Genomic DNA, 55233 nt, shown 5'->3' on the forward strand with positions numbered 1-55233 from the left:
GTCCGCGCTGGGCCGCTGGGACGGGTCCTTGGACAGGCACGCCGCCACCAGTTGTCCCAGCGCCCCCTCCATCCCGCCGAGCTCCGGCTCCTCGTTCAGGATCCGGTTCATCACCACGGGAATCGAGTCGGCGCCGAAGGCGGGCTTGCCCGTCGCCGCGAACACCATCGTGACGCCCCAGGCGAACACGTCCGCCGCCTCGGACACGGCCGCCCCGCTGAGCTGCTCGGGCGCCAGGTATGACGGCGTCCCCATGGCCATGCCCGTGGCCGTCGCCCCGGGGGAGTCCAACGCTCGGGCGATGCCGAAGTCGATCACGACGGGGCCCTCGGGCCCCATGAGGACGTTCGCGGGCTTGAAGTCGCGGTGCAGGATCCCGGCCCGGTGGATGGCCGCCAGCGCGGTCGCCGTACTGATCGCGAGCCGCTCCAGCGCCGCTCCCCGGCGCGGGCCCTCGTTGATCACCAACTGCCGGAGGGACGGCCCCGGTACGTACTCGCTCACGATGTACGGCCGGCTGCCCTCAAGGTCGGCGTGCAGCACCGGAGCCGTACAGAACCTGGCCACCCGCTGCGCCACCGCGACCTCGCGCAGGAACCTGCTCCTGGCGTCAGCGTCGGCCACCAGCGCGTTGTGCAGCAGCTTTACCGCCGCCTGCTCGCCGGTGTCACTCTGGCCGAGGTACACAATTCCCTGGCCGCCCTCACCGAGCCGGGCGACGAGGTCGTAGGCCCCCAGCCGCCGCGGGTCGTCCGCCGCCAGCGGCTGGTGCTGATTCACGCCGTACCCCCAAGACCACGTATAACAAATCGTCAGATGGTGCGAAACGCTACCAGCGTGACCCTTGGGGCGTTGCCCGGACCCATCAGATGTTTCATCTTTTGACGCCAGATGTCAGCGTTTCGGAGCAGGTCGTGCCCCCTTGGCCGGGCTAGGTCACGGCTTGGTGAACTCAGATCGCCTTGCCCGGGTTGAGCAGGCCAAGCGGGTCGAAGACGGCCTTGATGCCCTGCTGCATCTCCTGCGCCACCGGTCCGAACTCCAGGCCGAGCCAGCGCCGCTTGAGGACGCCGACACCGTGCTCGCCGGTGAGCGTGCCGCCGAGCCGCAGAGCGTGCTTGAACACCTCGTCCGCCGCGGCCCACACCTCGGGGGGCGGCTCGGTCATACCACGCTCGAAGATGAAGACCGGGTGAATGTTTCCGTCACCGGCGTGCGCGGCCGTACAGATCTTCACGCCATGCCGTACGGCGGCCGCCTCGATCGCCATGATCATGTCAGGCAGCGCGGAACGCGGCACGCACACGTCCTCCACCAGGCACGCGCCAAGACGCTCCTTGGCGTCGTAGGCCATTCTGCGCAGCCCGATCAGCTCCTCGGTCTCCTGCGGGCTGGAGGAGACCGCCACGAACGACGCGCCGTTGTCGACGCACAGTCGCTCCATGCGCTTGACGACCGACTCGCTGTCCGACGCGTCGGACTGGCCGATCAGCATGGCGATCGTGCTCGTTTCCAGGCCGATGTTGCGGTAGTCGTCGATGGCCTCCAGCGTCGCCCGGTCGAGCAGCTCCATCAGCGACGGCTGGCACCCGGCGGCCATGATCGCCGACACGGCCGCACCCGCGTCGCGCAGCGAGCCGAACTCCGCCGCGAACGTGGCCGGCGGCTTGTCCGGTGCCCTGCGCAGCCGTACCGTCGCCGAGGTGATCACGCCGAGCGTGCCTTCCGAGCCGACGAACAGGCCGGTCAGGTCGTACCCGGTGACGCCCTTCATCGTGCGTCGGCCCGTCTCGAGGACCCGGCCGTCGGCCAGCACCACCTCCAGACCGAGCGCGGAGTCGCGGGTCACGCCGTACTTCACACACCGCAGCCCGCCCGCGTTGGTGGCCAGGTTGCCGCCGATCGTGGAGATCTCGTACGACGACGGGTCGGGCGCGTACATCAGCCCATGCTCCCTGGCCGCCCGGTCGAGGTCGGCGGTGATCACCCCGGGCTCGACCACGGCGATCTCGTCGGCGGGGGAGAGCTCCTTGATCGCCGTCATCCTGGCCACGGAGAGGATCACCGATCCGTCACCGGCGGTGGCGGCGCCGGCCAGCCCCGTACCCCCGCCGCGCGGCACCACCGGGACCCGGTGCTCGGTCGCCCACTTGAGCGTCGTCACCACGTCGTCACGCGACGTGGCGAGCACCGCGGCCAGCGGCTTGCCGGGCTCCAGGAACGTACGGTCGCGGGCATAGGAGTCGATGACATCGGGGTCGGTCAGGACGCGGCCCTCAGGAAGGGCGTTCACCAAGGCATCAATGGGTCTCACATGGGAAACTCTACGGTTTGCGCCGACCGCGGCTAAAGGCCAGACTGCCCAGGTGGAAGTCACGTGTCCGGTATGCAGCCGATCTGACCAGGTATCCGCAGTCCCTGGAGTGGTGGCGGCGGGCACCACGTACCGGATCGGCCGCGCCCGGATGGCCGCCACGCGCGACATCGTCGATCTGCCGACGGCGGCCCAGCTGGGCGCCTCGAAACACCTCATGAGCCGTACGCAGCTGGCGGTCTGGCTGTCGTTCCCCAGCCGCCACTACACGGCGTGGACCAGGAACCAGGGCTACATCCTGCTCGGCGTCGCCGCCCTGGTCCACCTCGTGACCGCGCTGGTGATCGCGATGGGCAAGGACGCGAACTGGACCGAGGTGCTGCTCGCGCCGTTCTGCCTGACCGGGTTGTTCTGGGGGTTCGGGCTGCTGTTCGTGCTGGGGTCGTACGGGGCCCGCAAGCGGGACACGGCGGAGGCGCCGGCCCGGGTGCAGGCGCTCACCGTGTGGGAGAGGTTGTGTTACTGCCCGCGGGACAACGTGGTGTTCGAGCCCGGGGTCGGGGTGTCGTTCCACCCCAGTGAGACCCGCGAGTACATCTTCGGCTTCCGCCGCACCCGCACCGCTTGACCCGCACTTCCGGTACGGCGGGTCGGTCGTACCGGAAGCCGTGAGCGCGTCAGGCGCGCGGGCTGAGTCGAAACCCTGGGATCAGGCGCGCAGGCTCAGTTAGAGCTGTTGGATCAGGCGCGCTCTTCGGCTACTGCGCGGACGCAGATGGCGAGACCGGTGATGGCCTGCTCCAGCTCCTCGAGATCCGGATAGGTAGGTGCGATCCGGATCGTCCGGTCGTCGGGGTCCTGGCCGTAGGGGTGCGTGGCCCCAGCCGGAGTCAATGCGATCCCGGCCGCCTTGGCCCTGGCCACGACCTCACCGGCATGCGACACCTCGAGGCTGATGAAGTAGCCGCCCTGCGGGCTCGTCCAGGTGCCGAGGTCGCCGAGCTCCTTGGCCAGCACCCGGTCGACCAGCTCGAACTTGGGCCATACCAGCTCGGCGTGCTTGCGCATGTGCGCGGCGACCCCGTCGGCGTCCTTCAGGAACTCGACGTGCCGGAGCTGGTTGAGCTTGTCGGGCCCGATGGACTGCTTGGCGGTGTTGGCCAGGAACCACTTCACGTTCGCGGGCGAGGACCCGAAGAACGACACGCCACTGCCCGCCAACGTCACCTTGGACGTGGACCCGAACACGAAGGCCCGGTCGGCGTTGCCGTACTCGGTGCACAGGGCCAGAAGGTCGGCCAGCTCGGCGTGGGTGTCGGTGAGGTGGTGAACCGCATAGGCGTTGTCCCAGAAAATCCTGAAATCAGCCGCCGCCGTGGACATGGCCGCCAGCCGCCGCACGGTCTCGTCGCTGTAGGTGACGCCGGACGGGTTGCTGTACTTCGGCACACACCAGATGCCCTTGACACTCGCGTCCTCGGCGACCAGCCGCTCGACGACGTCCATGTCGGGCCCTTCGCCGTTCATCGGCACGGGCACCATCTTGATCCCGAACCGCTCACAGATCGTGAAATGCCGGTCATACCCCGGCACCGGGCACAGGAACGTGACCTCCGGCTCCTCCACCCACCGCCGCTCAGCCCCGGGCACCTTGGTGAGCAGCGCGTGCACGATCGTGTCGTGCATCACGGCGAGACTGGAGTTGCCACCGACGACCAACTGCTCGGCGGGCACCTGCAGCAGCGGCCCGAACAGCTCCCGCAGCTCGCTGAGCCCCTGGAGGTTGCCGTAGTTACGCCCGTCGGTGCCGTCGGCGGCCTTGTAGGACGTGGGCAGTTTGAGCAGGTCGTTGGCGAGATCCAGCTGTCGCGGCGACGGCTTTCCCCGGGTCAGGTCGAGCGAAAGGCCACGCTGGACGAGTTCGGCGTAGTCGCGCTGAGCGTTCACTGGATCTACTCCTCCGATCGGGTCGGATACGAAGGATAGAAGACGCACGGCCCCGAGCAGGAATCGGTCCGCCATGTGGATGGCCGGCCGGGCAGGGAAGTCCACGCATCTGGCCGTGACCTGGCCGGCGGCTATTGGAGGGTCAGCCGGTAGCCGTGGTCGCTGGATCGGGGGCAGAGGAAGATGACAAGGGCTACGTAGCGGCCAATCTCGAGCGTGGTGGGCTCGTGGGCCTCCTTGTATTCAGGTGTCCCCCATTCAAGATGGCGTTCTTCTACGGGACGCCATCGCGGCTCGCTGGCGATGTCCCATTCGCTACTGTCCAGTTTGAGGAACGGCTGGGTCTTCGTTCCGCAGACGTTGCATGGCAACTCGTACATGTCGGTGAGGTTCCAGGATATCCATCCGCCGATCTTGCAGCCCGGCGCGATGGACAGGAGGTTGCCGTAGATGAGGCCGGCCTCGTCGTCCCATTCGTCCAGGCCCCTCTGGAGCTGCTCCGGGAGCTCATCGCTTTCAGGATATTCGGTGATCCGCTCGGGATGCAGCACACAGGGGCGCGGCAGAAAGCACTCTTCACTGAGCTCAGCCGCCGGAGCCCCAGGTGGGCTATCCGGGGTGGCATAGTGCCGCATGGGCAGCTCATCCATAACGTCTATGACATCTGAGGTGCGGCGCCAGACCAGCAGCGGGAATGGTGCCGCGGTGTCCTCCAAGAGGTGGCTATTGGGACACCACAGCACTTGCAGCAGATCAGCGCCCTCGGGAAAAGGGATTTCGGGGAAGTCCCGTGCGTAGAACTGCGCAACACCCACCATGGGCACAGGGCTCTCAGGGGTGCGGTCCTGTATCCCGGACTCTCTGTCATACACCGTGACCGTACGATCGCACGCCGGCCACGGCTCCGCCGACGGCCACATCAGCGGTCCGCCGATGTGGCTGTCATGCATGCTCGGCTTTCCGGGCCGTGGATGGAGACGGACGGCTGTCCTTCCGTACGCGCTCAGCTCGGGAAACGGCTCGGTGATGTTGACCGGAGGGCTCGAACTGGTGCGTGCCATAGCCATGAAGCCTAGGGCTACGGCACCCGTAGTGAGAGAAGACGGGAATTGACGGGCCTGGCTACGACGCATAGGGCTTGATCGGGTCGTTGACACTCGGAAGGTGACCGACACCGGCGGTGTCGCCGCAGTCGAGCCCACCCAGACGGACCCGGACTCCGACGGCACGCCACCAACGGCGCCCATCTTTGACTGCGACCCAGGCAACAGCTTCGTCCCCGGCACCAAGGTCCTCATGGCCGACGGCAGCGCCAAGCCGATCGAAGGTGTCAAGATCGGTGACCAGGTCGTAGCCGCCGACCCGGTGACCGGCTAGATGATTTGCGTAAGGGCGGAAAGACGCTAGTTCGCCAAGGGCCTAATCCCGCGGATATTCGATACGGTAATCCACAATGGCCAAACAAGCGTAAAGATGCTAAAGATTGCTCTACATGTCAAGGGCGGATCAACGAAAGTAAGTTTCCCGATAATGTTTCAGCTCAAGAGAATGGTCCATGGGGGTGCTGGTGGAGTGGGACTGGTCACGGTTGAGCACATTGACTGGGGATGCAAAAATGATACCCAGATTGATCGATGAGATCTTTTCCGAGCGGCCCCAGGAGCGCAGTTCGGCTCACGGTAGTCTGTATTGCGAAGTGGTGAATCAAGGCAGCCTGTACTCTGCTGCCGCAGGAGTTGCGGACGTTATCCTTGCCGAGCTCGAAAGAAGGGGAGATCTTTCGGCTGAAGCGTGGTACTTGCTCGATGCAATGTTCAGAGGAACATCGCATGGTCGTACAGTATTCATGGACGGGGGCGAGTTGAAAATTGATGACTATTGCCGCATTAGAATAATGGGGATGCTTCCGCTTATTGAAGATGCTGCGACGGGTGCTATGGGAGAAGAATTTCAAGGTATTGTTTTTCTGTTGGGAGGGATGGCGGAATTTTGTCCGGCTGTGTCTGAAATCCTTGAGCGTGAAATTGCCGCTTCTACTGGAGAGCGAAAAATCATCGCAGAAGGCGGCTTGAGCGAGGCCCTTGAGCTTATTAATGAGTCTTCCTGACCAAATAACCTTTTCTCGGCATGCCGAATTCGGATAGTAGGAGTTGTCGGGCCACAGACGGGGCTGGCCTGAGCCTGAATCCACGAGGTGGTTTGGTCTGATCATTTCCCGGTCCGATTTCTCGATGAGGGCCGGATTTGCAGGTGAGGGCGCTTGTTTTGAGCAGGGGGCGGCCGTCGCCGAGTTCCAGTTCGGCCATGCCGCGCTGCATGAGGAACCAGCCCTCGCCGTAGAAGTACATCCAGGGCGGCTCGTCGTCGGGGTGTTCGGCCGCGGTTCTGATGAGTTCTTCGGCTTCGGCGAGTCTGGTGCGTGCCTGGTTGGCCTCACCCATCTGGGCGTGCCCCCTGCCGGCCATTTGGGCGGCCATGCCTCGCACGCCGTGCGTTGTCCGGCCGTCCTGCCAGCGGGAGGCCTCGGCGAGGCGTACGCAGCGGTGTGCGTCGCCGAGGCTCCATGCCTGGTGGGCGCGCATGTTCAGGGTGGTTGAAGCGAGGCAGGCGTCTCCGGCTTCGACAGCCCAGGCGTGGGAGCGGTCGTACCAGGCCAGCGCGGCGGGATGGTCACGGGAGTCCTGGCACATCCAAGCGATGAACTGGGCGTACTGGGCGAGGACGGCGACCGCCCGATCAGCCGGCGGCCCCTTGGCGCCCCTCGCGAGGTCTGCCACGGTGGACAGCTGAGCGTGGACGAGTGGTAGCAGCGGACGGCTACCGATGGTGTCCTCGGCACGGCGGTGTTCGGCCAGGCAGTGTTCCAGCCATTGCACGGTTTCCAGATCGACCCGTGGCGGGTTCTTGATAGCGCGGGTTATGCGCTCGTACAGGTCAGGGTCGGGCGTCAGTGACGGAAGGGCGAGTGCGGGGACCGGTTTGAGGACGGTGCCGAACAACTGATCTTCCGTCACGCCGAACGCAGTGCAGTAGAGCTTGGTGTAGAAGGCGTCGGGCCGGTGCTCGCCGGTTTCGTGGCCGCGAATGCGCCGGATCAGGTTCGCCGGATCAGGTTCGCCGGCTCGGGGAGCGGTTTGGCAGAGGCTTTGATCAGCTGCTGGGCCAGTTCTCGCTGCGACCAGCCTCGGGTGGTACGGGCGGCCAGCAGCCGGGTGGCCCAGACAGGAACCGCCGGGACGTGATCGTCATCCAGCGCACCTCCAGAGACGGGCGGACATGGGGGCGGACATCCGGCTGCGCCTCCTAGTGTCCTCTTCTGGCGTGCTACCACGCACGGCTCTGATGTATTCATGCACTTCGACACCGATGCCTTCTTCTCATGGATGGCCATCGACCACTCCGGCCAGGGAGCGTGCGGCATCACCGCTGAGTCCGAACGGGCTGCCGCACTGCTGACCGAAGCGCTCGACTTGTTGGCTCCTGGTGCCACAGGGACGGTCCGGCTGGTGCGTCTCGACCGCTACGCGCGGCAACCCTCCTACATCTACGGCAGGACCCTGCTGCGCTTGCGCAGCATCAAGGCCAGCCCGCCGACCGTGATCGCCGCTGGCGATTAAGGCGGGACGGAGCCAGATCGCGAGAATACGAGAGGATGCCGAAGTCAGGCGCGCCAAGCTCGCTCAGAACGTCTGCGAGGCCGAACACGGTCCAGCACACGAGGAGTTCAGAGAGCAATGAGCCACAGCCGTTGGAAGATCTTGCGCGAACGCAAGCTCGCCGCAGGTTTCACCGAGTCGGAGGACGTGGCCGAGGCTCGTCGCGAGATCCGGCTGTCCATGGCCCTGGCGAAGGCGGTGTACGACCGGCGCACCGAACTCGGGCTCACTCAGGCTGAATTGGCCGACCGCGCAGGCCTCACCCAGGCGAAAGTCTCCCGGATCGAAGGCTCTGACACCGTCCCCACACTGCCGCTTCTAGCCAAGTTGGCCGAGGCCCTTGACGCCACCCTTAACATCGCCCTCGACAACGACGACACCCAGGTGAGCTTCACTGGACACCGCACCAACGCGGCCTGAGCAGTCCAAGCACTCCGGGCTGTGCTTCGAGGGGGTATCACCCTGGTGACAAGCTCAGCAGCGCGCCCCGATTAGCTCTTATGACCCGCAAACGCCCCGGTGGGGGCCAAGTGCCGGGGCTGAGCTATGGGCTGGGGCGGCCATTGTGGAGATAGGCAACGGTGCCGGTGTCGGCGGCGGTGATAGCGGCGGACAGGCGGGCCCACACGTAAGGGCGGAGCCGTTTCTGTGCTTGGTCGGAGGTGCAGAACTCGAACGCCGCCAGTTCGGCGTCGGTGATGCGCAGCGCGGTGATTTCATCGGCTGTGAGGGTTCCGGCGTCGAAAACGAACGTCAATAGGTCGTCCCACGGGCCGTGCGGGGCTACCCAGTCCACACACACCAGCGCCATGCGTTCGGGGAGTTGGAGGTTGAGTTCTTCGGCGAGTTCGCGGCGTAGCGCGTCCATGGGTGGTTCGTTGGCTTCAGCCATGCCGCCGGGAGTGTCCCAGTCCGGTTTATAGGTGGGGTCGACCAGCAGGACGCGGCCGTCGTGGTCGCGGATCAGCGCATCAGCCGCTACCCGTTTACGGGCCTGACGGGCGTTGCCTTCGGCGAGCTGCGCGTGCCACGCGGCGGGGTCACGTTCATACAGCGGCCGGAGGTCAGGATCGGTCATGGTGGCATGCCTTTGGTGTGTCAGGCCGGGGGTTGCTGTCGGTGAGCCATTGATACCACCAGACGCGCTGTCGCAATGCCTCCGCCAGAGACTCAACAACGGCGCGCGCGATAGGTGCGGTGTGGGGTTTAAGGAGGGCGCGGAGCTCACGAAATTGCTGAATGACCAGGTATGAGCCGAGCGCCTGGGTGGAGTGGATCACGTCGGTGGCGACAGCGCACGCCCGCTCCAACTCCCCCTGTCCGATAAGGGCGCTGGCTAGGGTGAGATTCCCGAATGCGCGGGAGCGGATACGACCGGCAGAGCGTAGCTCTAGGACGCGCTCGGCGTGACGTTGCGCTGCGGGGAGGTCGCCGAGCTGCCGCATGCAGCGGGCGGCGTCACAAGCCAGCGCTCCCTGATCGAAGGAGGACACCCACGGCGATGGGGCTTCATCGTGGGTGCCTTGCAGGGCTGCCTCAGCGTCGTGCAGCAGCGCCCGCGCCTCCCGCGCTTGGCCGAGGGTGGCATGGCATCGGGCCTGTGTGGCCAACAATTTCGCCTGGAGTTCGGGGTTATGTGGGCCGGTGGCCAATGCCCGCGCGGCCGCCTGAGCCACGCTGATCGCCTCATCGGGGCGGGCCTGGTGGTGGGCCAGGTGCGCGACGCTGTTCAGCACGTGAACGCCGAGATGCCGGTCTCGCCCGATCGTAGACAGATCCCAGGCCCGGTGAAAGTGCCGCCGGGCGTCCTCATCACGCCCGGCCTCGTGTGCCATCCACCCCGCCATTTCGGTGAGCGCGGCGGCTGAGGTGAACACCGCCACACCATCAGCGCCACCCGCCCCGCCGAACAGCCGGGGGCCCACCTGGTCACGCAGGTACGCCGTGACGGTGCCATACAGGTACGCGCCCCCGATTTGGGCGTCCATGACCCGCCATCCCCGCATAGTCGCCGTGTCATCACCGGCTGGCCCCTCGCCAGGCGGTACCTCCACCACCACGGCCGGAGCCGGAATGGGGACGTGCCGCGCCGGGCAGGGGGCGCGCTGCTCCGGAACCTGAAACCACAGCAGCTCGGTCGGGATATCGAGCAGCCGCGCCCACTGAGTCAGCTTGCCCAAATCGACCATGGCGGGGCCGTTCTCGATCCGGGAGAGCTGGGGCTGGGTGATGCCCACCCACGCCGCCACGGTTTCCTGTCGGAGCGGGCGGCCGTGGTGCTGGTGGGTCCGGTAGGCCGCGATCACCCGTCCCATATGCCACCGGCCCAGCGCCGCCCGCATGTTGGGGTGATTCCAGAACTCCGGCGGAACCCGCTGCGGCCCATCGGGTACATCGGCGGTGCCGCGCGTGCCGGTCGTGCATGCCGCGCACCGGCCGCTGGTGTTGTCCCGAGCAAGCCTTGTCGTGCCACATGCGCGACAGTGTCGAGCGTTCGTGTCCGTCATCTGGATCACCGCCACATCGGATCCGCGAATCCTGCACGTCAAATGTAATCGTGCGCTCACTGTCTGAATCTAGATATGCGCCGGGCGCATGCCGGTATGCGCCATCGATCATGGCCCCACGCGTGGGCGGCTGGTCACTGTGGGAGCACCCCCACCGACCAGCAGGGAGGCACAGTGGCCACACACTTGGAACCATCGGAGCCGGTGACCAGCATGGGGATCACGGCGGCGGACAGCCGCCCCGCTGTCGGGGCCGGTGCGGTCACGCATCCGGGAACGCTATCCGGGACCGTCCTTTCGCCCACGGCGCGACGGTTGGCGGTGGGGTACGTGCGGGTTCGGCCCGACACCAGCGCCGCTGACAGTGACCAGGTCACCGGGCGTTTGTCGGCGTTCGCGACCCGCTCCGGGCTGGACCTGGTCGATATTTACACCGACCGTCACCCGTTCCGCCGGTCAGCATTCGGGGCCCTCCTCCACGCACTACGCAGGCCGGACATCACCGCCGTCGTGATCCCCGCCCCGAGGCACTTGTCGGAGTTCGACGGCATCTACCGAGGCATGCGCATGCTGATCGAGGTAGAGACCCGGTGCGAGGTGGTCGTCATGGACGACGGGATCGCGCCATGACCGCACCGATCCACGACCGGACGTTTGAGCAGCTAGTGAGTCAGGTGCCCGCGATCATCGTTGACCAGGCCAAGGCCAAACAGTGGGTGCTACGCCTTGCCGGGGCGCTGTTGGGAGTCAATGGGCGGCACCGCGTCGACGCGCGCGGCCGGTGCCGGCTATGCCGACCCGCACACCTGCGGGCGCGGCGGTGGCGGTCCTGGTCAGCGTGCTCCCCATGGACCTTGCGACCCACCCTCGCTCACTATCTCCGAGAACCGCTGGTGTTTCCTGCTGAGGATCGGGGAGTGTCATGAGCGGCCGGTTCGCGCCGGTGCCGCCCACCGTAGGCCCAGCTTCTGAAATCACGTTGTTGGCGCTGCACACCGCGACCACCATCGGTGCGCAAGTCGCGCGGATCGCCGCCCGGCTTTGGGGCCTTGCACATCTCGATCACGCCGCCGAGCAGGTCGCCGAGCATTTGATCGCCCGTGCGGTAGAGATCACCGGCTATCCCGACCCGAACCTCCGATACAGCGACATCGACCTCACCACCCTTGCCGTGGTCAGCATCCGGGTACACCGCCGTGCCGACGCCCTGATCATCGACGTGTGGGACACCGACCCCACCCCACCTGACACAACGCCACTCGATCAACGCATGGCCGCTGTGGGGGCCCTGGCCCGCCGCTGGAACAGCTACCCCGCCCCACGGGGCGGGAAAGTCATCTGGGCCGAAATCGCGCCCGAAGATCAACACGTAGGTCAGGAACCGCACTCACGCAACGCGGCCGCCAACGGCGTGCCCCATCCCGAATCACCAGCCAGCGCATACCCCTGCCACACCGCTCAACCACCGGAGCTACCCGTGACCACCGGTCTTGACATGGCGCCGTTCTGGTAAGGCACCCATGGTGGGCGGAACCAGTGACCCTCGCTGGTGGTGTGAGGCGGTGGCGAACGGTTCTGGGGGGCGATCGGGCTGGGACTACTGCCGTAAGCGGGTGCTGTATGCCCGTTAACCGTTGTCCGCGTCCGCTGAAGGCCCACCTTGAGCCTCCAGCCAAGCTTCCGCCTCCCCATGGCGAAGCGTGAGGGCGTAGCCCTTGGGAAGGCGGTCCGAGCGGAGCGAGGTCCCCCAGGGGGCGGGCGGTAGCCCGCCTGGGAGAACGTCCGGAGCGAAGCGGAGGCCCTTGCCGACTTCCGGGTCGATTACCTTGATCAGTTTGCCGCACTTGGCCTCGATGACTCGTGCGCCCAGCAGGGCGGAGGTGAGGCCATGACATAGCGGCTGATCGTCTGTTTGTAAGCTCGTCGTCGCTTGCCGCTGGGAGTCTGGGGTCCTGACAGCTGCCAGCAGGCCTGGTAGCAGGCCGGCGGTTTCGTCTGGAAACGAGCGGGGTCGAAGTCGTGCTCATTTGCCTCTCCCGGAGTACAATAATATTGTTGTGTCTGGAGGGCGGATGGCATATCGGCTGGTGTTGACCACTCAGGTACGCGACTGGCTCCACGAGTTGCGTACTGGAGATCCACTGACGCGGAGGCTGGTGGCCGAGGCCGTCGACCGGCTCTTGGATGAGGGCCCGGCCCTGGGACGCCCCTTGGTGGATCGGATCAGCGGCTCCGACCTGCACAATCTCAAAGAGTTGCGGCCCGGGTCCAGCGGAACCAGCGAAGTACGGATCCTGTTCATCTTCGACCCCCTCCGCAACGCGGTCCTGCTGGTCGCAGGCGACAAGTCCGGCCAATGGAACCAGTGGTACCGACAATCCATCCCGCTGGCCGAGCAGTGGTATGAGGCGTATCTGAAGGAGCTGTCATGAGCACCGAGTTTCATTCCTATACGCGTGATGAGTTCATCGCTGAGTTCGTCCACCCCGACGACCGGCAGGCGTTGCAGGAGGCACGGGAGCGCCGGGTAGCCCAGGTGCGCGGGGGGTTTCTGGCCGACATGCGCAAGAAGGTCGGGCTGACCCAAGCCGAGGTGGCCCAGGCGATGGAGGTGTCCCAGCAGCGCGTCTCGGCGATTGAGAGCGGGTCCATCGCCGAACTGGCCACCCTCAGCCTGTACATCCACGCCCTGGGCGGAGAACTGAAGGTCATCGCCGACTTCGGGGACACCTGGCAACGCGTCGCCTGACCGGATCTGCGAAGGTCTCGGACTGGTCAGGATTGAAGAGGTGGGCCCCGCGATTCCCGGCTGAGGCGTGACGTCCACATGCGCCCTGGCGGCTGCGGCTGACGGCAACAGAGGTGGACAACCATCTCCTCGACGTCAGCGTCCTGTCAGCTGGGGTGGGTGTGCAGTTCGTCTAAAGACCAGGACGTTGAACTGACTGTTGGCCAGGGCGTTCAGCAGCCGCCGATGCTGCAGAGCTTCGTCGCCATCTTTGTCGCGTCCGACTGGTGCTTAGCCAGGGTTCTGATGGCCGGGGTGTCGTTGTGCATGTCCCAATAAATGGCTATGGCCGCGCCCTTGCGGACCGCGATGAACTGCTGGGTCTGGGGTACGGGATTGGACTTCGTCGCCTTGGTGGCCCTTGAGGCGCCCACCGAGTCGTCGCCGATTTTCGGGTCGATTACCTTGACCAGTTTGCCGCACTTGGTCAGGCGGGTGCGGAACTCGGTCATCAGTTTCTCCGCGGCGCTTGCCTTCGCGAAGAGGAAGACCTGCTCGCCGCGTTCCGCGTTGGTCTTCTCACCGCCGCCCATGTGCGGGTCATAGGTGAGGTCGCGGCGGGCGATCCAGTCCTTTTTCAGCTTTGCGCCCGAGCACTGGATGTTCTCCACCTCGATCAAGTTGTCGTTCTGGGAGAGGAGCCAGTGTTCGTGCTTGGTGTCCTTGCGGGCCTCCTTTTCGTACAGGAGGAAGTTCTTCGGGATCGTTGGGGTGGCCAGGGCCGCCGCCGGTGGGAGCAGCAGGGCCGAAACCAGGGCGCCGCCGGTCAGCAGGGTGATCTTCTTTATGTTCATGCGGAGTTGGATGCCGGTAAGCGGAGAAAGGTTCGGTACTTATGTGAGGAATTCGGCTGGGGCGTTTCGTTTGATAAACGAATCCAGCTCGGGCAAGGACAGGCCCGGTGGGATGGCCACGATGAGGCGGTCCACGCCCAGTTCCGCGTACGACCTCACAGTGGCGGGGTCGAGGCGGCGGGCCGGGGTGACCGAGATGTGCAGGGGTTTGGTCGAGACGGCCCTCAGTGACGCCAGCTGGGCGGCCGTGGCGCGTAGGCCCAGCATCCAGCCGTACCAGCCGTCGGCCAGCGTGGCGGCTCGGCGGTGGGCGGCCGGAGAGTGGCCGCCCATGATGACGGGGACCGGGCGCTGGAGGGGGCGGGGGTAAGCGTCCACGTCCTTGAAGGAGACGTGCCGGCCGTCGAAGGCGGGCTTCTCGTCCTGCCAGAGGGAGCGGATGGCCGCCAGGTACTCCTCCACGCGGGAGCCTCGGTCGGACATCGGGACGCCCAGGGCGCGGAGCTCGGGCTCCAGGTAGCCGGCGGCCACGCCGAAGATCAGGCGGCCGCCGCTGAGGACGTCCACGCTGGCCAGTTGCTTGGCGAGGATCAGCGGGTCGCGCTGGGGGAGGACGACGCAGCCGGTGGCCAGCAGGATGCGCTCGGTGTGGGCGGCCAGGAAGGCCAGCGAGACCACGGCGTCCAGCAGTGGCGCGTCCGGTTCGAGAGGGGCGGAGTCCACTCGGGGGCTGGGGAGGACTACGTGGTCGGCGGTCCACAATGACTCGTAGCCCAGGCTTTCGGCCAGCCTTGCCACGTGGGCGGCGCCCTGGCGGTCGGCGGCGGCGAACCCGTTCGGCATGTGAAGGCCGATGGAGGGTCCGGCGGAAGGTCCGATGGAAGGTCCGATGGAGGGTTCCATCGAGGGTCCGATGGAAGGCCCCACGGAAGGTCCGGTGGAGGGTCCCGCGGAAGGTTCGGTGGAGGGTGGGGTGGGGGACATATTGGGAAACGTTACGGGGGCCGAGGGTGGTCCACCAGCGACGATCTCGCATGGAATCCATGCGCCGCGTGCATGCCATAAGGGCCGAAAAAGGGGTGCCAGGCAAAGACGTGTGCGGCGAATGTTGAAAATTGCTTCCCGTATGGCGATCGTTGGCGTGGAATTGGAGGATCGGGGGCAGAGCACACTCCGCAAAGGAGGGAGCACTCGTGACGACAGTTCGCGAGACCTCGATCGAGCAGGTCAGACGCCGGCGCACCGGGAAGATCATTGTGTCCTGGCTGTCGACGACCGATCACAAGGTCATCGGCTATCTCTATCTGATCACCTCGTTCGGGTTCTTCCTCGTCGCGGGCATTATGGCCATGGTGATCAGGGCCGAATTGGTACAGCCCGGGATGCAACTCGTGAGCCAGCAGCTCTACAACCAGCTGTTCACCATGCACGGCACGATCATGCTGCTGTTGTTCGCCACGCCGCTGTTCGCGGGGTTCGCCAATGTGATCATGCCGTTGCAGATCGGCGCTCCTGACGTCGCGTTTCCCCGGCTCAACGCGGTCGCGTACTGGATGTTCCTGTTCGGTGGGCTGATCGTGCTGGCCGGGTTCGTCTCGCCGGGCGGGGCCGCCGAATTCGGGTGGTTCGCCTATACGCCGCTCTCCACCGCCACCTTCACGCCGCACATCGGCGGCGATCTGTGGATCATGGGGCTCGCGTTGTCGGGCCTCGGTACGATTCTCGGCTCCGTCAATTTCATCACCACGATCATCGGGCTGCGGGCCCCCGGCATGACGATGTTCCGGATGCCGCTGTTCACCTGGAACACCCTTCTGACCAGCATGCTCGTCCTCATGGCGTTCCCCGTGCTGGCCGCCGCGCTGCTCGTGCTCGAATCGGACCGCAAGTTCGGTACGCACGTCTTCGACCCGGCCAACGGCGGCGCGTTGATCTGGCAGCACCTGTTCTGGTTCTTCGGGCACCCCGAGGTGTACATCATCGCGTTGCCGTTCTTCGGGATCATCACCGAGGTGATCCCGGTGTTCAGCCGCAAGCCGATTTTCGGATATGGCGGGCTGGTCGGGGCGACGATCGCGATCGCCGGACTGTCGATGACTGTGTGGGCGCACCACATGTTCCCCACGGGTCAGGTGCTGTTGCCGTTCTTCTCGTTCATGACGTTCCTCATCGCGGTGCCGACAGGGGTGAAGTTCTTCAACTGGATCGGCACGATGTGGCGGGGGCATCTCTCGTTTGAGACGCCGATGCTGTTCGCGGTCGGGTTTCTCGTGACGTTCCTGCTGGGCGGTCTGACCGGGGTCATTCTGGCGTCACCGCCGCTCGACTTCCACATCAGCGACACGTATTTCGTCGTCGCGCACTTCCACTACGTGGTGTTCGGGACCGTGGTGTTCGCCATGTTCTCGGGGTTCTACTTCTGGTGGCCAAAGATGACCGGGCGGATGCTCGACGACCGGCTGGGGAAGGTGCATTTCTGGACGCTGTTCATCGGGTTCCACACCACGTTCCTGATCCAGCACTGGCTCGGGGCGCTGGGCATGCCCAGGCGGTACGCCGACTACAGCCCCGCCGACGGCTTCACCGGGATGAACGAGATCTCCTCCATCGGGGCGTTCCTGCTCGGCGCTTCGACCTTGCCGTTCCTCTACAACGTCTGGAAGACGGCCAGGCGGGCGCCCAAGGTGACGCTCGACGACCCGTGGGGCTACGGCAACAGCCTGGAGTGGGCCACCTCGTGTCCGCCGCCACGGCACAACTTCACCTTCCTCCCGCCCATCCGGTCCGAACGGCCCGCGTTCGACCTGCACTATCCGCCGTTGGCGAAGGAAGTGCCCAGGGAAGAACTGGATGAAGGGGCTAAGGAGGCTGATGAGGGGGCCAAGGAAGTGGAGAGCGAAGGGGGCGGAGGGGAAGGCTCGGAAGAGACCGAGGAGAAGCCCGGCTGACCGGCCTCTGCCGTAAAGCCGCCCGAAGACAGCTCGAAAGCCGCCCAAAGGCAGCTCGGAAGCCGCCCAAAGGCAGCTCGAAGGCATTCAGAGGCCATCCGAAAGCCGCCCAAACCGGGCCTTCTCCGAAGAAGGCCGGGGTGCTTGTGTGGAGATGACGTTTCGCCCATCTAAGGAGATCGGCGATGACAGGCACGAAGACTCCCTTCACGCCAGAGACGGCCCCCTGCGGCAAGAAGTCCGCCGGCGAGCGCCTCGTCGACGACGACGGCTACGGCCTGGTGATCCGCGACCAGCTCTTCGACTGCGGCTGCCGCAGGATCCGCCACGAGTACCACGACGGCAGCATCCACCTCTCCGCCATCCGCCATGACGGCAAGCGGGTGAAGGACCCGATACAACCCGACCACGGGAGCTGATCGCATGATCGACGTGCTCATCGTCGGAGGAGGCGGAGCGGGTCTGCGCGCGGCCATCGCGGTCGCCGAGACGGACCCCGCGCTCACGGTGGCGGTCGTGTCGAAGGTCTACCCGATGCGCAGCCACACGGTCTCCGCCGAAGGCGGCGCCGCCGCGGTGATCGGCGTCGGCGACACGCTCGACGAGCACTGCTACGACACGATCTCCGGCGGCGACTGGCTCTGCGACCAGGACGCGGTCGAGGCGTTCGTGGAGGAGGCGCCCCGGGAGCTGATCCAGCTGGAGCACTGGGGCTGCCCGTGGAGTCGCGAGCCGGACGGGCGGGTGGCCGTCCGGCCGTTCGGCGGGATGAAGCGGATGCGCACCTGGTACGCGGCCGACAAGACCGGTTTCCACCTTCTCCACACCTTGTTCCAAACAACACTGAAATATCGGGACATCGTGCGGTATGACGAGTGGTACGTCACCAAGCTCGTCGTCGACGACGGCCGGGTCCACGGCGTCGTGGCCGTCGACATCAGGACCGGTCGCATCGAGACCATCCCCGCCAGGACTGTCATCCTGGCCACCGGCGGCTGTGGCCGCGTCTTCCCCTTCACCACGAACGCCGCGATCAAGACCGGCGACGGCATGGCCCTGGCCTACCGGGCGGGCGCGCCGCTGAAGGACATGGAGTTCGTCCAGTACCACCCCACCGGCCTGCCGTTCACCGGCATCCTCATCACCGAGGCGGCCAGGGCCGAGGGCGGTTGGCTGATCAACAAGGACGGTTACCGCTACCTCCAGGACTATGACCTGGGCAAACCCACGCCGACGCCCAAGCTGCGCAGCATGGAGCTGGGCCCGCGCGACCGCCTCTCCCAGGCGTTCGTGCACGAACAGCAGCTCGGCCGCACGGTCGACACCCCGTACGGGCCGGTCGTCTACCTGGACCTGCGCCACCTCGGCGAGGGCAAGATCGAGGCCCGCATCCCGTTCGTCCGTGAACTGTGCAAGAGCTACCAGAACCTCGACCCGGCCACCGACCTCATCCCGGTCCGCCCGGTCGTGCACTACATGATGGGCGGCGTCCACACCGACCTCGACGGCGCCACTCCGATCGCCGGGCTGTTCGCGGCCGGTGAGACCGCGTGCGTCAGCATCAACGGCGCCAACCGGCTCGGCTCGAACTCGCTGCCGGAGATCCTCGTCTTCGGCAGAAGGGCTGGCCTGGCCGCCGCGAGGTTCGCGAAAGAGCACAAAGAGCAGGGCGAGCCCCAGGCCGTACGGACGCAGGGGGACGACGAGCGGCGGCGGCTGGAGCGCGCGCGAGACGCGTCGGGCAAGGGCGAGCGGATCGCCGACCTGCGCGAGGAGATGCAGCACACGCTGGAGGGCGCGGCCGGGATCTACCGGACCGGCGGCGTGCTCGCCAGGGCCGTCGACACCCTCGCCGAGCTGCGCGAACGCGCGGCGGATGCGCGCGTAGACGACTCCAGTACGACGTTCAACACCGAGCTGATCAACCTCCAGGAGCTGCACACCATGCTCGACGTCGCGCAGGCCATCGTCGCCTGCGCGCTCAACCGGACGGAGTCGCGCGGCGCGCACCAGCGCACCGACTTCTCCGCCAGGGACGACAGCACCTATCTCGCGCACTCGCTGGTGCACCGCGCGCCCGACGGCACGCCGTCGGTCGGCCTGCTGCCCGTGACGATCACCCGCTGGCCTCCGGGGGAAAGGGTCTATGGACGTGACTGACACCGAAGAGTCCGTACGGCAGGCGGCGGCCACCCGCACGATCCGGCTGGAGATCGCCCGTTACCGGCCGGGTCAGGACAGCGAGCCGGTGTTCCAGGGCTACGACGTGCCGCTGACGGCCGACTGGGCGGTGCTCGACGGCCTGAACTACGTCAAGGACCGGCTCGACGGCAGCCTGTCGTTCCGCTGGTCGTGCCGGATGGGCATCTGCGGCTCGTGCGGCATGACCGTCAACGGCGAGCCCCGGCTGACCTGCGGAACCTTCCTCACCGAGTACGGCGACGGGCCGATCAGGATCGAGCCGCTCAAGGGCTTCCCGGTGATCAGGGACCTGGTCGTGGACATCGACGACTTCCTGGCCAAGCTGTCGTCGGTGCGGCCGTGGCTCATCAGGGAGGGCGAGGAACTGCCGCTGACCACGGAGTACGCGCAGACGCCCGAGCAGCTCGACGCCTACAAGCAGTACAGCATGTGCATCAACTGCATGCTCTGCTACTCGGCCTGCCCAGTGTACGTGCTCAACCCCGACTTCCTCGGCCCGGCCGCGATCGCGCTGGCTCAGCGCTACAACCTCGACTCCCGGGACATGGGCGACCGCTTCGACGTGCTCAACCTGGAGGAGGCGGTCTGGGGCTGCACGTTCGTCGGGGAGTGCACGCGGGTCTGTCCCAAGCACGTGGACCCGGCCGAGGCGATCCAGCGCGGCAAGCTGACCGCCGCCCTGCGCTCGGTACTGCCCTGGAGCAAGCGATGAGCAGCACATACCGGCCGCCGCGGGACGCGTTCTGGTTCGCCCGTACCCGCAACTACACGATCTTCGTCCTGCGCGAGCTGACCAGCGTGCTGGTCGCGTGGACGATCGTCTTCCTGCTCCTGCTGGTCGGCGCCCTGCTGGGCGGCACCTTCCAGGACTTCACCGCCCTGGCCGCCCAGCCCTGGATGATCGCCGTCAACGTGGTGGCCCTGGTCGCGACCGCCTTCCACGCCGTCACGTTCCTGAACCTGGCCCCGAAGGCCACCGTGGTCCGGCTCGATGGCTGGCGGGTGCCCGCCTGGATGATCCAGGGCGGCAACCATTCGGCGTGGCTGGCCCTGTCCGTCCTGATCGCCTACTTCATCCTGAGGTCACCGTGAAGCGGACGCTGGAGCCGTACCTGTGGCTGCTCTTCAGCGGCGGGGGAGTGGCCGCCGCGCTGCTGCTGCCCGTGCTGGTCCTGCTGTTCGGCGTGCTCATGCCGCTCGGTGTGATCGACTGGCCGACGGTCGCGCACCTGCGCGCGCTCCTGGACAACGTCCTCGTACGGCTCGCGCTGCTCGTGGTCATCGTGCTCTGCCTGTTCCACGCCGCGCACCGGATCCGGTTCACCAGCGAGGAGTTGTTCGGCATCGCCCGGTACGACTCGCTGATCGCGGTGCTCTGCTACGGCGGGGCGATCGTGGGCGGTGTTACTGGGGCGTTGCTTTTGTTCTAGTTTCATCACATTTCAACTGGGCTCTTTACGTTTGCTTTACCCACCCTCTAAATTCCGGCATTGCACACCCTGTGGCCATGCGCCCGGCGACCCCGGGCAGAGAGGGTTACTCAGTGCCCAGCACAAAGCGTCTGTTAGCCGCATTACCCGCGGTCGCCCTCCTCGGCGCCGCGTTGACGGTCCCCGCCGCCCCCGCCTCTGCCGCCAGGTACGAGCCGGGCGCGTCCGACTTCTACATCAACTATGCGCCGCCCCGCGTCGAAGAGACGCCCGACGAGCCTCTTCTGCCCAACCAGAAGGCCCGCTCGCTCAGTCCGGCGCAGAAGGTCGACAGGAAGTTCACCAGCGGCAACCCGGCCGCCGCCCGTGTGCTCGCGGCCCGCGAGAACGAGGCGATCAAGACCGGTCGCAACCCCGCCGACTTCATCTTCAAGAAGTCCAAGCAGACCCGCGTCGCCAAGCTGCTGACCGTCCTGGTCGAGTTCAACGAGCAGGCCAACGACGACTTCTCCGGCTACAACCGCCTGCGCACGGTCGACAGCGCGCCCGACGACTGCGTGGTCGAGCCGGCGGGCACGGTCAAGAACGGCCCGCTGCACAACAACATCCCCGACCCCGCGACGTTGCCGCAGAAGGACAACAACAGCTTCTGGGTCAAGGACTTCAGCACCTCGCACTTCAACACGATGCTCTACAGCGACAAGGGCATCACCCAGCGCGTACGTCCCGACCTGAAGGACCCGCGCGACGGCCGTCCCGGCATCGACATCTCCGGCTTCACGATGAAGAAGATGTACGAGGAGATGTCCAAGGGCGCCTACTCGGTCACCGGCTCCGCGGTCGGCTGGATCAAGGCGCCGCACTCCGAGGCCTGGTACGGCGCGGCGGCCTGCGGTGGCGCTCCCCAGGACATGACCGGCAGCCCGGACAACCCGCTCGGCGCGGGCCAGCTCGCCATCGACACGGTGGACGCCCTGGCCAAGAGCCAGCCCAACTTCCCGTGGGCCGACTACGACGTCGAGGACGTCTCCGACGTCGACGGTGACGGCAACTTCAGCGAGCCCGACGGCGTCATCGACCACCTGGTCATGGTGCACGCGGGCAAGGACAAGTCGTCCGACGGCGGCGCCGAGGGCACGTACGCGATCTGGGCGCACTCCAGCGCGGTGGCCGGCGGCTACAAGATCCCCGGCACCGACAAGAAGATCTCCAACTACATCGTGCAGCCGGAGGACTCCGGCGTCGGCGTCTTCGCCCACGAGTACGGCCACGACCTCGGTCTGCCCGACCTGTACGACACCTCGGGCCAGGCCAGCTCCGCCGTCGACTTCTGGGACCTGATGTCGAGCGGCTCGCACTCCGGGCCGATCTTCCAGTCCATGCCGACCCACATGGGTCTGTGGGACAAGTGGGTGCTCGGCTGGGCGAACCCGAAGACGTTCAACCCGGGCGACGCCGCCAAGCTGGTCACCGTCGGACAGTCGTCGCGGACGCCCAAGCTCACCCAGGACGGCGTCCGGGTGAACCTGGCCTCCACGCCGCTGAAGATGGTCGACCCGCACAGCGGCGCCAACGCCTGGTGGTCCGGGCTGGACCAGGAATGGGCGGACGTCAAGCTGACCCGTGACGTGGCGGTGCCCACCGGGACCGACCTGCGGTTCTGGATGTGGAACAACTACGAGATCGAGCAGGACTGGGACTTCGGCTTCGTCGAGGTCTCGACCGACGGCGGCGAGACCTGGGCCCAGCAGAAGGTCTACGACGAGGCCGGCAACGAGGTCACCACGCCCGACGGCTACCCGGACCCGAACAAGAACCTCAAGACGTTCGGCGACAAGAAGTACGGGCTCACCGGCAACACCGACGGCTGGCGGCACGACTACGTCAACCTGAACGCGTTCGCCGGTAAGACGATCAAGCTGCGCCTCGCGTACAACACCGACGCGGCCTTCACCCCGCGCGGCTGGCACGCCGACGACTTCCAGCTCACCAACGGCGGCACCGCCGTGTGGAGCGACGACGTCGAAGGCGGCGAGAACGGCTGGAAGGCCATCGGCGGCACGCACACCAACACGAGCGGCCAGGGCTGGACGATCAACAACGGCTCGCGCGAGGTGTCCCGCTTCTACCTGGCCGAGTGGCGCAACTTCGACGGCTTCGACCAGGGCCTGCAGTACGCCTACGACACCAACTACTCCCGCGACGGGGCGTGGAAGGTGGAGAAGGTCAAGTACAACGCCCCCGGCCTGCTGGTGTGGTACCGCGACTCGACGTTCACCAACAACTCGCTGTCCAACAACCTCGATCTCCAGCCGAGCATCGGGTCGAAGGGCAGCCTGCTGGTCGTGGACTCGCACTTCGACCCGCTGCGCCGCACCGGCACCGCGGCGACCAAGGACCCGACGCGGCACAAGAACCTCGAAGGCCGCACCCAGTCGTCCAACGCGGCGTTCTCCTTCGGGAAGACCTACCCGCTCAAGGAGTGCCTGGAGGCGGCGGACGAGCCGTTCAGCGAGTACTGCACGAACATCCCGGCGCTGAAGGGCGTGCCGAACTTCACCGACGCCAAGACCTGGTACCCGGGTCTGGAACTGCAGAACGGCAGCCTGTTCTACCGCGACTTCGACGCGTCGGTGGTCGTCCCGTCCAAGGGCGACCAGCCGTACAGCACCCGCGTCGTGAACGTCGACGGAACCCCGGCCACCGAGCTGTACGGCACGGACCTGGGAGGCGGCCACGTGGCCGGCACCGGCAACCCGGGTGACGAGGGCAAGGCGCTCGGCATCCAGTTCAAGCTGGTCTCGCCGCTGCCCGGTAACCTGGGCGCCATCGTCCAGGTGATCCCGCCGAAGAAGTAACGCCAAAAGGTAAATCGAGGGGCCGCCGGGACCATCCGGCGGCCCCTTCGGCTGGCCCCAGCGGGCACTCCGCGCACCTACCATGGATGACCATGAGCGAATTGCGTACCAAGACCGAGCACACCGAGGCGATCCGTCAGGACCGCCGGGTGGCGGTGGTGGTCAACACTCGCTCGCGCCGTGGCCGCCGGCACTACTTCGAGGTGATCGACCAGATCCACGCCCTCGGCTTCGAGCCGCAGGCCGAGCTGTCGGTCTCCAACCCCAAGCGGCTGCGCGCCCTGCTCGACCAGGCCCTCGAGACCCGGCCCGACCTGTTGATCGTCGGTGGCGGCGACGGCACACTGTCCTCGGCCGTCCGCCATGTGGCCCACCGCGACGTGGCGCTCGGCGTGCTCCCGCTGGGCACCACCAACAACTTCGCCCGCAGCCTGGGCCTGCCGCTCGACCTGGCCGGGGCGGTGGGGGTGTTCGCCACCGGCAAGGTGGCCGACATCGACCTCGGCATGGCGGGTGACCGGCCGTTCGCCAACCTGGCCAGCTTCGGCGTGTCCGTCGAGGTGGCGGGCACGGTCAAGCCGTGGCTCAAGCGCATCCTCGGCCGTCCCGCCTACCCGCTGACCGCGCTGCGGGTGCTGCCGGGCCACCGGCCGTTCCGCGCGTACATCACGGTCGACGGCACGCGACACGAGCTTTTCACCCACCAGCTCAACATCGCCAACGGCCGCTTCCACGGCGGCTGGCAGCTGGCCAAGGACGTCAGCATCGACAACGGCATGCTGGTCGCCTACCAGCTCGGCTCGGGCAAGAAGCTGCGGCTGCTCGGCGAGACGCTGGTGCGCGCCACGACCGGCCGCTGGCGCAGCCTGGCGGGCGGGCCGTTCGTGATGGGCAGAGAGATGCTGCTGGAGACCGACCCGCCGATGGCGGCCGACGTCGACGGCGAAGTGCGCCTGCGCACCCCGATCCGGCTCCGCGTGGTGCCCAACGGGGTGCGCGTCATGGTGCCCGCCGACTTCGACGACCGCTAGAGGGTACGCGGCTCGCCGCCCGAACCGTCCGGCAGGCGGCCCGATCCCGGATTTGCGATTAGCCGCTCAAGCGTCGGCGCAGAAGACAGAACTCGTTACCCTCGGGGTCGGTCAGGACGTACCAGGACTCTTCGCCCGTCTGTCCGACGTCGGCGGGCTTGGCGCCGGCGGCCAGCAGGCGTTCGAGCTCGGCATCCTGGTCGCGGTCGGTGGGGCTCACGTCGATGTGCAACGGCAGTTTTCCGGTTCGTGGATGGTCGTCCGGGCTGAGGACGAGCGTCGGCTGGAGGCCGCCGAAGCCTTCGGCCTCAGGACCGATCTCGATGCTGCCGTCCTCGTCCCGGCCGAGAATGACGTAGCCAAGCACCTCACACCAGAACGCGGCAAGGCGTTCGGGGTCTCGACAGTCGATCACCAATTCACTGATACGGCATGCCATCCGGTGGCGATACCCCTGGTTGGCTCTCACCATGCGGGGGCTGGCCGAGACGGCGGTACGCCACGGCCAGCGGGTCCGCCAGATCGCGTGGCGGCGGAAAGACGCGGGGCAGGAGATCGGACGCCGCCGCGGCGGGACGGCGTTCGGGCCGGTGGGCGGTGGCGCCCGGCGCGTAGAAGTCGGCCAGCCGGTCGGCGAACGGCACGTCCGGCACCGCGATCGGCTCCGGCTCCGGATCGGCCAGCGACCCCAGCAGCCGCTCCCGGCTGCGCCCGCGCCAGGCCAGCACCAGGAACGGATCGTCGTCGAACGACTCCGCCAGCAGGTACAGCACCGCCGACAGGTGCTTGCACGGCAGACCCCAGTCAGGGCACGAGCACTCCATGTCCAGGTCCCGGGGGAACAGGTCGATGCCCAGCGCGGCGAACAGCTCCTCGATCTCCGTCGGCATCTCACCGGCCAGCAGCTTCGCCCGGTAGACGGCCTGGGCCGCGATCGCCTCCTCGATGGCGGTCCAGCGCGCCTCGTCGTACGCCTCGATCTTGATCCTGATGTCGTACGGCCTGCGCCGCGAGCCCTGGACGGCCGCCGTCACCAGGCCGGGGGCGAGGTCCATCGACAGGACCTGGCCCGCGCGGGCGTAGGCGCGGCCCCGCGACAGGCGGCCCTTGTCGCAGACGCGCTCCAGGATGTCGATGAAGCGCCGCGACCACCAGGTGGAGCCGATCGAACCCCGCTGTGTGCGCGCCCGCAGCCCGCCCTCGACCCTGATCGGCTTGGCGGCCTCGAACCATGCCATTTCAGCTCACCGCCTCGGCGGTCAGGCGGAACACCTCACGCAACTCGCCGGTGGACAGGTCGGTCAGCCAGTCCTCGCCGGTGCCGACCACGCTCTCGGCCAGGGCCTTCTTGCGCTCGATCATCTCGTCCACGCGTTCCTCAAGGGTGCCCGCGCAGATGAGCTTGCGCACCTGTACGTTCTTGCGCTGGCCGATGCGGAAGGCACGGTCGGTGGCCTGGTCCTCGACGGCGGGGTTCCACCAGCGGTCCACATGGATCACGTGATTGGCCGCCGTCAGGTTGAGGCCGACGCCCGCGGCCTTGAGCGACAGCAGGAACAGCATCGGCTCGTCATCCTGCTGGAACCGCTCGACCAGGCGGTCGCGCGTCTTCTTGGGCAGACCGCCGTGCAGCCAGAGCACCGGCCGGTCGAGCCGCTGCGCGAGGTAGGGCTGGAGCATCGTCCCGAATTCCGAGTATTGGGTGAACACCAGCGCCTTCTCCTCCTCGGCCACGATCTCCTCCGCGAGCTGCTCCAGCCGGGCCAGCTTGCCCGACCTGCCCGACAGGAGCGAGCCGTCCTTGAGCAGGTGGGCGGGGTGGTTGCAGACCTGCTTGAGACGGGCCATGGCCGCCAGCACCAGGCCGCGGCGCTCGATGCCCTCGCTGTCGTCGATCCGGCCCAGCATGTCGTCGACGACGGCCTGGTAGAGGCTGGCCTGCTCGGGCGTGAGCGGGCACCACTCCTTGACCTCCATCTTCTCCGGCAGATCGGAGATGATCGACTTGTCGGTCTTGACGCGGCGCAGCACGAACGGGCCGGTCGCCCGTTTGAGCGCCCGCATGGCCTGCTCGTCCTGGCGCGCCTCGATCGGCTCCTGGAACCGGGTTCTGAACCGCGACCGCGGCCCGAGCAGCCCCGGATTGGCGAACTCCATGATCGACCAGAGCTCGGCGAGGTGGTTCTCGACCGGTGTCCCGGTCAGGGCAAGCCGGGTGCTCGTGGGGATGGCCCGGACCGCCTGGGACTGCAGGGTGCCGCTGTTCTTGATCGCCTGGGCCTCGTCGCAGACCACCCGCCGCCACTCGACCCGCCGCAGCGTCTCCAGGTCCCGCTGGGCGGTGCCGTACGTGGTGATCACCAGGTCGGCGTCGCCGATCGCCTGGGCGTCCCGGCCGCTGCCGTGGTGCACATAGACCCGCAACCCCGGCGCGAACCTGGCCGCCTCCCGCTCCCAGTTGCCCACCAGCGACATCGGGCACACCAGCAGCGTCGGCGTGTCGGCCCGCTCGTAGACCAGCAGCGCCAGCGTGGTGACCGTCTTGCCCAGCCCCATGTCGTCGGCCAGCACCCCGCCCAGCCCCAGCGCCGACAGGAAGCTCAGCCAGGCCAGCCCACGCTCCTGATAGGGCCGCAGCGTGGCGTCCAGGCCGCTGGGCGTGGCCATCGGCAGGAGCCGCCGCTCGGCCTGGCCGGACAGCAGATCGCCGAGCACACCGTCGGCGTCGACCTCCAGCAGCGGCAGCTCGTCGTCACCCTGGACCACGTGACGCAGCAGGTCGGCGGCGGGCAGCTCGCCGGTGCGCTCGCCCCCGACGGCTTTCAGCGCGGCCTTGAGCTGACGGTCGTCGAGCTCCACCCACTGCCCGCGGACGCGTACCAGCGGCACCTTCAGCCTGGCCAGCTCGGCCAGCTCCGCCTCACTGATCGTCTCGTCGCCGACCGCGAGGTCGATCCGGAAGCTCACCAGCTCGCGCAGCCCGAACCCCTGGGCGGTGGCCGCGCTCTGCGTCTTGGTGCGGGTGGTCAGCTTCAGCCCCAGCCTGGTACGGCCGGCCCAGCGCGGCAGCTGCACCCCGAACCCGGCGGCCTGCAACAGCGGCGCCGCCTGCCGCAGGAACCCGAATGCGCCCGCCGTGTCCAGCTCAAGGCCGGTCGGCTGGGCGACCCGAAGGGCCCGGTCGAGTTCGGGGTAGAGGCGTACGGCTCGGCCCAGCCCGGCCAGCAGCTCGCGCTCCGGACTCCTGGGCAGGCCGGGCACCGGCTTGCCGCTCCACACGCGTTCGGCGCGTACGTAGAGGCTGGGATCGTCGGCGGCCTGCAACGCGATCTCAACCCGCCAGCCAGGGGCATCGTCAGCGCCGTCGAGATCGCCGGTGGGTTCGAGCAGACGGAAGCACACCCTGGCGGCCCCGTCCGCGGCGGCCACGGAAGCCCGCCACTCCTCCAGCTCACGGCGCAGCTCCGGGCTGTCCGGGCAGCTGTCGTCGGCCCCGGTCAGCGCCGCCAGCCACCGCTCCTGATCCGTACGAGGGCGGGTCATGAGCGGCTCGGTGAGCGTGGCCCGGACGAGCGCGTCGGCGAACGCGTCGAGCGCCGCCCCGAGCACCTCCACGGAGGGGCGCTCGACCTCGGAGGTACGGCACGCGGGCGGCATGGCGAGGGCGAGGTCCCGGAAGTAGGCGGCGTCGGCCCCGGTCAGCACCGCCCGCCAGACCGCCCGCCCACCGTTCTCTTCGGCGCGCTGCGGGGCGTGGGGGATGAGCTGGGGGATGACCCGCCCCCGCCGTACGAGATCGCGCGCGAACTCGGCCACCACGCTCCAGTGGCGTACGGTGGCGGCGCCGGGGTGTTCGGCGAGCACCCGCAGCGCGTCATCGGTGGCCGGGACTACGGCGGGCACCTCCCACAGATGCAAGCGCGGCCGGACGATCTCCGACAGGCGCCCGGCTTCGGGCGAGGCCAGCGGCTCCTTGGCGGAGCCGGGCAGGAGCAACCGCAGACCGCGCACGCAGCCGTCCAACGGGACCGCAGGCAGCCGATCGCCGGGCCGCCGTTCCGTGCGGACCGGAGGCAGCTGATCGGCCGGTCGCCGTTCCGTGAGGACCACCTGCGAACCCTCGGCGGAGGAGGCGTGGTTACGGAGCGTGACGGCCGGGCTGGGCGTGAGGCCGAGCAGATCGCCGAGCGCGGCACCGGTCGCGGCGAACGGATGCGGCCGCACGACGACTTCCGCGGTCGTTCCGGCGGATCGCGAGGTGCCGTCGGTGTCCTCTGCCCAGAAGGCGAGGGCGTCTCCTGTCCAGACCCCGTGTACGACCAGCATCTCGGCAGCGTATCTCGCCTAGCGGAAGATGGGCCCGGTCTCGAGCGTGACCCCGAACGGCTCCGGTAGCGGCAGCGGCTGCCCCGCCTCGACGACGATCGAGGTGTCGTACGCGCCGTCGGACAGCCCGTGGAGCAGCCTGACCGACGGAGGGGTGGAGAAGTCGTCGAGGATCAATATCATCGGGACCCCCGCCCGCGCGTAGGCGACCGGCTTGGCCTCCAGATCGTCGTCGCGGCTGTCGGACGACACCACTTCGACGGCCATCAGCGTGCCGTATCCGTAGGCCTGGTTGCCGTCGAACTCCGGGCTCCCCGGCGGGGCGATCAGGAGGTCGGGCAGCCGTTTGTCGCCGCGGCCCGGCGGAATGTGCACCGCCCAGGACTGGTAGAACTCCCAGCCGTTCTTACGCTTGACGTCGCAGAGCTGGTCCGCCAGCCGGTCGACCAGGACACAGTGCCGTCTCTTGGCCCGGGAGCTCACATAGACCCGCCCATCCACGATCTCCGGCCTCAGTCCTTGCCCGACGAGTCTCTCCCACACCTGTTCGCGGCGGAGCTCCTCGTCCGTGGGGCCCAGGGCGCCCCATCCAGGGCCCCACGTGGGTGCGGCGATCGGCGGGCGTTCTGGACCCGGGGCGGGGTCGTGCCCGTGTGCCTTCCCGAACGTGCTGCCGATGGGCATGGCGGTCGTCCTTTCGCTCGCGTCGTCAAACTGTTCAGGCCCCGTACTCGCGCCCCCGGCTGGGTGCCTTGCTCAGCGGAAGATCAGGCCGGTGTCGAGCTCGACCCCGAACGGTTCCGGCAGCTTCACCTGCTCGCCTTCGTCCACCTTGGTCATGCTGCGATATTCGCCCTCACGTGGGTCCGACAGCAGGGTGACCGATCGAGGGTCGGAGAAGTCGTCGACGATCAGCATGATGGGTACGCCTGCCCGGGCGTATTCGGCGGGCTTGACTTGCAGATCATCGGTCCGATTGTCAGAGGAGGTGATCTCGACGACCAGGAGCGTGCCGTGACCGTACGCCTGGTTCTCGTCGAACTCCGGACTGTCCGGTGGCGCGACCAGCAGATCGGGAAGCCGCTTGTCGCCTCGATGGGGCGGGATGTGAACAGCCCAGGTCTGGTAGAACTCCCAGCCTTTGTCGAGCGCGAACTCGAAGAGCTGCGTCTGGACGCGGTGGACCAGTTGCGCATGGCGCCTCTTCGTCCAGGGGCTCACGACGATCCTTCCACGGATGATCTCGGCTCTCCAACCCTCTCCGATGAGGGTTTGCCAGAGCTGTTCGCGCTTGAGCTCGGTCTGGGTCGGTCCGGACCGTCCCCAGCCCGGACCCCAGGCGGGCGAAGGACGGGAGTCGCGGCCGGGCTCAGGCGCGGGTGCACGCGTACGTGTTTTTCTGTGCGTGGTGCCGGTGGCCATGGCGGTCATCCTTTCGCCGCTCAGCGGAAGATCAGGCCGGTGTCGAGCTCGACCCCGAACGGTTCCGGCAGCTTCACCTGCTCGCCTTCGTCCACCTTGGTCATGCTGCGATATTCGCCCTCACGTGGGTCCGACAGCAAGGTGACCGATCGAGGGTCGGAGAAGTCGTCGACGATCAGCATGATGGGTACGCCTGCCCGGGCGTATTCGGCGGGCTTGACTTGCAGATCGTCGGTGCGGCTGTCCTGGGAAGTGATCTCGACGGCCAGGAGCGTGCCGTGACCGTAGGCCTGGTTCTCGTCGAACTCGGGGCTGCCCGGTGGTGCGACCAGCAGATCGGGAAGCCGCTTGTCGCCTCGATGAGGCGGGATGTGAACAGCCCAGGTTTGGTAGAACTTCCAGCCGTTCTCCCGCTTGACGTCGCTGAGCTGGTCGATCAATTGGTCGACCAGATCCGCATGGCGCCTCTTCGTCCAGGGGCTCACTATGATCCTTCCACCGATGATCTCGGCTCTCCAGCCCTGTTGGATGAGGGATTGCCAGAGCTGTTCGCGGCTGAGCTCCGTCTGGGTCGGTCCGGACCGACCCCAGCCCGGACCCCACGCGGGCGAAGGACGGGAGTCGCGGCCGGGCTCAGGCGCGGGTGCACGCCTGCGTGTCTTTCTGCGCGTGGTGCCGGTGGCCATGGCGGTCATCCTCTCGCTCGCGTCATCGGAAATACTACACTGCGTAACCGATGTTTTACTCTTTGAAAGGTCTTCGTGATGGGGTTCTCAGCAGGAGAGAAACGGTGGCGGGAGCGCCTGGGCAGCCTGCGTGACGTGGTCAGGCAGGAGCTGGTGAGCCGGCAGCTGGCGGCTCATCTCCCGCCCGTCCCGGCCAGGGTGCTGGACGTGGGCTGCGGGCAGGGCACCCAGGCGCTCAGGATCGCCGCCCAGGGGCATCGCGTGACCGCGCTCGACGCCTCCAGTGATCTGCTCGGGCTGCTGAAGGAGCGGGTCGAGCCGGGGATGGCGATCGAGGTGGTGCACGCGCCCGCCGAGCGGCTGGGGGAGCTGTTCGGGCCCGGGAGCTTCGACGTGGTCCTCTGTCATGGCGTGCTCATGTACTTCGACGACCCCGACCCGCTCCTGGCCGGGATGGCGGAGGTGCTCGCGCCCGGCGGGGTGCTGTCCCTGCTCGTGCGTAACGGCGACGCGCTGGCCATGCGGCCCGGGATGACGGGGGACTGGGCGGCGGCCAGGGAGGCGTTCGACGCGGACGCGTACACCAACCGCCTGGGTGTCCGGGCGCGGGCCGACCGGCTCGACGACCTGACGCGGCGCCTGGCCGTACGAGGGCTGGGCGTCCTGCAGTGGTACGGCGTGCGGGTGCTCACGGACTTGGCGGCCGACGACGCACCCCTCCCCGTCGACCTGGACCTCCTGCTGGAGTGTGAGGAGCGGGCCGGGTCGACCGACCCCTATCGGCGGGTGGCCCCGTTGATCCATGTCATCGCGCGGCCCGGCGATTCGGGTGACGCCCGCACGTGAAGGTCGCCATCATGGTGCGGGTCCGTGATTGCGATCCGCACGTGAGGTTCCCCGTCATCGCGCAGCCCGGCGATTCCGGTGACGCCCGCCGGTGAAGATTCCCCTGACGCCCGCAGGCGAAGTTGTAGAGTGAAAATATGAATCCTCCCGGATCGTGGTGCGAACGGCCCAAGCCGTCGGCTCCTTCGTGTGAGCTGCCCTCCCCGTGGAGCAAGCCCAAGCAGCCCGACAACTGGTGCGACGTTCCCAAGTCCCCGGTTCTGTCCGTCGTCGGCTTCCTGCTGCGAGCCGCCAAGCGGTGATAGAAAGCCACTTCGCTGGGTAGTCGCCTCCTCGGCAGAGGAGGCGATGTGAACGACACCCACAAGCTGGTCAGCGATCTCTCCGAGCAGGTCTCCCAGCTCGTCAGAGACGAACTGCGGCTGGCGCGGCTGGAGCTCACGCGGAAGGGCAAGCGGGCGGGATTCGGCGCGGGCCTGTTCGGGGCCGCGGGAATGACCGCGTTCTTCGGCGGCGCCGCTCTGGTGGCCACCGTCATTCTGCTGCTCGCCCTGGTGATGCCCGCGTGGGCGGCTGCCGCTGTTGTGGCGGGTGTCCTGTTCGTCGTCGCCGCCGTGCTGGGTCTCATCGGCAAGAACCAGGTGAAGCAGGCCGCGCCGCTGGTGCCGGAAGAGACGATCGCCAGCGTCAAGGCCGATATCGACGTGGTCAAGGAGAGGGCACGGCGATGAGCGAGACGGATCCCGAATACGGCGAGCAGGGATTTAGCGAGCAGCATGCCGGGGATGTGGGCGCCCGCCGGACGACGGTCGGCATGCCGACGGACCACGAGTCCGTCAACGTACCGCCGACCAGGCCGGGCGCGGTGGAGAACGCGATGAAGGCGGAGGCCGCCCGCCGGGAGCACGAGACCTTCATCCCCGAACCTGCCTTGGTGGACGAGCGGACCGAGGCGGCAGGGGCCAGGGAAGGCGAGACCGAGTCGGTAAGGGCGAAGCACGCGAGCGACGAGGATGAGGAAGAGGACGACGTGCATAAAAACATCAAGGACACCCGCCAGGAACTCGGCGACACCGTGGCGGCCCTGGCCGACAAGGCGGACGTGAAGGGCCGGGCGAACGACGCGGCGGAGGCGGCGAAGGGCAAGGCCACCGAGGTGGCCGGGGTCGCCAAGGACAAGGCGGCCGCCGTGGCCGAACTGGCGAAGGACAAGGCCGTCGTAGTGGCGGACGTCGCGAAGGACAAGGCCGCCGAGGCAGCCCACAAGGTACGAGACGTCACCCCCGACCAGGTCAAGGACGCGGCCGACAAGGTCACCACGGAGGCCAGGAAGCGCCCCGTGCTGGTGATCGCCGCCGCCGGCGCCCTCGTGGCCCTGGTCCTGCGCCGGATCATGAGGCGCAACAGGAGCAAGTGAGCCCCGATCCCGATAGCCTGCCTGAGTGATTCGTCGAACGGCCGCCACCGCCCTGCTGGCCCTCCTCATGCTGGGGGCCGGCACGGGCTGCGGCGCGGGGTCGGCCGTCAGCGACTACGGCAAGGTCATCAAGGGTGCCAAGGGCTCGACCGTCACGGTGGAGGTCGGCGCGGGGCAGCGGTTCTCGCTGGCCGTGGTCGACAACCCGTCCGTCGGTGACCAGTGGCGCCTCGTGGCGGTGCCCGACGCCAAGGTGGCCTCGTTCATCAGCAAGGAGTACGAGAGCGACGGCGGCGGCACGGGCTCGGGCGGCACCAGCTACTTCGTCTTTAACGGCAAGCACCCGGGCAACACCGAGATCAGGCTGTACGACTGCTGGCGCTGCCCCAGCGCCAGTGCCAGTCCCGCCGATGAGCAGAGCAAGGCGCAGTCGGGCGAGGCGATCTTCGCGGTCGTCGTCAAATAGAGCACCCGTGGGGGAGACCTGTGGATTTCATGCGAGTGCGTGCCTCGACCGACGGCGCGGAGACGATCTCGTGGTGGACCGGTGACGTCTACGGCTGGCAGCAGGACGACGGCCCGCACCACCTGTTCGGCTTCGAGGGCGTCAACGTGGCCAGGGCGGTCGAGTCCGATGACGGCTGGCAGATGCTGACCAGGGAGGCCGCGGCCTACCTCGACCCGAAGTCCCGCGAGATCATCGACACTTGGGACAACCCGTTCACGGGGGCGTCCGTCGAGGTCCGGCACGTCTTCAACGACCCGGTCAATCAGCGCTTCGGCGCCTACCCCGTCCCCACCACGAGGCTCGGTGACCAGGTCGTCTTCAACGCCGACATCCGGCTGGCCTACCCGTCGCCGCTCAAGGTCGCCGACTATCCCGACAACTCGGCCAGTGACACCTATCGGGCGCTGGAGCTGTTCCAGTTCTTCGCCTCGGCCAAGGATCTCGACTCCGGCGAGCCGAGTGTGCCGTGCGTGTTCTCGTGGTGCCGGGTCTCGCCCTGGCTGCCGTGGATGGCCATGGGGCAGCGCCAGGGTGGGCTGGTCTACCACTGCCGCGGGCACAAGACGACCGAGGTGCCCGACCGGCTCCGCGCGCACGTGGGCGAGCACTTCCTGCACGCGCCCGAGGAGTGGTCGGCGCCCAACGTGACCAGCTGGACGGCTTTCGCGAACAAGTCCGCTCGCGAAAGCTGACCAGGCCGCCAGGACAGGTCCGCCCGCGAAAGCTGACCAGGCCGCCCGGACAGGTCCGCCTGATAAAGCCCGGTAGGGTCGGCCGGTGAGCAACGACCTGTTCTGCGAGATCGTCGCGGGCGAGCGGCCCGCCCACATCGTCCACTCCGACGAGGTCGCCGTCGCCTTCCTCGACGCCCGCCCGGTCTTCAAGGGCCACGTCCTGGTCGTACCGAGGCTCCATGTCGAGACCTTCGGCGAGCTCGGCGACGTCGGCCCCTTCTTCGAGCGGGTCCAGCTGGTGACCCGCGCGGTCGAGGAGGGGCTGGAGGCGGCCGGTACGTTCGTCGCGATGAACAACCGCATCAGCCAGAGCGTGGCGCACCTGCACGTCCACGTGGTGCCGCGCAACCCGAAGGACGGGTTGCGCGGTTTCTTCTGGCCCCGCACCAAGTACGCCTCGGAGGAGGAGGCGCGGTCCTACGCCGAGCTGATCGCCAAAGCGTTTCCTACGCCCAGCTGATCGCCAATGCGCTTCCTGCTCCGAGCTGATCGCTAGAGCGCTTCCTGCGCGGTGACGGCCCGCTCGGCCTTCGGCGGCCGGGTGACGAGCGGCAGCACGAGGGCCACCAGCGCGATGATCCCGATCACGGTGAACGCCGTCGTGTAGTTGTCGCCCGAGATGAGCGCGGCCGCGAGCAGCGGCCCGACGATCCCGCCGACGCTCCAGGCCACGATCATCAGCCCGTAGATGCCGCCCGCGTTGCGCAGGCCGAAGAAGTCGCCCGCCGTGGCGGGCATGGTGCCGAACCCGCCGCCGTAGCAGAGGTAGACCACCGCCGACAGGATCGCGAACACGGCCACCTGCGAGGCGTGGCCGAGCAGCAGGAAGCAGATCCCCTGCAGGCCGAGCATCCCGGCGAAGGCGAACATCCGCCCGGTCCGCTCCGAGATCCAGCCCCAGAAGATCCGCCCGGCGCCGTTGAACAGCCCCATGACGCCGGTCAGCGTGGCCGCGGCGGCGGCGGTGTAGCCGGCGATGGAGGTGGCGGCCGAGCTGATCACCGAGATGAGCGCGATGCCCGCCGTCACGTTGAGGCAGAGGATGGCGGCCAGCAGGTACCACTGCGGCGTACGCAGCGCCTCGCCCTGCGTGTACTCGCGCCCGCTGGCGGCGATCCGCCCGGTCGCGGCCACCTGGTAGTCGGCCGGCGGGTTGCGGAAGAAGAACGCGCCCACCAGCGTCATCACCAGGTACGCCACGCCCAGCGTGAGGAACGCCTTGGTCGGCACCGCCGGGTTGGACTCCACCAGTCGTTGCGCGACGGGCGAGGTCACCACGGCGCCGAAGCCGAAGCCGCCCACCGCGATCCCGGTGATCAGACCGCGCTTGTCCGGGAACCATTTCTGCAGCATGGCGATCGGCACGATGTAGCCGAGCCCGAGGCCGAAGCCCGCGATGACGCCGTAGCCGAGGATGAGCAGCCATAACTGGGAGTGATCGGCGGCGAAGCCGGCCAGCAGGATACCGACCGAGTAGAGCACGCCGCCCGCCAGGGCGACCGGTCGCGGGCCGCGTACGTCCTGGATCCGGCCGCCGATGAAGGTGCCCAGGAAGATCATGCCGATCGTCACCGAGAACGGCAGCGCGGCCTCAGCCTTGGTGAGGTCGAAGTCGCTCACCTTGGCCTGGAGCGCCTTGGAGAACACACTCCAGGAGTAGACGGCGCCCAGCGCGAGCTGGAAGAGTACCGCGGCCGCCGCGAGTAACCAGCGATTCATCCGACCCTCACCACCGCGTTGTAGTCGGGGATGCCCGCCTGTGGCGAGCGCTTGTTCCGGTCGATGAGCACTTCGCCCTCCGGCCAGTGGACCTGCAGGTTGCCCGGCGTGACGGGGGCGCGCACGACCCGCCCGGTCAGCTCGCCGGTGTCGCTCGTCAGCCGTACCGGGTCGCCGTCCTTCAGGCCGAGCCGGTCGGCGTCGATCGGGTTCATCAGCACGGCCTCGCGGGTGGCTCCGGTGAGGGCGTCGCGCTTCTCGTACACCATCGAGTTGAACTGCTTGCCCCGGCGGGTGGTGACCACGAACGTGCCGTCGGGGCGGTTCAGCGGCGGCATCTCGACCACCGAGAAGCGCGCCCGGCCGTCGGGGGTGGGGAACTTCCAGCCCGCGCAGAGCAGCGGGCCGCCGTACTGGAGGTGGTCGCCCTTGGCCTTGAGGTTCTCGATGCCCGCGTAGACGGGGACGGACCGGGCGATGTCCTCGCGGATCTGCGGCGTGCCGGAATAGCGCACGTGTTCCGAAATTTCGGGACGTGTTCGGGCGGCCAGTTCGGTGGTGATCTTCCACTCCGGCCAGGCCTCGGGGACGCGCGGGCCGGGGATCTCGGGAGAGAAGATGATCCGCCGCTCCGTGGAGGTGGCCGTAACCCCGCCGATCATCTCGTAGCGGGTCTGGGCGGGCAGCAGGAGCACCGCGGAGCCGGGCTCCACCAGCATCTGGCTCGACAGGCAGATGTCGATGTGCACCCGCAGCGGGATCCGGGCCAGCGCCCGGCGGCAGGCGGCCGGGTCGGGCAGGACCTCCAGGAAGTTGCCGCCGCTGGAGATCAGCACGTCCAGGTCGGCCTCCAGCATCTCGGGGGCGGTACGGCCGGGCGACGAGGGCACCTCGAAGCCCCACAGGTCCGCGAACCTGGTGGCGTTCTCCGGGGTGACGGCCAGGCCGCCCGGCAGCGCCGTGCTGTAGGCGCCCATCTCGGCGCCGCCCTGCACGCCGCTGTGGCCGCGGATGGGCATCAGCCCGGACTTCTCGCGGCCCACGAAGCCCTTGGTGAGCCCCAGGTTGATGATCGACCGGACGTTGTCCTCGCCGAACTCGTGCTGCGTGACGCCCATCGACCACACCAGCACGGCGGTCTTCGCCTCGTGGAGCATCCCGGCCAGCTCGCGCATGTCGTCTTCCGAGGCTCCGGAGAGCGCGCTCAGCTCCTCGTACGAGCGCTTGCTCAGGGACTCGGCCAGCTCCGCGTAGCCCGTGGTGTGCGAGTCGACGAACTCGTGGTCCACCCAGTTGTTGTCGATCATCATCTTGAGCACGCCGCTGAGGAACGCGACGTCGCCGCCCACGTTCACCAGGAAGAACCGGTCGGTGATCCTGGTGCCGAAGACCGCGCTCTCGATGTTCGACGGCACCCAGTACTTGTCCATGCCGGGCTCGCGGTAGGTGTTGACCACCGCGACCTTCGTGCCCTCCTTCTTGGCGTGGTAGAGGTACTTCATCGCGACCGGCTGGTTGTTGGCCACGTTCGAGCCGATGAAGACGATCAGGTCGCTGCCGATCCAGTCCGCGTAGGAGCAGGTGGTGGCGGCCACGCCGAGCGACCCCTTCAGCGCCACGGTCGACGGCGAGTGGCAGATCCTGGCCGCGTTGTCGATCGAGTTGCCGCCCAGCGCGCGCACGGCCTTCTGCGCGGCGAAGTAGTTCTCGTTGGGTTCGCCGCGGCTGGTCATGTAGAGCCCGAACTTGTCCGGCCCGGCCTGCCGGAGCCGGTCGGCCGCCAGATTCAGCGCCTCGTCCCAGCCGATCCGCCGGAACCCGGCCTCGCCGCTCTCCCGCAGCATCGGGTACGGTAACCGGCCCAGGTCGCGTAACTCCGCGCTGCTCTTGCCGGCCAGCTTCGACACGTCCGCCAGCACGCCGCCGTCCAGCGGCGGCATCGTGTTGAGCCGCAGCAGCCGCAGGCGGATGTTGCACAGATGGACCTCGTCCATCGTCCAGTCGCGCATGCCGGTGGTGCCGAGCGCGCAGCCGTCACAGGCGCCGTCACGCAGGATCCGCCAGGCATACCGCCGTTGACCGCGGTTCTCGCGGACGGCCTTCCAGATCTCGAGGTAGTTGTTGGGCTTCTGCTCGCCGAGCCCGAACGGTTTCAGGCCGGCCCAGTTCTTCGGATCGAGGCCCATGACAGGAACTCCTTGCTCTTTGTCGGAACGTAGATCGGGAGTGCCAAAGCGTCAAGGCGGGCACTAGGCTCCGGCGGCGTGGAATACCTGGTCGGAGTCGCCGTGGTGACCGTGCTCGTGGGCGTGCCCGCGATCGTGCTCTGGAGGGTCCTGCGCGGGCGGCGCGAGCTGGGCACCAGCCCGGCCGAGCGGGCCACGTTCGAGACCCTGCACACCGCGTCCCTGGCCGGGCCGCCGCTGCGCGCCGGGCTGACCGAGGAGGCCGTCCAGAAGGCGTCGCGGCACCTGCGTACGCTGCTCGGCTCGTCGGCGCTGGCGATCACCGACGGGAAGCGGCTGCTCGTCTACGACGGCGCGGGGGAGCACCACGCGGGTCAGGCGTTCGAGCACGCGGGCGCGACGCTGACGGACGGCCGGACCCAGGTGCTCGCCATCGAGTGCGAGCTGCTCGAATGCCCGATCCGGCACGCCGTGGTCGTACCGCTCACCACCGACGACCGGGTCGTCGGCGCGCTGGCGGCCTACGGCCCGCACGCCTCGGCGGGGCTGGTCAGGGCCGCCCAGGAGGTGGCCGGCTGGGTGGACTCGCAGCTGGAGCTGGCCGAGCTGGACCGCTCCCGCACCCTGCTGATGGAGGCCGAGGTACGGGCGCTGCGGGCGCAGATCTCGCCGCACTTCATCTACAACTCGCTGACCACGATCGCGTCGTTCGTCCGCACCGACCCGGAACGCGCCCGCGAGCTGCTGCTGGAGTTCGCCGACTTCACCCGCTACTCCTTTCGCCGGCACGGCGAGTTCACCACGCTGGCCGAGGAGCTGCGCTCGATCGACCGCTACCTGATCCTGGAACGCGCCCGTTTCGGCGACCAGCTCCAGGTGACCCTCCGCATCGCCCCCGAGGTGCTGCCCGTCGCGGTGCCGTTCCTGTGCCTGCAGCCGCTGGTGGAGAACGCCGTCCGCCACGGCCTGGAGAGCAAGAACGGCGTCGGCCGCATCACGATCGTCGCCGAGGACGCCGGAGCCGAGTGCCGTCTCAGCGTCGAGGACGACGGCCTCGGCATGGAGCCCGACAAGCTGCGCCGCATCCTCGCAGGTGAGATAGCTCCCGCGGGCGGCGTGGGGCTGGCCAACGTGGACGAGCGGCTGCGCCAGGTCTACGGGGACGAGTACGGGCTGGTCGTCGAGACGGGCCCCGGCGCGGGCACGAAGGTCAACATCAGGTTGCCGAAGTATCACCCCGGCGTCTCGGCCCGTTGACCTCGATCTTTGTTGTCGGTTTTATCACTGTGTATGGCACAACTCCGGGTCCTCGCCGTCGACGACGAGCTACCCGCTCTGGAAGACCTGTCGTACTTACTGCGCGCCGATCCGCGCATCGGGGAGGTGGCGACCGCGAGGGACGGCGCCGCCGCGCTGAAGCTCCTCGACCGCGCCATCGCCGACGGCCGGCCGATCGACGCCGTCTTCCTCGACATCAGGATGCGCGGGCTCGACGGCGTGGTGCTCGGGCGGCTGCTGTCGCAGTTCGCCAACCCGCCACGGGTCGTGTTCGTCACCGCGTACGAGGAGCACGCGGTCGACGCCTTCGAGATCAAGGCCGAGGACTACCTGCTCAAACCCGTGCGCCCCGAACGGCTGGCCGAGGCGATCAGGCGGGTGGCCGTCTCGGCCGACGTGCCGATCGAGCTCGGCGAGTCCGACACCATCCCGGTTGAACTGGGCGGCGTGACCCGGTTCGTCTCCAGCGCCGACGTGGTGTACGTCGAGGCGCACGGCGACTACGCCCGCCTGCACACCGCCGCGGGCAGCCACCTGGTACGCATCCCGCTGGCCACGCTGGAGGACCGCTGGGCCTCGGCCGGGTTCGTCCGGGTGCACCGCAGCCACCTGGTCGCGGTCAAGCACATCGAGGAGCTGCACATCGACTCGGGCAAGTGCACGGTCCGGGTCGGCGACACCGAGATCCCGGTCAGCCGCCGCCACACCCGCGAACTGCGCGACATGCTCGTCCGCAGGGCCAAGAGAGGACGGCCGGAGTGAGCCCGGACCCCCGCCCCGCCCGCCGGGTGCCGCTCGCCCGCCACGACACGGCGCGCCGGGTCACGGTGACGAGCCCCCGCACCGCCGCCGCGCGCCGCCCCCGCTACCCGGCCACCCGCGAGATCGACGAGCAGACGCACCTCGGCGAGGTGTACATGCGCTCGCTGCTGCGCACCCAGTTCCGGCTGGCCCTGTTCGTCTGCACGGTGCTGGCGTGCGTGGTGTGCGGTCTGCCGCTGCTGTTCCTGGCCATCCCGGAGCTGCGCGAGGTGGATCTGCTGGGCATCCCGCTGCCGTGGGCGGTGCTGGCCGGCCTCATCTACCCCGCCTTCGTCGTGGGCGCCTGGCTCTACGTACGGCAGGCCGAACGCAACGAGCGCCACTTCGCCGACCTGGTCGAACGCCCATGAGCCTCACCGCGGTCGTCGTCGTGGTGGTGGCGGCCGTGCTCATCGGGGCGTTCGGCATCCGCTTCTCCCGTACGACCTCCGACTTCTACGTCGCCTCCCGCTCGGTCAGCCCGCTGTGGAACGCCTCGGCGATCGGCGGCGAGTACCTGTCGGCGGCCTCGTTCCTCGGGGTGGCGGGGCTGATCCTGTCGTTCGGCGCCGACATGCTGTGGCTGCCCGTCGGCTGGACCGGCGGCTACCTCGTGCTGCTCGTGCTGGTCTCCGCGCCGTTGCGGCGCTCGGGCGCGTACACGCTGCCCGACTTCGCCGAGGCCAGGCTGGAGTCGATGACCGTGCGCCGCACGGCCAGCGTGCTCGTCGTGCTCATCGGCTGGCTCTACCTGATGCCGCAGTTCCAGAGCGCGGGCCTGGTGCTGCGGACCGTCACCGGGGCGCCGGTGTGGGTGGGCGGGCTGCTGGTGGCGGCCGTGGTCGCGGTCAACGTGCTGTCGGGCGGCATGCGGTCGATCACGTTCGTGCAGGCGTTCCAGTACTGGCTCAAGCTGACGGCGCTGGCCGTACCACTGGTGTTCCTGCTCATGGCGTGGCGCGCGGACGGGGCGCCCGCGGTGAGCGCCGCCGACGCGGCCACCTGGCAGGTGCCGCTCGCCGGCGGCAAGGAGTACGGCCTGTACTCGACGTACTCGCTGATCCTGGCCACCTTCCTGGGCACGATGGGCCTGCCGCACGTGCTCGTCCGCTTCTACACCAACCCCGACGGCCGGGCCGCCCGCCGCACCACGCTCGTGGTCCTGTCGCTGCTCGGCGCGTTCTACCTGCTGCCCGCGCTGTACGGCTGGCTGGGCCGGATGTACGTGCCCGACCTGGTGGGGACCGACGCGGTCGTGCTGACCCTGCCGGAGCGGATGGTCGGCGGCACCCTGGGCGACCTGCTGACCGCGCTGGTCACGGCGGGGGCGTTCGCGGCGTTCCTGTCCACGTCGTCGGGGCTGACCGTGTCGGTGGCCGGGGTGATCGCCCAGGACCTGCTCAAGGGCAGCGTCCGCTCGTTCAGGGCCGCCACGCTCATGGCGGTCGCGGTGCCGCTGGCCCTGGCGCTGTGGGCGCGGGCTCTGCCGGTGGCCGACGTGGTGGGGTTGGCGTTCGCGGTGGCGGCCTCGTCGTTCTGCCCGCTGCTCGTGCTCGGCATCTGGTGGCGCCGACTCAGCACCACGGGCGCGCTGGCCGGGCTGCTCGTGGGCGGCGGGCTGGCCAGCGCGGCGGTGCTGGCCACGATCACCGGTGGGCCGTGGGACGGGGTGGCGGGCGCCCTGCTGGCCCAGCCGGCCGCCTGGACGGTGCCGATCGCGTTCGCGGTGATGGTGTCGGTGTCGTTCCTGACCCCGCACCGGGTCCCGGCGGGAGTGGCGCGCACCATGGTCCGCCTGCACACCCCGGAGGACCTCGACCTGGACCGCGGCGATTGGCGACCCCGCTCGTCCTAAGCGGGCAGTTCGCCGGAGCCGCGGGTGATCAGTTCGACCGGGACCTCGACCCGCCTCGGCTGGTCCGAGGGGTCCAGGAGCAGGTCCACCGCGCTCCGGCCCAGCCGCGTCACGTCGTAGCGCACCACCGTCACCCCCGGGTTGAACACCTCCGCCAGCGCGAAGTCGTCGAACCCCACGAACGCCGGGCGGTCGGGCCGCTCGCGCAGGGCCTGGAGGATTCCGATCGCGGCCCGGTTGTTGGTGGCGAAGAACGCCGTCGGCGGGTCGGCCAGCGACAGCAGCCGCGTCACCTCCTGTCCGGCCCGCCACGGGTCGAACACCTCCCGCACCACCAGCGACTCGTCCACCGCCACCCCGGCCTCCCGCAGCGCCGCGCGGTAGCCGGAGGCGCGGTCGTGGACCGAGCTGACCGTCTCGTCGTCGGAGACCAGTGCGATGCGCCGGTGTCCGTGCCGCAGCAGGTGCTCCGTCGCCATCCGGCCGCCCCTGACGTCGTCCAGCAGCACCACGTCCGCCTGCTCCAGGCCGTGCGGCACCCGGTCCACGAACACCGTGGTCAGGCCGCCGTGCTCGCCGAGCCAGCCGTGGTCGGCGGCCGACGGCACGATGATCAGCGAGTCGACGCCCCGGGCGTACATGGACTCCACGAGCATCCGCTCCCGCTCCGGCCGTTCCTCGTAGGAACCGAAGACGACCAGCGCCTCATGGTCGGCCGCCGCCGATTCCACCGCCTTGGCCAGGCGGGAGTAGAACTCGTTGGAGATGTTCTCCATGACCAGGCCGAGCGTCAGCATGGTGGCGCGGCGGGCCAGCCGGCTGGCCGCCTCGTTGCGGCGGAAGCCGAGCGCGCTGATGGCCTCCTGCACCCGCTGCCGCAGCGGCGCGCTCACGTGCGGCTCCTGGTTGACCACCCGCGAGACGGTCTTCAGACTCACACCCGCACGCCGGGCGACGTCGGCCATGGTAGGGAGGTGAGTTGCCTTCTCCCTCGCTGTCATAGTGTGCCCCCATGGATGATGAATGGATCTGTGGACGGCTGGGCGAGGACGAGCCGTGGATGCTGGGCGCGGTCAACCCGCCGGTGTTCGAGAACTCCCTGTTCACCTTCGAGACGGCCGGCGAGCTGGGTGAGGCGATCAGGAACGAGGACGAGCGCTACGTCTATTGGCGGGGCACCAACCCGACGGTCGACCTGGCGCAGCGCAAGCTTGCCGCGCTGGAGCGGGGGGAGCGGGCCAAGTGTTTCGCCTCGGGAATGGGCGCGATCGCCGCGACCATCTCCTCGCTGGTGAAGGCCGGTGACCATGTGCTGGTGCTGGGCGCGGTCTATGGGCCCACCACCCAGTTCCTGCGTTACCTGGAGAAGTTCGGCGTCACGCATACGCACGTCGATGACCTCGAAGGCTGTGACAGCGCTATCACGGCGAGCACCCGCCTACTCTACTTCGAGTCGCCCTCCTACATGGCCTACGCCGTCGTGGACATCGCGGAGGTGACCGCCTGGGCGCGGGAGCGGGGGCTGGTGACGGTGATGGACAACACCTGGTCCACGCCGCTGTTCCAGAAGCCGCTGACGCTCGGGGTGGACCTGGTCGTGCACTCGCTGTCGAAGTACATCGGCGGCCACAGCGACCTGGTCGGCGGCGTGGTGATCGGGCCGTCGCGGCTCATCAGGCCGCTGGCGCTGACCGAGTACCAGCTCTACGGGGCGGCCATGTCGCCGCACGACGCGGCCAAGGTCATCAAGGGGCTGCGGACGCTGCCGGTACGGATGGCGGCGCACCAGGAACGCGGGCTGGCGGTGGCCGGGTTCCTGGCGGACCATCCGGCGGTGCGGCGGGTCAACTATCCGGGGCTGCCCTCGCATCCCGGTCACGCGCAGGCGCTTCGCCAGATGTCCGGCTTCTCCAGTCTGTTCAGCCTGGAGCTGGACACCGACTCCCGGCCGGTGGTCGCAGCATTCATCGATTTGTTGCGATATTTCAGGATCGGGGTGTCTTGGGGAGGCTTTGAGAGCCTGGTCAACGCGCCCGCGCTCTCGACCGAGGAGAGCGTACGAGCGACCATGGGCATCCCGATCGGGCTGGTCCGCCTGTCGGTCGGCCTGGAGCCCGCCGATACGTTGATCAAGGACCTCGGTCTAGCGCTGGAGGGTGCCAGTCCCCTAGCGTGATTGACAGCGCTGTCTTACCTCTCTGGAGGCTCAGATGAGAACCCCCCTCCTTGCGTCCTTCGCCGCCGCGACACTGGTGCTCGCGAGCTGCGGCTCCGGGTCGTCCTCGGGGGAGGTACGGCTGCGCATGATCGAGAGCCTGACCAGCCCCGAACGGACGAAGCTGATCAAGACCTTGATCGCGGACTTCGAGAAGGCGAACCCGAAGGTCAAGGTGGAGCTGATCTCGCCGCCGCTCGACAGCGCCGACCAGAAGATCACCCAGATCCTGCAGACGAAGAAGGGCTTGGACGTCCTGGAGGTCCGCGACCACACGGCCAAGTCCTTCTCCAACAACGGCTGGCTGGCCGTGCTACCGACCACGGAGTGGCCGGGCTGGTCGGACCTGACCGAGCTGGCCCAGAAGAAGGCGGTCGAGGTCGGCGGCAAGCCCTACCTCATCCCGTACGGCTTCTATGAGCGCACGCTGTTCTACCGGACCGACTGGGGCATGACCCAGCCGCCCACGACCTGGCAGGAGCTCTACGAGGCCGGCAAGAAGATGACCTCGGGCGACAGGTTCGGCTACTCCTTCCGGGGCGGCAAGGGCGGCGCCGACTACGTGGTCCAGATGATCAGCGCCTACAACGGCGAGGCCCTGAACCCCGAGAAGTCCTTCTTCCTCAAGGACAAGCGGACGATCTTCTCGACCCCCGAGGCCGTCCAGGCCACGGACCTGTTCGTGAAGATCTTCAAGGAGATCTCGCCGCCCGACTCGGTGTCGTGGGGCTATCCGGAGATGGTCCAGGGCTTCACCTCGGGCGTCACCGGCATGCTCATCCAGGACCCCGAGGTGATCAAGACGGTCGAGGAGAGCTCGGTCAAGACCTGGTCCACGGCCCCGATCCCCAAGGGCCCGTCGGGCTACGCCTTCCAGCCGGTCGGCTACGCCGGCTGGGGCGCGACCTCCTTCAGCCAGCACCCCAAGGAGGCGGTCAAGCTGGTGCAGTTCCTGTCGGAGGCCAAGCAGAGCATCGCCTTCGCCAAGGGCAACTCGCTCATCCCGATCTCCAAGCAGGCCCAGGGCGACCCGCAGTTCTCCCAGGGCGCCTGGAAGGCCTACCTCCAGGCGCAGCAGGACCCCAAGCAGGTGATCACGATCCGGCCGGTCGACTACCCGGGCTGGAGCCAGTTCCAGGTCGACTCCGACCGTGACGTGCAGGCGCTGCTCACCGGCAAGAAGACCACGGCCGAGGTGCTCAAGTCGTGGGACGCGTTCTGGACGGACCAGGCGAAGAAGGTCTCGTGAGCGTGGGATCCGCCAGGCCCGCGTTCACCACCCGCAAGGCCAGGTTCATCGCCCTGTGCCTGCTGCCCGGCGTGGTGTTCGTGGTGCTCTTCACGTACTACCCGGTGATCCGCGGCGGGATCATCGCCTTCCAGCGGTACAACCTGTTCGACCTGACCTCGACACCGTTCGTGGGCCTGGAGAACTTCCGCGCGGTGCTGGCCGAGGACCGCTTCTGGACGGCGCTCCGCAACACCGGCACCTGGGTGGTCGTGTCGCTGTTCTTCCAATTCGTCCTCGGCTTCGGGTTAGCGCTGTTGCTGCGGCGGCACTTCCGCGGCCGGGGGCTCTACCAGGCGTGGGTGTTCTTCCCTTGGGCGATGTCGGGCTTCCTGATCGGGCTGCTGTGGCGGTGGATGTTCAACGGGCAGTTCGGGGTGATCAACGACCTGCTGCTCAAGACCGGGATCATCGAGCACCGTATCGGCTTCCTCGCCACGCCCGGGTGGGCGATGGCCTCGGTCATCGTCGCCAACGTCTGGTACGGCGTGACCTTCTTCGCCATCATGATCATGGCGGCCCTGCAGTCGGTGCCCCGTGAGCTCTACGAGGCGGCGGACGTGGACGGGGCGTCACGGCTCAGGCAGTTCTGGCACGTGACGCTGCCGCACATCCGGCCGACGCTGGCGCTGATCGTGCTGCTGCGGATCATCTGGATCCTGAACTTCCCCGACCTGATCTACTCGATGACCGGCGGCGGACCGGCGGGGAGCACCGACATCATCACCACGTTCCTCATCCAGCAGGTGATCGGCGGCGACTACGGCCGAGGGGGCGCGGTCGGCATGCTCGTCCTCGGCCTGCTGCTCGCCTTCAGCGTCTTCTACCTGAACGCCACCCGATTCGAGAAGGCCCGATGATTCAAGAAAGGATGAGACGCCTGGCCAAAGCGATCGTGCTCGGCGCCTGGCTGCTGATCACGCTCTTCCCCCTCTACTGGATCGTCGTCACCTCGCTCAAGCCCAAGGCCGAGATCTTCTCGATGCCGATCAAATACTGGCCGGGCAACGTGACGTTCGAGCACTACGCCGACCTGTTCTCCTTCGCCGACTTCGGCACCTACCTGCTCAACAGCCTGCTCGTCTCGCTGGTGGCAGCCGGGGCGGTGACCATGATCGGCGTGCTCGGCGGCTACACGCTGGCCCGCTTCAGCTTCCCCGGGCGGGGCGCGCTCATGCTGGCGTTCCTGGTCACCCAGATGCTCCCGCTGTTCATCGCGCTCGGCCCGCTCTATCTGCTGATGTCCGACCTCGACCTGCTCAACCGGCTGGCCGGGCTCATGCTCGTGTACGTCGCCATGCTGGTGCCGTTCTCCACGATCATCATGCGCGGCTTCTACGAGCGCGTCCCCGTGGCCCTTGAGGAGGCCGCGCAGGTCGACGGCGCCTCCCGGCTGGTCGCCATGGTCCGGGTGGTGATCCCGGTCATGCTGCCGGGCATCGCCGCGACGTTCATCTTCGCCTTCGTGCAGTGCTGGAACGAGTTGTTCCTGGCGATCACGTTCATCGACAGCGAGGACGCCAAGACCATCCCCGTCGCCATGAACTCCTTCATCACCCAGTACGACATCGACTGGGGCTCGATGGCCGCCGCCACCGTCGTCTCGGTGCTGCCGACGCTGGTGCTGTTCGCCGCGATCCGCCGCTACATCGTCGAAGGGCTCACGGCCGGCGCGGTCAAGGGGTGACGACCGTCAGCCGGTGAGCGCGGCCATGAGCTCGTCCCTGCCGCTGGCGCCGGTCTTGCGGAAGACCGCCTTCAGGTGGTCGTTGACCGTGTGCACCGACAGGTCGAGGCGGCGGGCGATCTGCTTGGGGGCCGCGCCGTCGTACAGGCACTCCACGACGCACCGCTCGCGCGGCGTGATGCCGTACCAGTCGCAGAACGACGGGAGCAGCAGCGGGCCGGTGGCCGCCTGGATGACGATGGCCACGTCGCCGTCGCCGTCGGGGGAGAGGGGCTGGCCCTCGATCGCCGTCCAGCGGCCGAAGCTGGCCGGCGGCGCGCAGATCAGCGGGCGCCAGGAGCCGGGGTCGCGGGCGTATGTCCGCGTGTCGAGTGACAGGCCGATCATCGACGTGTCGGCCAGCCAGCCGGGCAGGTCGCACCGGCCGGGCGTCCACATCTGCGCCAGCCAGGCGCGGGCCTGCGGCGTGACCGCGCGGACGGCGTGGTCGGCGCCTATCACGATCAGGCCCGCGGGCAGCGCCGGGAACGACGGGGTCAGGGGCGCGACGGTCACATAGCGGCGCAACGCGGCCAGCAGCGCCGGGGCCAGCCGTACCGCTCTGTCCGCGTCCTCGGCGCCGAACGGCCGCCCGCCCTCCGAGCGGATCAGCCCGAGCAGCCCCCACACGCCGTGGGAGTCGCGCAGCAGCAGCCGGAGTTCGCAGCCCGCGCCGTGCGCCAGCAGCACCTCCCGCGTCAGCCGGTCGCCGTGCAGGTCGCACGGCCCCTCGCCGTGCTGCTTGCAGCGGCTGCCGCCGCATCCCGCGCCCACCAGGCCCACCGGCACGGGCCGCCGGGCCAGCGCGGCCGGGCGGCACGGATCGTCGTCGAGGTAGCGGCTCATCGCGAGCGCGCGGATGAGCGCCGGCTCGTAGCGGTGCCAGAAGCTGAAGGACCCGAGTCCCAGCCCGGTCGCCGGGCTGGTGCCGACCAGCCGCAGCGCGTCATGACTCACCCACCGCGCGACGGCGCGCGAGATCGCCTCACCCAGCTCGTCGGGGCTGGCGCCCTGCCCCATCGCCGCGTTGAGCTCGCGGAAGAGCCGATCCTCCGATGGAATCACGCCGATCACATCAGCATGTCGGGAAGGCTCACCACAATCGCCCCTCAGGGTAGTCATTTGATTACCCAGAGTAAGTATGAACCTGATGGCCTTTCACCCCGACTGTGCTGGCAAGGAGGCAAGGTGGCAGACGAGTTACTTGTGGTGAGATGCCAGCTCGGCGAGCGCGAGGCGCTGGCGGAGCTGGTGCGGGCCTGGCACGCGCCGCTGTGGACCTACGTCAGGCGGATGCTCGGCGCCGGCGCGGCCGATGACGTGACGCAGGAGGTCTGGCTGGCCGTCCTGCGCGGCCTGCCCCGGCTCAAGGAGCCGGGCCGGTTCGCGCCCTGGCTGTTCACGATCGCCCGGCGGACGGTGATGGATCGGCTGCGCCACGAGTACGGCACGGCCGAGACCGAGCTGAGCGCCGATCCGGTGGCCGACGACCCGGCCGCCGCCCTGGTGGACCGGGCCGAACTGGTCGCCGGGCTGGCCGGGCTGCCCGTACGTGAGCGGGAGATCCTCGTCCTGTTCTACCTGGAGGACCTGTCGGTGGAGGACTGCGCCCAGATCTGCGCGATCCCCACCGGCACGGTCAAGTCCCGGCTCAACCGTGCCCGCCGCCTGCTGCGCGAGCACCTCACGGAAAGGGGATTTCAGCAATGATGGGGGATTCGACTGGGCCGTCGCCGGACGACGCGCTGGCCAGGCTGTCGGGGTCGCTGTCGCGGACGAGGCGGATCGGGGCCGTGGTGGCGCTCGTCGCGGGCCTGGCCGGGCTGGTCTTCGTCGGGCTGCTCTGGGCCACCGAGCCGGGGGCGCTGCCGGGCCGTACGCAGGTGGCGTTCGGCGGGTTGATGGCGCTGTGCCTGGTGTGGAGCGGCTACGGCGGCTGGGCCCTGACGCGAAGGGTGCCGATGTTCGCGCTGGACCGGGTCGTCGCGGCCTGGATCGCGCTGGCGGCCTCCGTCCTGACGACCGCGGGTCTGGTGGCGGTCGTCCCCCGCCAGGGTGTCGCATCGGTCGTCGGGGCGGTGCTGATCGGCGTTTCGGCGGTCCTGGCCGTACGGGCGCATCTGCGGCGGGCGGCACTGCTGCGGCGCAAGCGCGAACTGTCCTGACCGTTCATCGCGGCGCGAGCGTGAACGGTCGTGACCGTTCATCGCGGCCGGCGCGAGCCGGCGTGACCGTTCATCGCGCGGATGCGACCTTTCGCCGCAACTCCTTCCCAACTAGGCGCTGAGCTGCGGCGGCTCGCCGAACAGCCTCCCCAGGGGCCTCCACGAAGGATAGGTTTCGCTCCTATCTTGTGCGTGATCCGCATCACAGTGGAGGACTCGTGACGACTAAACAACATGACGCATCCGTCTATGAAGAGATTCAGGGGAGCGCCGAATTCCAGGACCTGAAGCGGCGCTTCCGGCGGTGGACGTTCCCGATGACCGCGGCGTTCCTGGTGTGGTACCTGCTCTATGTGGTGCTGTCCGGGTGGGCGCGTGACTTCATGGGGATCAAGCTGTTCGGCAACATCAACGTGGCGCTGATCTTCGGCCTGCTGCAGTTCGTCTCCACGTTCTGGATCGCGTGGGCGTACTCCAGGCACGCCGACAAGAAGCTCGACCCGATCGCCGACAAGCTCCGCCACGAGGTCGAGGAGAAGACCAAGTGAAGTCCGAGACCCTGGCCACCATTCTCTTCCTCACCTTCGTCGCGCTCACGCTGGTCATCACGTTCTGGGCCAGCAGGCAGACGAAGACCGCGGCCGACTACTACGCCGGCGGCCGCTCGTTCAGCGGCGTGCAGAACGGCCTGGCGATCGGCGGCGACTACATGTCGGCCGCGTCCTTCCTCGGCATCGCCGGCATCATCGCCCTGTCCGGCTACGACGGGTTCCTCTACTCCATCGGCTTCCTGGTGGCGTGGCTGGTGGCGCTGCTGCTGGTCGCCGAGCTGATGCGTAACTCCGGCAAGTTCACGATGGCCGACGTGCTGGCCTTCCGGATGAGCCCGCGCCCGGTCAGGACCGCCGCGGGCGTGTCCACGATCACGGTGAGCATCTTCTACCTGCTGGCGCAGATGGTCGGCGCGGGCGCGCTGGTCGGCCTGCTGCTCGGTATCACCAGCCCGGCCGGAAAGGCGTGGACGATCGTCGGGGTGGGCGCCCTGATGATCGTGTACGTGGTGTTCGGCGGTATGAAGGGCACCACCTGGGTGCAGATCGTCAAGGCCGTGCTGCTGATGACCGGCGCCGCCCTGATCACTCTGCTGGTGCTGGGCCACTACGGCTTCAACCTGTCGTCCCTGCTGGGCGATGCGGCGACGCAGAGCGGCAAGAACGGCAACTTCCTCATCCCCGGCCTCAAGTACGGCACCGAGGCGCAGGGCCTGGCGGGCAAGATCGACCTGGTCAGCCTCGGTCTCGCTCTGGTCCTCGGCACGGCGGGCCTGCCGCACATCCTGATCCGCTTCTACACGGTCCCGACGGCCAAGGACGCCCGCAAGTCGGTGCTCTGGGGCATCGGCATCATCGGCGTGTTCTACCTGCTCACCCTGGTCCTCGGCTTCGGCGCGGCGGCCCTGGTCGGCAGCAAGGCCATCGCCGCCTCGGACAAGGCGGGCAACACGGCCGCGCCACTGCTGGCCAAGGCCGTCGGTGAGACGTTCCTCGGCTCGGCGGGCGGCACGATCCTGCTGGCGCTGATCGGCGCGGTGGCCTTCGCCACGATCCTGGCCGTGGTGGCCGGGCTCACGCTGGCCTCCTCCTCCAGTTTCTCGCACGACCTGTACGCGCACGTGTTCCGGCGCGGCAACGCCACCGAGCGCGAAGAGGTGCTGGTGGCCCGCATCTCGGCCTTCGTCATCGGCGCGGTCGCCATCGGCCTCGGCATCCTGGCGCAGGGACAGAACGTCGCGTTCCTGGTGGCGCTGGCGTTCGCGGTGGCCGCCTCGGGCAACCTGCCGGCGATCCTCTACAGCCTGTTCTGGAAGAGGTTCAACACGGCGGGCGCGGTCAGCGCCATCTACGGCGGCCTGATCTCCGCCCTCCTGCTGGTCATCTTCTCGCCGGTGGTGTCCGGCTCGGAGACGGCCCTGTTCAAGACGGCGCACTTCAACTGGTTCCCGCTGAGCAACCCGGGCATCATCTCGATCCCGCTGGGCTTCCTGTTCGGCTACCTCGGCACGATCCTCAGCAAGGAGTACAACGCGGCCAAGTACGCCGAGATCGAGGTCCGCTCGCTCACCGGCGTCGGCGCCGAGAAGGCCACCGAGCACTGACACCCGCTGGTCATAGGGGCCCGGCTCAGGCCGGGCCCTTTCGCCTGCCGCCCGCGCCGAGCAGGTACAGCAGGGCGCCCACCACGAGCGAGGCCAGGGCGATGCCGCCGACCAGCCAGAACCACGTGCCGTAAGAGATCTCCGCCCCGAACAGGGCGAACGAGCCGGCGTCGTTGGAGATCAACGGTGTCCACGAGCCCGACAGCGTGGAGACGACCCCCACGAGCGAGGCCAGGGCGCCGACGATCGAGGCCACCCAGAACACGGCGGGCGAGGCCAGCCGCCGCGCCTCGAACTGGGTCCGGTAGCGGCGCACGATGATGAGCACGTCGACGAACAGCACCACGATCGACAGGCACCAGATGACCGTGACCGCCGCCTGCAGCACGCTGTAGACCTCGGTCTGCGCGTCGGCCGGCGCGGCCGACGCGAACGGCACCACGATGAACGCCGCCACGGTGAACAGCGCGGCCAGCACGGTCTGGATCCAGACCGCCACGTCCGGCACCTTCTGCGCGTTGACATGCGAGACGGCCTTCGGCAGCCGCTGGTCGAGCCCGGAGACGAAGATCAGGCGGGCGAAGGAGTAGTTGTAGACCACGGTGATGATGAAGAACATCGCCGCCAGCAGGAGCGCCACCAGCTTGCCCGCCCAGGCGCCCAGCCCGATGCCGACCGCGGCCGCCACCGCGGTGATCTGCGCCGAGCGGTCCGCCGGAACCGAGACCATCACGCCCCAGGTGGCGGCGAGGTAGGCGACCATCACGGCGAGAGAGCCCCACAGCAGGTAGCGGGTGACCGCGCGGTCCTGCCGGATCTCCACGCCCATGTTCAGCGGCACCTCGACGCCGAGCAGGGCGAGCACCGCCAGGCCGAAGAAGCTCCAGTTGCCGAGGTTGATCCCGTGCTCGGCCGACGGGCTCCAGGCCGCGAAGTCCCACGGGTTCGTCGCCGCCGCGTTGCCCCGCAGCAGGTAGGCGAGCCCGGCCGCGAAGATCAGCAGGATGGCCAGGCCGTATGCGAGGAAGACGATGTTGACCACGTTCTGCGTCAGCCGGAACCGCATTACGGCAAGTACGGCCGCCAGCACCAGGATCGCCACGATCAGCCCGCCCTGCGCCTGCACGGACAGGGCGCCGACGGCGGGGAAGACGAAACCGAGGAACGAGATCGTCAGCGTGCCTGTGGCCACCATCACCAGGACGCCCGGCCACCACGCGCAGAACCCGGCGAAGAACCCCCAGAACGGCCCGAACGCCTTGCTGGTCCACAGATAGATCGAGCCCTCGCCGGGGAACATGGCGCCGAGCTGCCCGGTCACGATCGCGCACGGGATCAGGAACAGCGCGAACGCGATGATCCACCAGCCGAACGCGGCCGGACCGGCGCTCTGGATCACCGCGGCGTTCGTGATGAACAGCACGATCGCCACGAAGATGGCGACCATGTCGAACGTGGTGAGCACCTTCGGCAGGATCCCGCCCGCCACCCGCTCGGACAGCAGGTCGTCGCCGGACGTCGTCATGGGGCGGCCCCCCTCAGCAGCGGTTACCTGCCAAGATCCGCCGCACTCCGACCTGCGTCAAGGAGCCACGGCCGCCGCGCTCCGACCGGCGTCAAGGAGCCACAGGCTCCGCGCGGAGTTTGGCGGAATGTTTCACCAGGGTGATCAGCACCTCCCTGCTCGAGTCGCGCTTCCTGGCGTCGCACATGATGATCGGGATTGACGGGTTCAGCTGGAGCGCCAGCCGTACCTCGTCGAGCTCGAACGTCCGCGCGCCCTCGAAGCAGTTGACCGCCACCACGAACGGCGTCCCACGGCGCTCGAAATAGTCGATCGAGGGGAAGCAGTCGGCCAGGCGGCGGGTGTCGGCCAGGACGACCGCGCCCAGGGAGCCCTCGGCCAACTCGTCCCAGACGAACCAGAACCGCTCCTGCCCCGGCGTGCCGAACAGGTAGAGCACGTAGTCGGCGCTGAGCGTGATGCGGCCGAAGTCCATCGCCACGGTCGTCGTCCGTTTGGCCTCCACGGACGAGATGTCGTCGATGCCGATGCCGCGGTCGGTCAGGATCTCCTCGGTCCGCAGGGGGCGCGTCTCGGAGACCGCGCCGACCAGCGTGGTCTTGCCCGCGCCGAAACCACCGGCGACCAGGATCTTGATCGCGGTCGGCAGGCGCGGGCGGTCAGAGCGATCGAAGGCCATCGAGCACCGCCCTGTACATCTTCATATCGTTCATGTCCACCTCGGATTGCGGTTCCTGGGCCGAGACGAGTTCTTTGTCGAACAGGTCGCCGAGCAGCACCCGGATCGTGCCCGCGGGCAGGTCCAGGTGTGCGGCGATCTCGGCGACGGACTTGGGCTCGCGGCAGAGCCGCAGGATCGACAGATGTTCGGGGTCGAGCCCGGCCTCGGGACCGGGCGTCGGGCCGATGGCCACGGCCATGGAGATCAGGTCGAATTTGCCATGGGCGGGCTGGGTCCGCCCCCGCGTCACCACGTAGGGCCGGATGATCTCCGGATCGACCCAGTGCTCGTCCTCGGGCCCGTCCGTGGGGCCGTGACCAGGGGTGTTCACCGATCACCCCTGGCCACGGCCTCGGCACGGGCGCCCGAGGTGAGGTATTGGCCGACCCGGGCCACGAGCATGGCCATCTCGTAGGCGACCAGGCCGATGTCCGCGTTCTGCGCGCACAGGACGGCCAGGCACGCCCGCTCGCCCGCCACGGTCACGATGAGGAATCGCGAGCGCCACTCCACCACCGTCTGCTTGACCACGCCACCGCTCACATGCTCCGACAAACCCTTGGCCAGGCTCTGCAGCCCGGAGGCCACCGCCGACAGGTGCTCGCCGTCCGTCCGCTGCAACGCCGCGGACGACGCCATCAGCAGTCCGTCAGAAGACAGGACGATGGCGTGCTCGGCCTCCTTGACCCGGCCGATCAGATCATCGAGCAGCCAGTTCAGATCCGTGCCGGAACCAGGTGTCACGTCTCGCCTCCCGGTTGCTCTCCTTCGAGCCCGTCCATGATTTTGGCCGCTTCGGTCCTGCCCAGCCTGGTGCCCGACTGCAGAGATCCCATCATCGCGCGGATCTCTTCCGGCGAGCGTTCGTCATCGTCCTCCTCGGGGTTCGGTCGCGCGGCGGGCGCCTCGTCGCGCAGGGCGGGGGCAAGGCTGGCCTGTGGCACCCGCAAGGGCAGGCCGGAAGGGGTGAACTCGGCGGGGGGCTGATCCTGTGCGGGCTCCGGTCGCGCGCGCCTCGGCTCCGGACGGACGCGCTCCCGTTCGGACTCCGGACGGACACACTCGCGTTCGGACTCCGGGCGGACACGGTCGCGTTCAGGCTCCGGACGGACGCGCTCCCGTGCGGGCTCCGGGTCGGCGGGGTCGCGGGGCGGAGCCACCGTCAGCCGGCGCACGTTCTCCGGA

The 55233-nt window shown here is 68.3% G+C and carries 60 protein-coding genes (2 of these 60 only partly in view); 36 read left to right on the forward strand and 24 right to left on the reverse strand.

Annotated features, from left to right (window positions below; genetic code table 11):
- A protein-coding gene (locus ACQP2T_RS20635) for a serine/threonine protein kinase (protein WP_433517735.1) crosses the window boundary here: on the reverse strand, positions 1-780 show its 5' end (the start). Its footprint begins 1533 nt before the window's first position; only the first 780 of its 2313 coding nucleotides appear in the window; it begins with the start codon at positions 778-780; its stop codon lies off the left edge, out of view.
- A 172-nt stretch (positions 781-952) separates the two neighbouring features.
- The gene (locus ACQP2T_RS20640) at positions 953-2314 is read right to left on the reverse strand and encodes an FAD-binding oxidoreductase (protein ID WP_433517736.1); all 1362 of its coding nucleotides are present in this window, start codon (positions 2312-2314) and stop codon (positions 953-955) included.
- 112 nt (positions 2315-2426) lie between these two features.
- Between ACQP2T_RS20640 and ACQP2T_RS20645 the strand changes: the two genes are divergently transcribed.
- On the forward strand, positions 2427-2942 hold the full coding sequence (locus tag ACQP2T_RS20645; protein WP_433517737.1) for a hypothetical protein: 516 nt from the start codon (positions 2427-2429) through the stop codon (positions 2940-2942).
- 113 nt (positions 2943-3055) lie between these two features.
- Here the strand turns inward: ACQP2T_RS20645 and ACQP2T_RS20650 are convergent, their stop codons facing one another.
- Together ACQP2T_RS20650 and ACQP2T_RS20655 are read right to left on the reverse strand one after the other, a co-directional pair.
- The gene (locus ACQP2T_RS20650; protein WP_433517738.1) at positions 3056-4261 is read right to left on the reverse strand and encodes an aminotransferase class I/II-fold pyridoxal phosphate-dependent enzyme; all 1206 of its coding nucleotides are present in this window, start codon (positions 4259-4261) and stop codon (positions 3056-3058) included.
- 131 nt (positions 4262-4392) lie between these two features.
- On the reverse strand, positions 4393-5211 hold the full coding sequence (locus tag ACQP2T_RS20655) for a hypothetical protein (protein WP_433517739.1): 819 nt from the start codon (positions 5209-5211) through the stop codon (positions 4393-4395).
- 214 nt (positions 5212-5425) lie between these two features.
- On the opposite strand from ACQP2T_RS20655, the gene ACQP2T_RS20660 reads away from it, so the two are divergent.
- Positions 5426-5638, forward strand: coding sequence for a Hint domain-containing homing endonuclease (locus ACQP2T_RS20660; protein ID WP_433517740.1), 213 nt, complete (start codon positions 5426-5428; stop codon positions 5636-5638).
- A gap of 178 nt (positions 5639-5816) precedes the next feature.
- Positions 5817-6368, forward strand: coding sequence for a hypothetical protein (locus ACQP2T_RS20665; protein WP_433517741.1), 552 nt, complete (start codon positions 5817-5819; stop codon positions 6366-6368).
- Here ACQP2T_RS20665 and ACQP2T_RS20670 read toward each other — a convergent pair.
- Positions 6352-7275: a hypothetical protein gene (locus ACQP2T_RS20670; RefSeq protein ID WP_433517742.1), complete on the reverse strand. Its 924-nt coding sequence runs from the start codon at positions 7273-7275 to the stop codon at positions 6352-6354. The two genes, ACQP2T_RS20665 and ACQP2T_RS20670, sit on opposite strands and share 17 nt — an antisense overlap.
- Before the next feature lie 336 nt (positions 7276-7611).
- Here ACQP2T_RS20670 and ACQP2T_RS20675 point away from each other — a divergent pair, with 336 nt between their 5' ends.
- Both ACQP2T_RS20675 and ACQP2T_RS20680 read left to right on the forward strand, forming a co-directional pair.
- Entirely contained in the window at positions 7612-7878 is a 267-nt protein-coding gene (locus ACQP2T_RS20675) for a hypothetical protein (RefSeq protein WP_433517743.1), read from the forward strand.
- Positions 7879-8019: 141 nt separating this feature from the next.
- Positions 8020-8337 carry a helix-turn-helix domain-containing protein gene (locus tag ACQP2T_RS20680; RefSeq protein WP_433517744.1) on the forward strand — a complete coding sequence of 106 codons (318 nt, stop codon included), beginning with the start codon at positions 8020-8022 and terminating at the stop codon, positions 8335-8337.
- A gap of 124 nt (positions 8338-8461) precedes the next feature.
- Here the strand turns inward: ACQP2T_RS20680 and ACQP2T_RS20685 are convergent, their stop codons facing one another.
- Both ACQP2T_RS20685 and ACQP2T_RS20690 read right to left on the reverse strand, forming a co-directional pair.
- Complete coding sequence (locus tag ACQP2T_RS20685; RefSeq protein WP_433517745.1) at positions 8462-8995, reverse strand: NUDIX domain-containing protein; 534 nt, start codon at positions 8993-8995, stop codon at positions 8462-8464.
- A complete protein-coding gene (locus ACQP2T_RS20690) occupies positions 8982-10259 on the reverse strand; it encodes a helix-turn-helix domain-containing protein (protein WP_433517746.1) in 1278 nt (425 codons plus the stop codon). The genes ACQP2T_RS20685 and ACQP2T_RS20690 overlap by 14 nt, the downstream gene beginning before the upstream one ends.
- Positions 10260-10598: 339 nt before the next feature.
- Between ACQP2T_RS20690 and ACQP2T_RS20695 the strand changes: the two genes are divergently transcribed.
- The 4 genes from ACQP2T_RS20695 to ACQP2T_RS20710 all read left to right on the forward strand — a co-directional run bounded on the left by ACQP2T_RS20695 (position 10599) and on the right by ACQP2T_RS20710 (position 13173).
- Positions 10599-11054 (forward strand): recombinase family protein, encoded by a 456-nt coding sequence (locus ACQP2T_RS20695; protein ID WP_433517747.1) that lies wholly within the window; start codon positions 10599-10601, stop codon positions 11052-11054.
- Positions 11055-11346: 292 nt separating this feature from the next.
- Complete coding sequence (locus ACQP2T_RS20700) at positions 11347-11937, forward strand: hypothetical protein (protein ID WP_433517748.1); 591 nt, start codon at positions 11347-11349, stop codon at positions 11935-11937.
- Between the two features lie 559 nt (positions 11938-12496).
- Positions 12497-12856: a type II toxin-antitoxin system RelE/ParE family toxin gene (locus ACQP2T_RS20705; protein ID WP_433517749.1), complete on the forward strand. Its 360-nt coding sequence runs from the start codon at positions 12497-12499 to the stop codon at positions 12854-12856.
- A complete protein-coding gene (locus ACQP2T_RS20710) occupies positions 12853-13173 on the forward strand; it encodes a helix-turn-helix domain-containing protein (protein WP_433517750.1) in 321 nt (106 codons plus the stop codon). Before ACQP2T_RS20705 ends, ACQP2T_RS20710 begins: the two co-directional genes overlap by 4 nt.
- A 212-nt stretch (positions 13174-13385) precedes the next feature.
- On the opposite strand, the gene ACQP2T_RS20715 is transcribed toward ACQP2T_RS20710, so the two are convergent.
- Positions 13386-14006 carry a hypothetical protein gene (locus ACQP2T_RS20715; RefSeq protein ID WP_433517751.1) on the reverse strand — a complete coding sequence of 207 codons (621 nt, stop codon included), beginning with the start codon at positions 14004-14006 and terminating at the stop codon, positions 13386-13388.
- Between the two features lie 39 nt (positions 14007-14045).
- On the reverse strand, positions 14046-14849 hold the full coding sequence (locus ACQP2T_RS20720; RefSeq protein WP_433517752.1) for an LLM class F420-dependent oxidoreductase: 804 nt from the start codon (positions 14847-14849) through the stop codon (positions 14046-14048).
- A gap of 350 nt (positions 14850-15199) precedes the next feature.
- Between ACQP2T_RS20720 and ctaD the strand changes: the two genes are divergently transcribed.
- From ctaD to ACQP2T_RS20760, 8 genes are all read left to right on the forward strand, one after another.
- Positions 15200-16954, forward strand: coding sequence for an aa3-type cytochrome oxidase subunit I (gene ctaD, locus ACQP2T_RS20725; protein ID WP_433517753.1), 1755 nt, complete (start codon positions 15200-15202; stop codon positions 16952-16954).
- A 185-nt stretch (positions 16955-17139) separates the two neighbouring features.
- A complete protein-coding gene (locus ACQP2T_RS20730; protein ID WP_357951079.1) occupies positions 17140-17373 on the forward strand; it encodes a hypothetical protein in 234 nt (77 codons plus the stop codon).
- Between the two features lie 4 nt (positions 17374-17377).
- The gene (gene frdA / locus ACQP2T_RS20735) at positions 17378-19114 is read left to right on the forward strand and encodes a fumarate reductase (quinol) flavoprotein subunit (protein WP_433517754.1); all 1737 of its coding nucleotides are present in this window, start codon (positions 17378-17380) and stop codon (positions 19112-19114) included.
- Entirely contained in the window at positions 19107-19868 is a 762-nt protein-coding gene (sdhB, locus tag ACQP2T_RS20740) for a succinate dehydrogenase iron-sulfur subunit (RefSeq protein WP_357951084.1), read from the forward strand. The genes frdA and sdhB overlap by 8 nt, the downstream gene beginning before the upstream one ends.
- Positions 19865-20248: a hypothetical protein gene (locus ACQP2T_RS20745; protein WP_433517755.1), complete on the forward strand. Its 384-nt coding sequence runs from the start codon at positions 19865-19867 to the stop codon at positions 20246-20248. Before sdhB ends, ACQP2T_RS20745 begins: the two co-directional genes overlap by 4 nt.
- Positions 20245-20586, forward strand: a complete 342-nt coding sequence (gene frdD / locus ACQP2T_RS20750; protein WP_358441536.1) for a fumarate reductase subunit FrdD — start codon at positions 20245-20247, stop codon at positions 20584-20586. Before ACQP2T_RS20745 ends, frdD begins: the two co-directional genes overlap by 4 nt.
- Before the next feature lie 113 nt (positions 20587-20699).
- A complete protein-coding gene (locus tag ACQP2T_RS20755) occupies positions 20700-23444 on the forward strand; it encodes an immune inhibitor A domain-containing protein (RefSeq protein WP_433517756.1) in 2745 nt (914 codons plus the stop codon).
- Between the two features lie 92 nt (positions 23445-23536).
- Entirely contained in the window at positions 23537-24475 is a 939-nt protein-coding gene (locus tag ACQP2T_RS20760; protein WP_358551412.1) for a diacylglycerol/lipid kinase family protein, read from the forward strand.
- A gap of 58 nt (positions 24476-24533) precedes the next feature.
- Here ACQP2T_RS20760 and ACQP2T_RS20765 read toward each other — a convergent pair whose 3' ends face one another.
- From ACQP2T_RS20765 to ACQP2T_RS20790, 6 genes are all read right to left on the reverse strand, one after another.
- Positions 24534-24914: a VOC family protein gene (locus ACQP2T_RS20765; RefSeq protein ID WP_433517757.1), complete on the reverse strand. Its 381-nt coding sequence runs from the start codon at positions 24912-24914 to the stop codon at positions 24534-24536.
- Positions 24895-25713 carry an SWIM zinc finger family protein gene (locus ACQP2T_RS20770; RefSeq protein ID WP_433517758.1) on the reverse strand — a complete coding sequence of 273 codons (819 nt, stop codon included), beginning with the start codon at positions 25711-25713 and terminating at the stop codon, positions 24895-24897. Before ACQP2T_RS20770 ends, ACQP2T_RS20765 begins: the two co-directional genes overlap by 20 nt.
- Position 25714: 1 nt before the next feature.
- Positions 25715-28801 (reverse strand): DEAD/DEAH box helicase, encoded by a 3087-nt coding sequence (locus tag ACQP2T_RS20775; RefSeq protein WP_433517759.1) that lies wholly within the window; start codon positions 28799-28801, stop codon positions 25715-25717.
- Between the two features lie 18 nt (positions 28802-28819).
- A complete protein-coding gene (locus tag ACQP2T_RS20780; protein ID WP_433517760.1) occupies positions 28820-29485 on the reverse strand; it encodes a Uma2 family endonuclease in 666 nt (221 codons plus the stop codon).
- A gap of 72 nt (positions 29486-29557) precedes the next feature.
- Positions 29558-30022 carry a Uma2 family endonuclease gene (locus ACQP2T_RS20785; RefSeq protein WP_433517761.1) on the reverse strand — a complete coding sequence of 155 codons (465 nt, stop codon included), beginning with the start codon at positions 30020-30022 and terminating at the stop codon, positions 29558-29560.
- Positions 30023-30243: 221 nt separating this feature from the next.
- Entirely contained in the window at positions 30244-30909 is a 666-nt protein-coding gene (locus tag ACQP2T_RS20790) for a Uma2 family endonuclease (RefSeq protein WP_433517762.1), read from the reverse strand.
- Positions 30910-30987: 78 nt separating this feature from the next.
- Between ACQP2T_RS20790 and ACQP2T_RS20795 the strand changes: the two genes are divergently transcribed.
- The 7 genes from ACQP2T_RS20795 (at position 30988) to ACQP2T_RS20825 (ending at position 34874) form a co-directional block, all read left to right on the forward strand.
- Positions 30988-31755 (forward strand): class I SAM-dependent methyltransferase, encoded by a 768-nt coding sequence (locus tag ACQP2T_RS20795; RefSeq protein ID WP_433517763.1) that lies wholly within the window; start codon positions 30988-30990, stop codon positions 31753-31755.
- A gap of 137 nt (positions 31756-31892) precedes the next feature.
- Positions 31893-32057 carry a hypothetical protein gene (locus ACQP2T_RS20800; protein ID WP_357951111.1) on the forward strand — a complete coding sequence of 55 codons (165 nt, stop codon included), beginning with the start codon at positions 31893-31895 and terminating at the stop codon, positions 32055-32057.
- Positions 32058-32105: 48 nt separating this feature from the next.
- Complete coding sequence (locus ACQP2T_RS20805) at positions 32106-32486, forward strand: phage holin family protein (protein ID WP_433517764.1); 381 nt, start codon at positions 32106-32108, stop codon at positions 32484-32486.
- Positions 32483-33172, forward strand: coding sequence for a DUF3618 domain-containing protein (locus tag ACQP2T_RS20810; RefSeq protein ID WP_433517765.1), 690 nt, complete (start codon positions 32483-32485; stop codon positions 33170-33172). The genes ACQP2T_RS20805 and ACQP2T_RS20810 overlap by 4 nt, the downstream gene beginning before the upstream one ends.
- Before the next feature lie 25 nt (positions 33173-33197).
- Positions 33198-33638, forward strand: a complete 441-nt coding sequence (locus tag ACQP2T_RS20815) for a protease inhibitor I42 family protein (protein ID WP_433517766.1) — start codon at positions 33198-33200, stop codon at positions 33636-33638.
- Positions 33639-33667: 29 nt separating this feature from the next.
- The gene (locus ACQP2T_RS20820) at positions 33668-34372 is read left to right on the forward strand and encodes a DUF1838 family protein (protein WP_433517767.1); all 705 of its coding nucleotides are present in this window, start codon (positions 33668-33670) and stop codon (positions 34370-34372) included.
- An 85-nt stretch (positions 34373-34457) separates the two neighbouring features.
- Positions 34458-34874, forward strand: coding sequence for an HIT family protein (locus tag ACQP2T_RS20825; RefSeq protein ID WP_433517768.1), 417 nt, complete (start codon positions 34458-34460; stop codon positions 34872-34874).
- Between the two features lie 32 nt (positions 34875-34906).
- Here the strand turns inward: ACQP2T_RS20825 and ACQP2T_RS20830 are convergent, their stop codons facing one another.
- Together ACQP2T_RS20830 and ACQP2T_RS20835 are read right to left on the reverse strand one after the other, a co-directional pair.
- On the reverse strand, positions 34907-36133 hold the full coding sequence (locus ACQP2T_RS20830) for an L-lactate MFS transporter (RefSeq protein WP_433517769.1): 1227 nt from the start codon (positions 36131-36133) through the stop codon (positions 34907-34909).
- Positions 36130-38319 (reverse strand): FdhF/YdeP family oxidoreductase, encoded by a 2190-nt coding sequence (locus ACQP2T_RS20835; protein ID WP_433517770.1) that lies wholly within the window; start codon positions 38317-38319, stop codon positions 36130-36132. The genes ACQP2T_RS20830 and ACQP2T_RS20835 overlap by 4 nt, the downstream gene beginning before the upstream one ends.
- 78 nt (positions 38320-38397) lie before the next feature.
- On the opposite strand from ACQP2T_RS20835, the gene ACQP2T_RS20840 reads away from it, so the two are divergent.
- The 4 genes from ACQP2T_RS20840 to ACQP2T_RS20855 are packed head-to-tail and all read left to right on the forward strand — an operon-like array spanning position 38398 to position 42253.
- Positions 38398-39576 carry a sensor histidine kinase gene (locus tag ACQP2T_RS20840; RefSeq protein ID WP_433517771.1) on the forward strand — a complete coding sequence of 393 codons (1179 nt, stop codon included), beginning with the start codon at positions 38398-38400 and terminating at the stop codon, positions 39574-39576.
- A gap of 33 nt (positions 39577-39609) precedes the next feature.
- Entirely contained in the window at positions 39610-40359 is a 750-nt protein-coding gene (locus ACQP2T_RS20845; protein WP_433517772.1) for a LytR/AlgR family response regulator transcription factor, read from the forward strand.
- On the forward strand, positions 40356-40769 hold the full coding sequence (locus ACQP2T_RS20850; RefSeq protein WP_433517773.1) for a hypothetical protein: 414 nt from the start codon (positions 40356-40358) through the stop codon (positions 40767-40769). Before ACQP2T_RS20845 ends, ACQP2T_RS20850 begins: the two co-directional genes overlap by 4 nt.
- A complete protein-coding gene (locus ACQP2T_RS20855) occupies positions 40766-42253 on the forward strand; it encodes a cation acetate symporter (protein WP_433517774.1) in 1488 nt (495 codons plus the stop codon). The genes ACQP2T_RS20850 and ACQP2T_RS20855 overlap by 4 nt, the downstream gene beginning before the upstream one ends.
- Here the strand turns inward: ACQP2T_RS20855 and ACQP2T_RS20860 are convergent.
- Positions 42250-43218: a LacI family DNA-binding transcriptional regulator gene (locus ACQP2T_RS20860; RefSeq protein WP_433517775.1), complete on the reverse strand. Its 969-nt coding sequence runs from the start codon at positions 43216-43218 to the stop codon at positions 42250-42252. The two genes, ACQP2T_RS20855 and ACQP2T_RS20860, sit on opposite strands and share 4 nt — an antisense overlap.
- Before the next feature lie 47 nt (positions 43219-43265).
- Between ACQP2T_RS20860 and ACQP2T_RS20865 the strand changes: the two genes are divergently transcribed.
- The 4 genes from ACQP2T_RS20865 to ACQP2T_RS20880 are packed head-to-tail and all read left to right on the forward strand — an operon-like array spanning position 43266 to position 47443.
- The gene (locus ACQP2T_RS20865; RefSeq protein ID WP_357951142.1) at positions 43266-44429 is read left to right on the forward strand and encodes a trans-sulfuration enzyme family protein; all 1164 of its coding nucleotides are present in this window, start codon (positions 43266-43268) and stop codon (positions 44427-44429) included.
- 34 nt (positions 44430-44463) lie between these two features.
- Positions 44464-45717 carry an ABC transporter substrate-binding protein gene (locus tag ACQP2T_RS20870; protein WP_433517776.1) on the forward strand — a complete coding sequence of 418 codons (1254 nt, stop codon included), beginning with the start codon at positions 44464-44466 and terminating at the stop codon, positions 45715-45717.
- Entirely contained in the window at positions 45714-46616 is a 903-nt protein-coding gene (locus tag ACQP2T_RS20875; protein WP_433517777.1) for a carbohydrate ABC transporter permease, read from the forward strand. Before ACQP2T_RS20870 ends, ACQP2T_RS20875 begins: the two co-directional genes overlap by 4 nt.
- Positions 46613-47443, forward strand: a complete 831-nt coding sequence (locus tag ACQP2T_RS20880; RefSeq protein WP_433517778.1) for a carbohydrate ABC transporter permease — start codon at positions 46613-46615, stop codon at positions 47441-47443. Before ACQP2T_RS20875 ends, ACQP2T_RS20880 begins: the two co-directional genes overlap by 4 nt.
- 6 nt (positions 47444-47449) lie before the next feature.
- Here ACQP2T_RS20880 and ACQP2T_RS20885 read toward each other — a convergent pair whose 3' ends face one another.
- Positions 47450-48547, reverse strand: coding sequence for a helix-turn-helix transcriptional regulator (locus ACQP2T_RS20885; RefSeq protein ID WP_433517779.1), 1098 nt, complete (start codon positions 48545-48547; stop codon positions 47450-47452).
- A gap of 123 nt (positions 48548-48670) precedes the next feature.
- On the opposite strand from ACQP2T_RS20885, the gene ACQP2T_RS20890 reads away from it, so the two are divergent.
- From ACQP2T_RS20890 to ACQP2T_RS20905, 4 genes are all read left to right on the forward strand, one after another.
- Positions 48671-49192, forward strand: coding sequence for an RNA polymerase sigma factor (locus tag ACQP2T_RS20890; RefSeq protein WP_433517780.1), 522 nt, complete (start codon positions 48671-48673; stop codon positions 49190-49192).
- Positions 49189-49647, forward strand: a complete 459-nt coding sequence (locus ACQP2T_RS20895; protein WP_433517781.1) for a hypothetical protein — start codon at positions 49189-49191, stop codon at positions 49645-49647. The genes ACQP2T_RS20890 and ACQP2T_RS20895 overlap by 4 nt, the downstream gene beginning before the upstream one ends.
- A 218-nt stretch (positions 49648-49865) precedes the next feature.
- Positions 49866-50195: a DUF485 domain-containing protein gene (locus ACQP2T_RS20900; RefSeq protein ID WP_433517782.1), complete on the forward strand. Its 330-nt coding sequence runs from the start codon at positions 49866-49868 to the stop codon at positions 50193-50195.
- A complete protein-coding gene (locus ACQP2T_RS20905) occupies positions 50192-51802 on the forward strand; it encodes a solute symporter family protein (RefSeq protein ID WP_433517783.1) in 1611 nt (536 codons plus the stop codon). The genes ACQP2T_RS20900 and ACQP2T_RS20905 overlap by 4 nt, the downstream gene beginning before the upstream one ends.
- 25 nt (positions 51803-51827) lie before the next feature.
- Here the strand turns inward: ACQP2T_RS20905 and ACQP2T_RS20910 are convergent, their stop codons facing one another.
- The 5 genes from ACQP2T_RS20910 to ACQP2T_RS20930 form a co-directional block, all read right to left on the reverse strand.
- Positions 51828-53327 (reverse strand): APC family permease, encoded by a 1500-nt coding sequence (locus ACQP2T_RS20910; RefSeq protein ID WP_433517784.1) that lies wholly within the window; start codon positions 53325-53327, stop codon positions 51828-51830.
- Positions 53328-53418: 91 nt separating this feature from the next.
- Positions 53419-54006 carry a GTP-binding protein gene (locus tag ACQP2T_RS20915; RefSeq protein ID WP_433517785.1) on the reverse strand — a complete coding sequence of 196 codons (588 nt, stop codon included), beginning with the start codon at positions 54004-54006 and terminating at the stop codon, positions 53419-53421.
- Positions 53987-54379, reverse strand: coding sequence for a DUF742 domain-containing protein (locus ACQP2T_RS20920; RefSeq protein WP_433517786.1), 393 nt, complete (start codon positions 54377-54379; stop codon positions 53987-53989). Before ACQP2T_RS20920 ends, ACQP2T_RS20915 begins: the two co-directional genes overlap by 20 nt.
- Positions 54376-54792 carry a roadblock/LC7 domain-containing protein gene (locus ACQP2T_RS20925; RefSeq protein ID WP_433517787.1) on the reverse strand — a complete coding sequence of 139 codons (417 nt, stop codon included), beginning with the start codon at positions 54790-54792 and terminating at the stop codon, positions 54376-54378. The genes ACQP2T_RS20920 and ACQP2T_RS20925 overlap by 4 nt, the downstream gene beginning before the upstream one ends.
- A protein-coding gene (locus tag ACQP2T_RS20930) for a nitrate- and nitrite sensing domain-containing protein (RefSeq protein WP_433517788.1) crosses the window boundary here: on the reverse strand, positions 54789-55233 show its 3' end. 1922 nt of this gene lie beyond the right edge of the window; the window shows 445 of its 2367 coding nt (coding positions 1923-2367); its start codon lies beyond the right edge, outside the window; its stop codon occupies positions 54789-54791. The genes ACQP2T_RS20925 and ACQP2T_RS20930 overlap by 4 nt, the downstream gene beginning before the upstream one ends.

Source organism: Nonomuraea sp. CA-143628, assembly GCF_050942315.1.
GTDB lineage: Bacteria > Actinomycetota > Actinomycetes > Streptosporangiales > Streptosporangiaceae > Nonomuraea.

Bases quoted from the DNA above. Each gene is read 5' to 3' on its own strand.
- ACQP2T_RS20675 (WP_433517743.1), top strand. From the start codon at position 7,612: ATGCACTTCGACACCGATGCCTTCTTCTCATGGATGGCCATCGACCAC.
- ACQP2T_RS20780 (WP_433517760.1), bottom strand. From the start codon at position 29,485: ATGCCCATCGGCAGCACGTTCGGGAAGGCACACGGGCACGACCCCGCC.
- ACQP2T_RS20770 (WP_433517758.1), bottom strand. From the start codon at position 25,713: ATGGCATGGTTCGAGGCCGCCAAGCCGATCAGGGTCGAGGGCGGGCTG.
- ACQP2T_RS20865 (WP_357951142.1), top strand. From the start codon at position 43,266: ATGGATGATGAATGGATCTGTGGACGGCTGGGCGAGGACGAGCCGTGG.
- ACQP2T_RS20845 (WP_433517772.1), top strand. From the start codon at position 39,610: ATGGCACAACTCCGGGTCCTCGCCGTCGACGACGAGCTACCCGCTCTG.
- ACQP2T_RS20870 (WP_433517776.1), top strand. From the start codon at position 44,464: ATGAGAACCCCCCTCCTTGCGTCCTTCGCCGCCGCGACACTGGTGCTC.
- ACQP2T_RS20820 (WP_433517767.1), top strand. From the start codon at position 33,668: ATGCGAGTGCGTGCCTCGACCGACGGCGCGGAGACGATCTCGTGGTGG.
- ACQP2T_RS20715 (WP_433517751.1), bottom strand. From the start codon at position 14,006: ATGAACATAAAGAAGATCACCCTGCTGACCGGCGGCGCCCTGGTTTCG.
- ACQP2T_RS20800 (WP_357951111.1), top strand. From the start codon at position 31,893: ATGAATCCTCCCGGATCGTGGTGCGAACGGCCCAAGCCGTCGGCTCCT.
- ACQP2T_RS20705 (WP_433517749.1), top strand. From the start codon at position 12,497: ATGGCATATCGGCTGGTGTTGACCACTCAGGTACGCGACTGGCTCCAC.
- ACQP2T_RS20655 (WP_433517739.1), bottom strand. From the start codon at position 5,211: ATGCATGACAGCCACATCGGCGGACCGCTGATGTGGCCGTCGGCGGAG.
- ACQP2T_RS20895 (WP_433517781.1), top strand. From the start codon at position 49,189: ATGATGGGGGATTCGACTGGGCCGTCGCCGGACGACGCGCTGGCCAGG.
- ACQP2T_RS20855 (WP_433517774.1), top strand. From the start codon at position 40,766: ATGAGCCTCACCGCGGTCGTCGTCGTGGTGGTGGCGGCCGTGCTCATC.
- ACQP2T_RS20830 (WP_433517769.1), bottom strand. From the start codon at position 36,133: ATGAATCGCTGGTTACTCGCGGCGGCCGCGGTACTCTTCCAGCTCGCG.
- ACQP2T_RS20765 (WP_433517757.1), bottom strand. From the start codon at position 24,914: ATGGCATGCCGTATCAGTGAATTGGTGATCGACTGTCGAGACCCCGAA.
- ACQP2T_RS20690 (WP_433517746.1), bottom strand. From the start codon at position 10,259: ATGCGGGCGGCGCTGGGCCGGTGGCATATGGGACGGGTGATCGCGGCC.
- ACQP2T_RS20775 (WP_433517759.1), bottom strand. From the start codon at position 28,801: ATGCTGGTCGTACACGGGGTCTGGACAGGAGACGCCCTCGCCTTCTGG.
- ACQP2T_RS20730 (WP_357951079.1), top strand. From the start codon at position 17,140: ATGACAGGCACGAAGACTCCCTTCACGCCAGAGACGGCCCCCTGCGGC.
- ACQP2T_RS20710 (WP_433517750.1), top strand. From the start codon at position 12,853: ATGAGCACCGAGTTTCATTCCTATACGCGTGATGAGTTCATCGCTGAG.
- ACQP2T_RS20700 (WP_433517748.1), top strand. From the start codon at position 11,347: ATGAGCGGCCGGTTCGCGCCGGTGCCGCCCACCGTAGGCCCAGCTTCT.
- ACQP2T_RS20760 (WP_358551412.1), top strand. From the start codon at position 23,537: ATGAGCGAATTGCGTACCAAGACCGAGCACACCGAGGCGATCCGTCAG.
- ACQP2T_RS20685 (WP_433517745.1), bottom strand. From the start codon at position 8,995: ATGACCGATCCTGACCTCCGGCCGCTGTATGAACGTGACCCCGCCGCG.
- ACQP2T_RS20745 (WP_433517755.1), top strand. From the start codon at position 19,865: ATGAGCAGCACATACCGGCCGCCGCGGGACGCGTTCTGGTTCGCCCGT.
- ACQP2T_RS20835 (WP_433517770.1), bottom strand. From the start codon at position 38,319: ATGGGCCTCGATCCGAAGAACTGGGCCGGCCTGAAACCGTTCGGGCTC.
- ACQP2T_RS20915 (WP_433517785.1), bottom strand. From the start codon at position 54,006: ATGGCCTTCGATCGCTCTGACCGCCCGCGCCTGCCGACCGCGATCAAG.
- frdA (WP_433517754.1), top strand. From the start codon at position 17,378: ATGATCGACGTGCTCATCGTCGGAGGAGGCGGAGCGGGTCTGCGCGCG.
- ACQP2T_RS20795 (WP_433517763.1), top strand. From the start codon at position 30,988: ATGGGGTTCTCAGCAGGAGAGAAACGGTGGCGGGAGCGCCTGGGCAGC.
- ACQP2T_RS20720 (WP_433517752.1), bottom strand. From the start codon at position 14,849: ATGCCGAACGGGTTCGCCGCCGCCGACCGCCAGGGCGCCGCCCACGTG.
- ACQP2T_RS20790 (WP_433517762.1), bottom strand. From the start codon at position 30,909: ATGGCCACCGGCACCACGCGCAGAAAGACACGCAGGCGTGCACCCGCG.
- ACQP2T_RS20810 (WP_433517765.1), top strand. From the start codon at position 32,483: ATGAGCGAGACGGATCCCGAATACGGCGAGCAGGGATTTAGCGAGCAG.
- ACQP2T_RS20880 (WP_433517778.1), top strand. From the start codon at position 46,613: ATGATTCAAGAAAGGATGAGACGCCTGGCCAAAGCGATCGTGCTCGGC.
- ACQP2T_RS20665 (WP_433517741.1), top strand. From the start codon at position 5,817: ATGGGGGTGCTGGTGGAGTGGGACTGGTCACGGTTGAGCACATTGACT.
- ACQP2T_RS20910 (WP_433517784.1), bottom strand. From the start codon at position 53,327: ATGACGACGTCCGGCGACGACCTGCTGTCCGAGCGGGTGGCGGGCGGG.
- ACQP2T_RS20860 (WP_433517775.1), bottom strand. From the start codon at position 43,218: ATGGCCGACGTCGCCCGGCGTGCGGGTGTGAGTCTGAAGACCGTCTCG.